This window comes from Pedobacter cryoconitis (assembly GCF_014200595.1).
Taxonomy (GTDB): domain Bacteria; phylum Bacteroidota; class Bacteroidia; order Sphingobacteriales; family Sphingobacteriaceae; genus Pedobacter; species Pedobacter cryoconitis_C.
This window is the reverse complement of the sequence record NZ_JACHCG010000004.1, coordinates 173015-230685: the sequence shown is the minus strand read 5'-3', so window position 1 is coordinate 230685 and position 57671 is coordinate 173015. Positions and strand designations below refer to the sequence as shown.

Sequence of the window (57671 nt, the reverse complement as noted above, 5' to 3'; positions counted from 1 at the left end):
GTAAGCATCAGCTCCCCATTTGTCCATTTCTTCAAAAGTTGTTTTTGCAGGGAAAACCTGAACATATAAATCTCTTTCGTCGAAGTTACGCAAGGTGTTTTTCTTGATCCCAAAATCCAGGGTAGCTACTTTATAAGTCGCATCTGGTGAACCGTAGAAATATGGCTCTTTAGTAGAAACCTGTGAAGATAGCTCTAATCCATCCATGGAAGGTACTTGTGCTAATTTAGCTTTCAGTTCTTCGATGTCAGTAATTTCAGAAGAGATAATCGCATTCATTGCTCCCTGATCTCTGATTTTTCTTACTAAAGCACGGGTATCGATATCAGAAATTCCAACGATGTTTTCATCCTGGAAATAATCCTGTATAGATTCATTTGCTTCTTTACGGCTATAGCCGATGTTGTAATTCTTGCAAACCAGACCTGCAATCTTAATCGAATCAGATTCGATTTCTTCTTTATGAATTCCATAATTACCAATATGGGCATTCGTAGTGACCATGATTTGTCCGAAATAAGATGGGTCAGTGAAAATTTCCTGATAACCCGTCATTCCTGTGTTGAAACAAATCTCTCCTGTCGTTGTACCAATCTTTCCGGCAGCTTTACCGTGGTAAACAGTACCGTCAGCCAATAACAGGATAGCAGGTAACTTGGTGTAGTTAGTCATCGTAATTAAAATGAAAAATAAAGTTTAAAAAAGGGATTAATGAATGAAGATTTGCGGTTTTGAAGTCGCTATATTGATTAACAAATGTGCTGTTGTTTAACCCGTTCATTTCGGGATACAAAGATAGCTTTTTCATCTTTAAATCCATATTTTTTTTATCAGGATTGAATTGTTACGTTGGATATCCCTTATATAATTGGTTTTAGGGTAATTTTCTCAATTGAATACCCTAATTTTGCTCCCCTAAAAGCATAAATTTATGTCTATACACAAAGAAGTAAAGCGTATTACGACCCACATTCTGCAAGAGATGAAACAGAGTGGTGAAAAGATATCAATGTTAACTGCGTATGATTATTCCATGGCTACGGTTCTGGATGATGCGGGACTTGATGTTTTATTGGTTGGTGATTCAGCTTCAAACGTAATGGCGGGCCATGAAACTACTTTGCCGATTACACTGGATCAGATGATTTATCATGCACAGGGTGTCGTAAGAGGCGCAACACGCGCTTTTGTAGTAGTAGATCTTCCTTTCGGTTCTTACCAGGGTAATTCTAAAGAGGCTTTAAGTTCTGCCATCAGAATCATGAAAGAATCAGGTGCTCACGGTGTAAAGCTGGAAGGCGGTACTGAAGTGGTCGATTCTATTTCAAGGATTATTACTGCGGGTATCCCTGTAATGGGCCATTTAGGTTTAACTCCTCAGTCGATCTATAAATTCGGAACTTATACAGTTAGAGCCAAAGGTGAAGAAGAAGCTGAAAAGCTGAAACTTGATGCAAAGGCGTTACAGGATGCTGGTTGTTTTGCAATTGTATTGGAAAAGATACCTGCTGCACTGGCTAAAGAAGTGTCTGAAAGTCTTCATATCCCGGTTATCGGCATAGGGGCAGGACCACATTGTGATGGACAGGTTTTAGTAGTAAACGATATGATCGGTTTAACTAAAGGCTTTAAACCACGCTTTTTACGTCAGTATATTAATTTATATGACGGAATTTTAGGTGCTGCAAAAGCATATATTAAGGATGTGAAAGCGAATGACTTTCCAAATGAAAAGGAGCAATACTAAAAATGTCGGTAACTGATAAAGATGTACTTTTCGAAGATAACCACCTGATTGCGATTTGTAAACGTGCAGGTGATATTGTTCAGGTGGATGAAACTCGTGATGAGCCATTGGAAGATATGGTGAAAAGGTACATCGCCAAAAAATATAATAAGCCTAACAGTGCTTTTTTAGGTGTGGTACATCGTTTAGACCGCCCGGTAAGCGGGGTGATTTTATTTGCAAAGACAAGTAAGGCACTGGAAAGAATGAATGCCATTTTTAAAAACAGGGAGGTTAAGAAAACTTACTGGGCGGTTGTACGCAACCGTCCGGCTAATATTTCCGGAACGCTGGTACACTGGCTGGTAAAAAATCCAAAAACAAATGTGGTTACGCCGCACAATACAGAAGTTCCGGGAAGTCAGCGTGCTGAATTAAGCTACAGGCTGCTTGGCGAACTTGGCGGATATTATCTGATTGAGGTCGATCCTTTAACAGGACGCTCTCATCAGATCAGGGTCCAGCTTTCTACTTTAGGCTGCCCGATTGTTGGGGATAATAAATACGGCTACCCACGCGGCAGCCGTAAAGGAAGTATTTGTTTGCACGCCAGAAGATTGCAATTCCTTCACCCGGTTAAAAAAGAACCGGTAAATATCTTTGCCAAACTTCCTGTAGACGGATTTTGGGAGCGTTTTGAGTCCTTTTAAGGATTCAAAACGTTTCTTATTTACAGTTGACCGGTGAAAGGGTAATGTCCCCGTATTTTAAGCCTGCTATATTAGTAAAGACCCTTCTGCCATCTGCTTCTTGTGTTGGGCCGTAACCTTCTAACAACTGATCTCCTTTTTTGATAAATGAAACTTGTCTGTAAGAGGTTGATCCCTCAGATTGAAATGTATAATCTGCAATAATGGTGTCTCCTTTAATTATTCCCGCGATAGTGCCGGCATTTTTATCTTTCTCATAAAAATTATAGTTTAAGCTACCTGCTACTGCATTTCCTGCGGTAATCAGTGAGAGGGAAACGGTGTCTTTATCTTTAATGTAGACGTAGCAGGCTTTCGCTTTGGAAGCATTCGTATCTGGTGTTGTAGCCAGACTGTCTATTTTTTGTTCTGTAGTTTTATTTTGCTGACAGGCAGCAAAAAGTCCTGCCAGGATGGTTAATGATAAAATTGTTTTTTTCATGCTGGTGTTTTTATGCAGATTTCTCTGCTAAAAATAAGTATATCGATTGTTTAAGACAAGATTCTAGCCAGAAAAAAAGCACATGATGAATTTTCTTTTGAATAATGATTTGTAATATTCTTTTTTAACATATTGATTATTAACGGATTCTGTTTATGTAATTATTTAATGTTATTTGTTAAATAAAAGTATGCTTATGGCTTATTTTATTTTTTAATAATGAATTATAGTTAACTGATATTGTATATTGCGACACATTATAGTTAAGCAATTATACGAAAAATGCATGCTCTCTCAGCCCCCATTAAAACATATAACTGTTTTACAGTTAATCTCTGAAGATTGACTATCTGATATTTAAATCAATTTTATTTAAAAATATTCTCAATCATAAATTTGGGGAATGACCAGCATTCTCTTTAAAAAAAAACAATCATTATGAAGAAAAAAATACTACTTTTTTTATATATCGCTGTATAAGCTAAATGCTCAAGTGTTACCGCAAACACCAAATGCAGCTGAACTTGGAAGATATGGACAAATCCCTACTGATCTTTTCAATGGGTTGCCTCAAATTGCAGTTCCTATACATACTATTAAGGTTAAGGATATAGAAGTACCTATACAATTGAGTTATTATGCAAGTGGACTTAAAGTGCAGCAACATCCTACATGGGTTAGTCTGGGATGGAATCTTTCTTGTGGTGGATCAATTACCAGAGTCATTCACGGATTCAAAGATGAGCGGAATAACACCGACGTTATACGCGAAGGTGGTCCTGGATTTAATGGTAATCCTGTATATGGATATTTCTATCGTGGGTATCTGTTAAATAGAACTGACTGGTTAAGTGAGGCGAGTTTTACTAATTTTTTTCCTGCAGGAGAGGGAACCCAGTCGAATTATGCCGATAGTGAACCCGATGAGTTCATAGTCAATGCGCCTGGAATTAATGCCAGTTTTTATATGTATCGTGATACTGATGGCCTTGTAAAGATAAAGGTCAAATCAAAAGATGGAAGAAGAATAAAAGTAGAAGTAGAAAATAAAGATCTTGTTGTAGATTTTTATGCTCCTACAGGACAAACCAATAATGGGACGAGAGAAAGTCTTCCCAAACCTTTTTATAAATTTACGATTACTACTGAAGATGGTAAAGTTTACACCTTTGGTGGAGATGTGGATGCTATCGAATTTAGTAGCTCTATCACTCTGGGCTACAGAATTATTATAATGAGGTTGGTCAGCTCAGAATGAAAGAACTAAGCAATGGCGAACAAAAGACTATTTATACTTATAATGAACGTGGATGGCTGAAAAGTAGTACTTCTGATCAATTCAGTCAACAATTACGTTATGAGGAGGGGACGAACCCGCAGTTCAATGGAAATATTTCAGATCAGCTATGGGGATCTGGAAAAACGCTGAATGACAAATTTGTATATGTTTACGATAAGTTGAATAGGTTAGAAAGCGGCATTGGTGGTGGAATGAGTGAAGTCATTACATATGATCTGATGGGTAACATTAAGAGTTTAAAACGTGATGATGTTACACGGTCTTATTCTTACAGTGGTAACCAGTTGAGCCAGATAACAGGGGGAAATGAAATAAGTGCTTATTCTTATGACGAAAATGGGAATGCTACTGTTGATGGAAAGAATGGACAGACAATCACGTATAATGATTTGAACCTTCCTGCTAAAATAACGGGTTTGAAACTTTTTTACTTATATGATGCTGCCGGAAATAAGTTAAAGAAGACTAGTAGTGATGTAGTTATAGATTATGTTGGAGGAATTCAATACAGGGATGGCAATATTGAATTTATAAATACAGAAGTTGGTGTTGCCAGAAAAATTGGCTCAAGCTATAGTTATGAATATAATTTGACAGATCATTTAGGAAATGTACGCTACAGCTTTCATAAAAATCCCGCTACAAATAAAATGGAAAGATTGCAGAGTGATGATTATTATCCGTTTGGATTACGCAAATCATCAGGATCTCCAGTATCTTTAGATAATAAGTATTTGTATAATGGTAAGGAATTGCAAGATGAGTTAGGTCAGTATGATTACGGGGCTCGTTTCTATGACCCGGTGATTGGGCGTTTCAGTACGATAGACCCACTTTCTGAAGATGGCAGAAGATATGCGCCTTATGTCTATGGGAATAATAACCCAATCCGATTCATTGATCCTGATGGAATGTTTTCTACAGACGTAACTGAAAATGATGATGGAACTTATAAGGTAGTTGGAGGAAATGTAAATGATGGAGACAAAAATATTTATGTAGTTGGTACCGATGGTAAACGTACTGGTGAAACGATAGGTGAGTCATTAACTATGGAGTCATTTTATTATAGTGAAACTAATGAATGGAAGGGGACTATTGATCCTACAGATGGAAGCGGATTAAAGTTTATTAATAATGACATTATTGGAAATAAAAGTTTAGGTATAATTAGTTATATGTGGAATGGGGTTGGTGGTGGAGATTATGATTTTAAAAGGCTTGGGCCAAATAGAGGAAAAGACGAGCAAAATAATTCAGACTATTTTTATCGCGGAATGCCTTTTGGCCATAAAAAGGACGGTGAGAAAGTTTATGCTTCAGCAAGAGATATAGGGAATTATGCGGCAGGATATATAGCCGGAAGAGAAGGGCTTAGCTGGGGTGAATCGCGGATGGGTTTTGACGCTCTTCAAAGTATTCAGGAACGTGGTTTTTCTAGTGAAAGTTCATCCACACAACTCTCACAGAAAGCTGGATGGAACAAGGGAATAGGTTATTTTAATTCTTTTATAAAGAGGTATAAAAAATGAAAAATATAAAATGGAAGTTTGTATTTCTTATAGTATTTCTATTAGGTGCTTTCTATTTCGTAGAAAAACGTAGTTTTTATTATAATAAGGATAAAACGGAATGTATTACTATCTGGAAAAGACTTGGAGGAAAATGCCTTGTTATCCCAGGTAAATATATTGGGTTATGGAAACCTAGTGGTGAATATCTTGAAACTACGAATAAAAATAGTTTAACATTCGTGTGGAAAAGAAAGATGACAGATCAACTTGTAATATGTAATAACTATGGTGCACCAGTAGACCTTAGCTTTAAATCTTATAAAGTGAAATATTATGATTATAAACAAAGAGAGGATTTCATTAATACATATTACATAAATCATAATATAAAGGTTGGTTATGAGTATCTTTCGATTGATATATTAGAAAATTATGTTGTTCTGAATGGAAGAAAAATGTAGCGCACTATAGCTGGAGAGACTTCTTACAATTGAAAGGAGTATGATTATGGCGCTCGTTTCTATGATCCAGTTATTGGAAGGTGGAGCACGATTGATCCGCTTGCGGAGAGCTATCAACATTGGTCACCTTATAATTATGCTACAAATAATCCTATTTCTATAATTGATCCTGATGGCAGGTCTACTGAATCAATTACAACAAGATATGTAGATCCAAACGGAAAAACACTTTTAATTCTAATGATGGACGTAATGATGTTTATCAGGTACCTTGGGATAGGGTTAAGGAATTTAGTGAAAATGCGAAAGCGTCAAGCACTCCTAATACAGGTCAGGCAGATTCAAGAGGATGGAATGATTATTGGAGAGGTCAATTTGAACAAACGATAAGCGAAAAAACTTTAAAGCAGGCAGGATTCAATTTCTTAAGTTCTGAAAATGTACAGGCAGCAGCAATTGAGTATTTATATGGCAGTAGGAGCTATGGCTCTTTTGTGCTTCAGGAGGTAAAAGCGCAATGGAGCGATCCAGTGAATGTAGCTATGGGACTTACAGCATTTGCTCATGGTATGGTCGGTATTGTCCAACCTAAACCGTCCTTTGGTAATACTCCAGAGCAAATGTGGCATGCAACTAGACATATCGAAGCAAAAGGACTAAATGTAGAAGCTGTAAAAGCGGCAATTGTAAAGGATATAAAGCCTGCTTCCACATATAGAACTGGAGTAAGGATTACAGGTACCGTTATAGTGAATAATGTAGAAGTAAGCTATAGCGGTGTGAAACTGCCTGGTGGGAAAATAAACATAGGTTCAATAAAACCTCCTAGATAATGATAGTAAGAAAGTTAAAAGATGAAGAGATTGCTTTAATAACCTGGATGATAAAGGATACTATCGAGGGGCAAGATATAATTAATAAGTTAAGTGATGTTAATGTTAAGGAAATGAATGATGGGGGAATGGGTAGTCTAAAAGTTATCGTTGAAGGAAAAGATGATAGGGCTTATTCAAGAGTTTTAGCTGAAGCTGACTTTTCTGATGTTGATCAGGTTCCAGTCTTTATATCTGTGATTTTAGATTCCAACGGAAAGTTATTTGAGTTAGAAGTATTTAAAGGTGACTTTTCTCCTTTAAAGAGGTTTCCTTTGGTGCCACAGTAAATAACAAAGCCCGGCTATAAGCCGGGCTTTGTTATTTACTGTCCGTAAGCTTTTCTGGCTTTAGCGTTCCTTAGAAAGGTATCTATGATGTTAAATAGAATGAGCCTGGTATCCTGGTCTAAGACCTGTATATCTTCTAATCGCTTAAGTGTGTCTTTGTCATAAGCAGCATGCTTTCCTTCTCCCAGCAGATAATCTACAGAAATATCAAACACCCTGGCCTGCTTTAAGGCCATCTCTACAGAGGGGCTGTTTTCATTGCGTTTATACTTTCCAATAATATCCCTTGAAGCTTCTACGGCTTTGGCCAGGTCTCCCTGTAACCATGCTTTTCGCTTCCTGAGTTCCATAATCTTGCTTCCAATGTCGAGCATATTCTGCTAAAGAGTGGATATGAGGCTTTAAATAAACACCATCCACTTAAATAAATAACCAAGTTGAATACATACCTGAATACCTTTGTAATATGAGTGAACATAAACCCATAACCATATCTGATGAGCTAATCATCAATAAAATCTATCTGATAAGAGGTCAGAAAATAATGATAGATCGTGATCTTGCTGAAATGTACGGGGTAGAAACCCGTGTATTGAATCAGGCTATCAAGCGGAATGAAAAACGCTTTCCCGCTGACTTCATGTTTCAGCTGAGCGCAGTAGAGTTGTCAGATTGGAAATCACAAAATGTGATATCCAATAAAGAGAAAATGGGCTTACGGAAGCTTCCTTATGCTTTCACTGAACAGGGGGTGGCGATGTTATCGAGTGTGCTTAACAGTGAAACGGCTATAGAGGTAAATATACAGATCATCAGGATATTCACCCGGGTCAGGCAATTGTTAACTGATCATACAGAACTACGCCTGGAGGTAGAAAAGATCAAGAAAAAGTTAGACAATCAGGACAAGAATATGGAAGTTGTATTCCAGTATCTGGATGAATTACTGGAAAAGAAAGATGATCCCAATACTGATAGAACCATTATTGGTTATCAAATTGGATCAGGCCAGCCGTAGTGCGCACGCCTCCAGTCCATCAAAATCCAGCCAGCTCGCAAAGGGCTCGCTTGTCTCTGTCTTTTGCTGTCCTTTCGCTGGCTCTGTTGCCGGAGAAGAACCGGCCCAAAGCTAAATAACATAATACACATTATAAACGCAGCAGAGTAATCCATGACTTTGGTTCAGTCCCAGTGCTGGTCCGGATCACAAAACACAGATAATGACTAATCATTCTACTTTTAGATTTAATATTGATGGAAATATATATGGTAGTAGTAAGCAATATCCACCATCAGCTCCTTTTCAATTTTGGAAATACAAAAAATAACTTGATATGAAAGATTTAGATATTGATATGCGAAATCCTTATGAAATTTCGATCAAAGATTTCACTAATGATTTAGATATAAGTGAAATGAAATGGGATTTCTTAATTAATCACTTATTAGAAACTACGGCGGGTGTATATTTTTATGGTTTACGTCTGAACTATTTTGATAATGATTTAGAGGCGAATATTGATTTTTTATTAGAAGAAAGTCTTTTTAATGTGAATAATAAATTTAATAGAATTCTATTTAGAATTAAGCCAGCAAGCTTGATAATAAATAGGAGAGTGTTGAAAAAAATATGGGAACTCTATGAATCGCCATCTATTATTTTTCTTAAAAACATGGAAAATCAGGAGCCTCTTGCTACATCACTACTTGAAGATGTTTATTATCCCCTATTGTTAGAAAAAGTTCCTGGTATATATATCTTATATCAAGAATTTGCACCTGATGTTTTGTGGGGAATTAGTAATGAAGCTTTTGCTGAACTGCCTATTTTTTAATCAAATAATAGAAATTAAACTCTAATAGATAACTCTTATAAAACAAGAAAACCCGGTATTTACCGGGTTTTCTTGTTTTATAAGAGTTATCGAAACTTTACTTAAAGTGCAATTATCGTAATAACTTTACATTACCAAACGTAAGTCGCCACAGCACCTGCCGGCAATGAAGTTTCTACTGTTTTTCCTTTATATTGAATGTTAAAGGTTTTTTCAGCAGTGTTTCCATTGACAACGATCAAGGCAGTTTTTCCATCAGGAGTCCTGAATGCTACATTCTCTAAATTGTCAGTAATGTTAGAACCGATTCTGTAAGACCCTGGTCTTACAAATTTCGACGCATGTCCAATAATGTAATAAGCCACGTTTCTTGTGACTTCAGGAGCTACTGTAATCGCTCCTAAGCAATTTTTACAGCCGCCTACAGTATGTGGGCCATATAAAGGATCAGCGGCTAAATTCCACTCTAAAACAGTTCTGCTCCAATTACGGGTTGCTCCGACAATTAAGGTAGAGACATGCCATTTTAGTTCCTCATCAAATTTACCTGGTCCGCCAACCCATTGTTCTGTGAAATACAGGTTTTTGTCCGGATGTGCTTCATGCACTTTAGACAACGCATTGATCTGGCCCCCGTATAAGTGGAAAGCCGATCCATCAACATATTGTTTTGCCTGTGGATCATCCAGAATAGTGATTGGATAATCAGGACGATCTGCATTATGGTCATAAATGATAATCTTTGTTTTAACACCAGCAGCTTTAAATACCGGGCCTAAAGCAGATTTAATGAAGATAGCCTGATCTTTTGCTTCCATATACATACTTGGAACATTCCCAGGATGTAAAGGCTCATTTTGAATCGTAATCGCATCAATCGTAATTCCCTGAGCTTTCATCGCATGGATATATTTCACCAGGTATTTAGCATAAGATTCATAATATTCCGGTTTCAGGCTTCCACCTTTAAAACTATGGTTAGTTTTCATCCAGGTAGGAGCAGTCCATGGAGAACCTAAGATCTTAATGTCAGGGTTAATTGCCAGAATCTTTTTCAGGATAGGCACTAAATCTGTCATTTCTTTAGCTATAGAAAACTTATCCTGATTCATATCAGTTTGTCCGGCAGGTAATTCATTGTAAGTAAAATTATCTGCACTCAGATCAGAGGCGCCGATACTGATTCTCAGGTAACTTACACCGATACTGTTTTTCTTTGTAGAGAACAGTTCCTGCAATAAGGCATCTTTAGTCTTTTCATCCAATGCATTGATTAAGCCAGCACTACCACCAGTTAAAGTGTAGCCGAAACCATCAATAGTTTGAAATTTCTGAGTTTCATCAACATTAATTACTGGATTAGCAGCTTGAGCTGTCCCAAATTTTAAAGTTTTTGGCTGTTCTTGTAATAAGGCTGATTGATCGCCTTTAGTGAGCCAGTATTTAATTTCACCGTTAGCAGCAGCAGACCGGTTAGGATCTGTTGCTGTTCTTTTTGCTGAACACGCCGATAGCGCAATCGCAAAAGCAAATAAGATATTTTTCTTCATAATTACTGATTGTAAGTGAAATTGATTTTCTGATCTCCGATTTGTACTGTAAAGTCCCCGTCTTCAGTTACTTTCTGACCTTCTGGATTAATGAAACCTAAATCATCCGCAGTAATCCTGAAAGTTACTGTCTTAGTTTCACCAGCTTTTAAATCTACTTTATCAAAACCTCTTAAACGTTTTACATCCGGGCTAACTAAGGTAGCAACAAGGTCTGAAGTGAATAACAATACACTTTCTTTACCTGCAACTTTACCTGTATTGGTAACATCCACAGAGATTGTTAAAGTTTCTCCTTTTTTCAAAGCAGCAGTACTTAATTTGATCGGGCTGTATTTGAAAGTTGTATAACTCAAACCAAATCCGAAAACGTACTGAGGGTTGTAATCTGCATCATAGTTGTAAACACCTTCTGTAGTTGAGCGTGATTCAGATGGTTTATGGTAATAAGTAAACAAAGCATTTGGATACTGTGGGTAAGTATAAGGCAATTTACCTGATGGGTTTACTGTACCCAAAAGGATGTCAGCAATAGCATCACCACCAAAATTACCTGGTAAATAACTCTGTACTACAGCACTCATTTTGTTCTCAAACTTAGAAATCACTCTTGGGCGTCCTTCGTTCAGAACTAAAATGATCTTTTTACCTGTGGCTGCAAGTTTTTGTGCAAGCTCAGTCTGAAGATCTGAAAGATAAAGATCGCTTAAGTTACCCGGTGTTTCGGTATAAGAGTTTTCTCCTAAACATAATACAACTACATCCACATCTTTAGCTGCGGCGATAGCTGCATCTAACTGGTCTGCATATTCTTCAAAGTATTTGCCATCCATTTTATAGCTCACACCCGGTACATAAGTCACGTTTTGCTTGCCGGCTTTATTTTCTAAAGCTTTCAGGATAGTATTGTATTTAGCAGCGAATTCTTCTACTTTTTCTCCCTGCCATGAATAAGTCCATGCGCCATTCAAAGTTCTCATTGAATTTGCGTTAGGACCTGTAACCAGAATCTTTACTCCTTTGTTCAATGGTAAAGCCTGATCTGCATTTTTTAATAACGTAATAGATTCGGCTGCTGCCTGGTAAGAAGCCAGTTCAAATTCTTTGCTGCCAAATTTAGGATAGTCTTTAGGATTGGTTGTTGGCTTGTTGAAAAGATCTAAATCAAATTTTACCTGTAAGATTCTTCTTACTGCATCATCGATACGGCTTTCTTTAACTTTACCTTCTTTAACTAAAGCAATCAGGTCATCACAGAATGGCTCATAGTTATAAGCAACCATTGACATATCAATACCTGCATTAATAGCAATTCTTACCGCATCTTTATTGTCTTTAGCCACATGATCTCTTTTGTAAAGGTTCTCAATATCGCCCCAGTCTGTTACTGCTAAACCTTTAAAGCCTAATTCTTCTTTTAACAACTTAGTGATCAGGTTATAGTTTGCATGCACCGGAACACCATTGATAATTCCGGAGTTGATCATAATAGTTTTAGCACCTGCATGAATAGCTGCTCTGAAAGACGGTAAGTGATATTCTCTTAAAGCCTGATCAGAAATATAGGCAGGAGTTCTGTCTTTACCTGAAATTGGTACTTGATAACCTAAAAAGTGTTTAATTGAAGAAGCTACACGGTATGGATTGGAAACATCATTATTGTCTCCTTCCAGACCTTTTACAGCCTGAACACCCATTTCACTTACTAAATAAGGATCTTCTCCGAAACTTTCCCATTGACGAGGGAAGCGTGGATCAGCACCTAAATCCAATAAAGGAGAGAATGCCCATGGAATAGAGCTTGCACGGGTTTCATAAGCTGTGATTTCAGCACCTCTGCGAACCAGGCTCCTGTTGAAAGTCGCTGCTTGTCCGATCTGCTGCGGGAACATCGTTGCACCTGCGGTATAAGTTTCACCATGAATAGCATCAATACCATAGATGACAGGAATACCATTCTTGGTTCCTTTCATCGCAGTTTGCTGAATTTTGCTGATAATTTCATACCAAACCTTAGGTGTTCTTGCCCTGTTATTTGATGTATTTAATACTGACCCCAGTTTATACTGGATCAGTGCTTTTTCCATTGCTTTTTGATCCAGAGAGAAGGGCTCATCACTGGTATAGCGATCTTTACCGGTTCCGATAACGTCTAACGTTATCTGTGCCATCTGACCTACCTTTTCTTCCAGAGTCATTTTCTGAAGCAGGCTTTCTACTTTCGCATTATTCTTTGTTTGTGCACCGGCTATTCCGTAAGAGAGCATTAACAAAAGAACAGAGAGGGGTTTTTTTAAATACATCTTAATTGTTTATTTGGGCTTAAAAATTGAAGGCAGCCTGAGCTGCCTTCGGGATCAATAATAAATTTCGTTAGTAACCAGGGTTCTGCGTCAGGTTCCCGTCTAATTGTATTTCATTAAATGGAACAGGGAATAATAATTTGGTCTGACTTACATTGTAATTCAATGGTTTTCCATCAGGGCCAACTTGTTTATTCATCAGGTCAATTGTGTATTGTTTACCGAATCTTAAAAGGTCATTCCAGCGATTACCTTCAAATGCTAATTCCATTCTTCTTTCATTTAAAATGGCAAGAGCAACATCGTCTTTTGAAGTTACTGTGATAGGCGCGAGTGAAACTCTGGCTCTGATCTGGTTAACTAAAGGAATTGCTGCCCCTGTTTGACCTAACTGGTTCAATGCTTCAGCTTTTAACAGGATGATATCTGCTAAACGCAGCAGTATCGTGTTATCTGTACCACCACCGTATTGTGAAATATTGGTTTTCCACTTATACAGGAAAGGAATTGTACCATAAGCAGCGGTATATGGTGTCGGGATAGGATCTCCGGCAGCCAGGCCATCTGCGCCAACAGTTGCCAGATAAACCGATGAATTCAAACGGATATTATCGTTTTGAGATTTATACAAGTTAACCAGGTCATTTGTTGGAAGATTGAACTTATTGAAAGAGTAAGTACCAAATTTCGCAGGCAAGAATAAGGAAACATTGTAACTGGTAAAACCACTTGCAGAAGAGTGCTGAATCTCAAATATAGATTCAGACGTGTTCTTGGTACCATCAAACAGAGTAGCAAAATTAGGGACCAGTGCATATTTTCCTGAGTTGATCACTTTATTGCTATAGTCCAGACTTTGCTGATATTTTCCTTCTTGTGCATATACTTTAGCTAATAAAGCTTGTGCTGAACCCTTAGTGGCATGACCAACTGAAGCTGCGGTAAGTGGCAGGGCAGTTTCTGCGTCTATCAGGTCTTTCTCGATTTGTGCATAAACTTCTGTTGCTGCGTTTCTGCTTGGTTTAGCCGGGAAATCAACAGTTGATAAAATTATTGGTACATCACTGTAGGTCGTTACCAATTGGAAGTAATCCAGTGCTCTTACAAATTTAGCTTCACCCAGGATCTCTTGTTGTCTGTTATCTTTAAATTGTTCTGCTGCAATTTTAGGGACATAATCCAGTACGATATTCGCTGCATAGATATCCTGATATAAATTCTGCCAGTTACGGGTCGCATTTCCGTTTTGCGGAGTAAGCTGAAAGTTATCAATTGCAAAGTTGTCCGGGTTATCACCACCTGCGTAACAGTTATCTGCACGGGCATCACCATTGGTAATATAATCCCAAACCCAGTATTGGTTTGTTAAAAAGGCTTGCTGATAAACACCAACCAGGCCACCTTCGGCATCACTGGCAGTTTTGTAATAGGTTCCAGCGGTTCCTTGTGAGATTGGTTGTTTGTCTAAAAAGCTTTTTTTACAAGAGGAGAGCAGGCCAATTGAGCCGCACATCGCAATGGTTAATATTTTATGATAGTTGTTCATTTCTTAAAATTTAGGATAGGATTAAAAAGATAGATTCAGACCTGCTGTGTATGTTTTTGTTTGCGGGTAAGTACCGTAATCTATACCCACAGCAGTAGAGCTTGGTGCACCAAGTTTACCATCTTGCTGAGAGCTTGAACTGAAGGTGTTGACCTCAGGGTAATAACCTTTGTATTTTGTGATTGTCCATAGGTTCTGAGCTGTAGCATATACAGTAAGCTGTATACCTTGCTTATCAAACAAGCTGTTTTTAATCCTGTAGCTTAACGTGATTGATTTCAAACGTACAAATGAACCATTCTCAACAAAGCGTGATGATGGAAGTGTGTTGGTTGTACCCGCAGCATTTATACCACCAAAAAATGCACCTGGGATATCAGTAATATCACCTGGTTTTCTCCAGCGATCTAATACTGCTGCACTTGCATTAGCTGTGGAAGACATAGATTCAGTTTCTACTCTTGTCGCATTGTAAACTTTGTTTCCGGTAACTGCATCAATCAAGATATCAAGGCTTAAGCTTTTATAGTTAAAACTGTTGGTAAAGCCATATACGCCTTTCGGCAAACCACTACCAAGATAAGTCTGATCGGCAGCTTCTGGTTTTGCAGTAATCGTTCCATCTGCTTTTCTATACAATGCATTTCCATTGGCTGGATCAACACCTGTGTATTGGTAACCGTAAAATGCGCCTAATGGCAGACCATTTTTAACAATTGATAAGTTGGTGTTGTTTCCATTACCACCAAATCCTATACCGCCGAATGGGAAGGTCTGGTCTACGTTATTACCTTTGCTATCCAGGATCTGCGGCATACCGTTTACAGAATTTTTATTGAAGGATGCATTTAAGTTAGCAGTCCATGAAAAATCTGTTTTTGCAATTATTCTGCCTGTTATTGAAAATTCAATCCCTTTGTTCGAGATATTACCTGGTAAGTTGTAATAACCAGTATTTGCATTACCCGAAATTGCAGTTGGGAAAGTTACCGGGAAAATGAAGTTAGTTGTTTTTTTATCGTAGTAATCAGCACTGAACGCTATTCTGTCATTCAATACAGATAGATCAAAACCAATATTTAATCCTTTAGTACTTTCCCATTTCAGATCTGGATTACCGAATGGATTAGCTGGTCTGTAACCTGAAGCACTGTTTCCTCCAAATAAGTAGGCTGAAGGATCCAGTGAACTGTAGCTATTGTACAGTGTTTGAGGTAAATTACCTACTTCACCATAACCTGCTCTTAGTTTAAGGTCTTTGATGACTGTATTTTCTTTCAAAAAGTCTTCGTTAGAAATACGCCATGCTCCCGATACTGCCGGGAAATATCCCCATTGGTTATTAATACCTGCTCTGGATGATCCGTCAGCTCTTAATGAGGCAGTTAACAGGTACTTATCGTTATAACCGTAATTGATACGGCCAAAGTAAGAATTACTTGTCCAGTCTGTTTTAAAAGTAGAAATCTGTTTATTCGCACTTGCAGCATTTAATGTCTTTATTCCTGCTGGAAAACCAGTACCGTATAAATAGCTGTTTGTATATTTTTCTTCTATAGCAGATGTTCCAACTACAGCAGTAATGTTATGTTTTCCGTTGATTACTGTAGAGTAGGTTAAAGTATTATCCCAGGTATAACGGAAGGTTTCATTGGCTGTATTGGATCCTATACCATTAACCTGGCTTGCTCCCTGATTAGTTAGCGGGTTAGTGAAGGTATCGTTGTTATAGTTATTTAATGAAATACCAAATTGTGAACGGTATTTAATGTTAAATGGCAAAGTGATTTCAGCATGTGCATTTCCCAGTAAATTGTTTTTTACATAATGGTTCTCATTACTGTAAATATCATCCAATGGGTTAGATACGTTATCTGTGTTAGCCTGGTATTTACCACTTGCATTGAAAATTGGAAGGATAGGTGGGGCATAAAGTGCACCGAGTATTGTTCCGCCGCGGTTAGCAGACTGGTTATCATTCACGGTACGTCCGTCAGTTCTGTTGTAAGCAATGTTAGTTCCTACAGATAACCACGGTTTCAGCTTTTGCTCTAAACTCAGGTTAGTAGAATAACGTTTAAAGTTAGTACCATATACAATCCCGTCTTGTTGCAAGCGGCCTAATCCTAAATAGAAGGTACCTTTGTCAGTACCGCCGGATACACCTACATTAATTCCACTTTGGTTTGCAGAACGGTAGGTCAGATCCTGCCAGTTGTTATCGGCAGTGAAATTAGCTGGAAATGCTGGTACATTCTGTCCTTTATTGGTATATTCATCAGCAATCAGGTCTTTGTACTGGTCAGCATTCAGCATATCTAATTTTTTAATGATTTGCTGTTTACCTGCATACATGTTTACTTCGACCTTAGTCTGCCCGCTTGTTCCTTTTTTAGTTGTGATCAATACCACACCATTGGTAGCGCCTAATGAACCATAGATTCCGGCAGCAGAAGCGTCTTTTAGTACGCTGATTGATTCAATGTTGTTAGGATCTATACTTTCAGTGTTTCTTACCACAACTCCATCTACAACGTAAATAGGTTCAGAACCGTTTGGTGAGGATGCTCCACGTATTCTTACACTGAAATTACCACCACCTGGTGCGCCTGATGCGTTGAATACCTGTACTCCGGGAGCTTTTCCCGCAAGAACTTCAGAGGTATTGATGATTGGGCGTGCGCTTACATCTTTAACACTGATGGTAGAGATCGCAGAAGTGATATCTTTCTTTTTCTGTGAACCATAACCTACCACGACTACTTCATTCAGTTCCTGATTTGCATCTGTTAAAGTGGTATTAATATTTGTTCTGTTGTTAATGGCTTGCGAAATCGTTTTATAGCCTATAAATGAAAAAGTAAGTGTGCCGTTTCCTGGAGCAGATAAAGTGTAGATACCATCTTTGTTGGTCATCACTCCATTGCTGGTGCCATCGACTTTAACCGAGACTCCCGGTAAAGGCAGGCCCTGATTATCTTTGACTTCACCTTTTATATTGATGTTCTGTGCTATGGCTACAGAGATCCCGCATAAAAGGCAAATGATTAAAAGAGTAAAATTTTTAGTCATGATTTGCTTATTTAGGTTTGTATTTGATTGTTAAAGTTAAGGGCTAATATCTGTTAAAAACAAGATATTAAACAAATATTTTTTACATAAATCACTGATATATAGATGTTTATGTCGATGTTGATACGCTTCAGTACCGTAGGTTAAATATTGGTTTATAGCTGATTTACAGCACATAAAGAAAGAGATCCCGTTCATAGCTTTGTATAAACGATACGCTCTGATACCCTTAAAGAATTAATCTGATTTTAATGGTTTTTATTCGAGTACAAGCTGGCTCCAGCCATTTTTGCTGGTCTTTTTTAACACCGTTTTTCTCTCTTCCATCAAAAGTTTGATCTTGGAACCATAAGTCCAGCAGGTGCTTTGGCGGATATTCAGTATTTCGGCAAGCTTGTGAGAGGATATTTTTCCTTTACTGGAATAGATCAGGAAAATCATGTAAAATGCTTTATTGATTGGGATACGGGTATTTTGAAAAACAGTATAAGCGGTCACTGATTCTTCGTATCCGCATTTGCTGCATCTTCTGCTAAATGCAATGTGACCGGTATAGAAATGTGTGTTTTTACATTTACGGCAGCTGTAGCCGTCTTTCCATTTGAGGTCGGATAGAAACAGGTTGCAGCTGTCTTTGTCAGGATAGATTTTACTGAATTCTTCAAAATCAACATCGGCAGACATCACCCGGTCACGGGTTACTTTTTCTACATTGGTTTGAAGTTCCTGGTTGTCTTGTTCCAGCAGAATATTCATCCTCGATATTTCTTCTGCCTGCTGTTGCAGTCTGTCATTTACTGCAAGCAGCTCTGCATTTTTAGCTTCAATGATGAGTGATTTATGAAACACTTCTTTGGTGCGTTCTTCTACTTTAGTTTCCAGTTGCTGGTTTAAGGTATCTTTCAGCTTCACGTTTTCTGCCATCTGGTGGATCATCTGACGTTGTGCTTTTTCTTCTTTGGTTTTCAGGATACGTAATTTATCGCCAATGGCAAAGGAAAGAAATACCATTTCCAGTACAAAACAGAAACTCAGACTATAATAGCTGATTACCCCGAAGTTTAACCAGGCAAATCCCAGCATAATCAGGAATTTCAGGGTAAAGCCAATAAAGAGGAAGCTATAGCCTAAAACAAAGAAACGAGCGGGTTTATAACCTTGTTTGTAAATGTAAATACCGGTATAGAAAGCGACGGCGAGGGGAATAAATTCCAGGAACTTATAGGTGAATAAGGACTGGTCTATCAATAAACTGTAAAGGAACAGCGCCGTTCGGATACCGATGATATAAAGAATAAACTTGTTTAATTTCGGGGCATTAGCCTTCACAAAGAGCAGTTCTTTGGTAAACATCAAGGCGAATATACTGGTCGCGTACAGGGCAAAGGCATAGGCAATCTGGTTCCATCCGGTAGCCGAAGACCATAAATACTGATAGGCGATACCATCTGTACTCATCTCAAAGAAACCTACACTCAGGTTGTACAGTACATAATAGAGGTATTGCCTTTGCCGCATGGCGATAAACATGATCAGGTTGTAGAAACTAAAGACCATGATCATTCCATAGAAAATACCAAAATAAAAGTATTCATCCAGTGCGTAGGAGATAAACCAGTCTACGCTTCTGAGTACGATGATCGCATCAGAAATCTGTGAGGATTTAAATTTGAAATAGTAGAGCTGCGTTTCATCATTGTCATTATTGATGTACAGTTCGAAATTTTTATGGTGAAGTTCGCGCTGATCAAAGTTAAATTGATCACCGAATTCTTTGATTTTATAGCGCCCGTCCTTTTGGGGCAAATAGGCGGTTACATGGTCTATTGTCTGGTCGAAAAATTCAAGCAGGTATCTTTTACTGGCTTTACTATTGTGTTTGATCTTAATTCTAAACCAGTAGGTTGCTTTGAGATCGGTAGTTTGCGGTGTGCTTTTTATACTTTTGATGAAATGCTGATCAAAGTCTTTGCTGCTTATTTTTTCAAAGCTGAGTGTGTTTTGAGCATCTTTGAACCACTCTATTTCACCGAAATTAAAGATATGCTGGTTAACACTATCATTTACGCTGACTGTTTTTTGTGCATGAACAGCCGGGCCAATGACAAACAGGAGGATTGTTGTGAGTAAGGTACGTAAGCTTGAGAGTGTGAACCGGTTAAACATAAATGAATAAGAAAGCCCTTGGCATCTGGTATGAAAGCAAAGATAGGATTAATTTGATTTCAAATCTGCAACGTGATTGCATATGTCTATATTTGCAGGCATTAACACAAATTTTAAAGAGATATGAGCATAGCTACCATAATATGGAACCCCGGTGATTCACTAATAGATTTAGGTTTTTTCGCTTTAAAGTATTATTCTTTGTTTTTTCTGCTTGCTTTTGTTTTTAGTTATATCGTAGTCAAAAAACAATTTATTAAATATGGGATTGATGTAGAGCTCATGGATTCTTTAACGATCTACGCTGTTTTAGGGACATTGATCGGGGCTCGTCTGGGGCATGTTTTGTTTTATGATTTTGCTTATTTTTCTCAGCATCCACTGGAAGCTGTTCTTCCGGTTACTTTTACTCCGCATTTCCGGATTACTGGTTTTCTGGGGCTGGCCAGTCATGGTGGTGGAATAGGAATTATGCTGAGCTTAATCTTATTTAGCCGGAAATTCAAAGTGAAATTGTGGTTTCTGCTGGATCAGGTAGCATTGGTTGTCCCGCTGGCGGGTACTTTTATCCGTTTGGGTAACCTGATGAATTCAGAAATTATTGGTAAGCCTGCTGATGTGAGCTGGGCTTTTGTTTTTCTCAGAGATGATAATATCCCACGCCATCCGGCACAATTATATGAAGCTATCGCCTATTTGTTAATCTTTGGCTTTGTTTATCTGATGATGAAGAAATATCCGAGAGCTTCCGGGTTTTATTTTGGAATGGTCATCTTCTTAATCTTCTGTTTCAGAATTGCGATTGAATTTATCAAGGAAGATCAGTCTGCTTTTGAGGCAGGCATGCTTTTAAATATGGGGCAGTTGCTAAGTATTCCTTTTATTTTAACGGGTATGGTTATTATGTACCTTAAAAAAGGGGAAGAAGAGCAAACACCAATGAAAGAAGAAGTAACTAAATTGAGAACTGCTAAGCAATAGCAGTTTTCAATTTAGTTCTGTTATTTAACAATGAGGTGAGTAACATACACAGTAAAAATCCGCCAAATGCTAATCCTGCACCAACGTATTGCGGAGAGGTAAAGCCATAGGCTGCAATTGGCATACCGCCTAAAAATGCACCTAAAGCATTTCCTGTATTCGCACTGGCCTGCATAGAAGAAGAGGCCAGCATTTCTGCGCCTTTTGCTGCGCCAATCATCAGCATTTGCATAGGTGCAATTACCGCGAAGGCCAGTGCTCCTGTAATAAAGGTCAACAGGATCGCCGCAATTTTAATATGGCTCAGCAAGGCAACCAGAATCAGCGTAACAATCATGGCCAATAATAAATAACTGGTTGTTTTGAGTGGTGAAAATTTGTCTGCCAGACGACCTCCAATAAAGTTACCGACTGCCATTCCCAGGCCTGCAATAACCATAATAGGGGTAATCATATTGCTGCTGAAATGTGCAACTTCTGTCATCAATGGCGCGATATAACTGATCCAGGCAAATAAACCTCCGGTACCTATCGCGGAAATTCCGATAATGATCCAGAGTTCCGGCTTTTTAAATACTTTAAGACTGTCTGAAAACTTGGTTTCTGATTGTGATGGGAGTACTGGTAACCATAATTTGATACTCGCTGCGGTAATCAGGGCAATCACAGAGACTAAAAGGAAAGAGATTCTCCAGCTTACATTATGACCAATAAATGTACCCAGGGGTACGCCGATTATATTCGCTATCGTAAGACCAGCAAACATGACCGATACTGATTTTGCTTCACTTCCGGGATCGGCTAATCTGCTGGCAACTACTGCACCGATACCAAAAAATGCACCGTGTGGCAGGCCTACTAAGAAACGTGCAGCAAGTAATAATTCGTAAGTAGGGGCAAAGCTGAATAAGATATTACCGCTGGCCACAGTAATCATGAGTCCGATCAGCACCTTTTTGGGAGGATACTTTCCAAGGACGGCAACCATAATCGGAGCTCCGATAATAACGCCTAATGCATAGATAGATATTAAGTTCCCTGCTGAGGGAATACTGATGCTGAGGGTTTTAGCTACATCTGGTAATACCCCCATCATCATGAATTCTGTCATTCCCAGGCTGATGCCGCCCAGGCAAAGTGTGATCAGACTTATTTTTGTATTGGTAATTAGCTTCAGTAATTTCATATTGGCCGCAAAGATAAGATTGTTGAGGCCAATTGTATGGTTTACAGATTTATATGATATGGATATGAAATTTCTATCAGATCTTCTATCAGCTGGTCCCAGTCTTCCAGTTCGCTAACCAGGGAAGAAACCATGTCTTTTGTCAGTGGTTCCTGGTTGAATATCCGGGTGACGGTATCCAGTGGAATTCCGCTTTCTGCATAACTTCCTTTGAAATAATCTGATGCCCATTTAATATAGGTAGCAGGTTCTGCATCCAGCGGACTTAGCAGTTCTGCTGAATGGTCGTCATTTTCGGCAGGAATCCCTGTTGTCCAGGGCTGACCGTTTAATTGCCATACCGAAAATGTAGTTCCGGCAGAGTTCACTGGTTCCCCGAAAATGAATTCATGGAACACTTCAGGAAGCTGATCGGTTAATTTGTCCTTTTCCCCTTGTTCTGCTTCGGCGAAATAACCATTAATTACGGCTCCTTCATTTCTGAATAAGACCAGTAGCTGATCACCTTCTCCATTGCGCATTTCAAAAAATTCCTCGTCTTCGCTCCATTGACTGTTATAGGAGTAATAACGGTAAGTCCAATCCTGACAAAGTATGGCATCTAATACAGCCATAGCTTTGCAGGCGGATTGTAGTTTTTTGTTGTCTGGCAACAATTGAAGGTTTGATGTATTGATCATAAATATTTAAATAGGGTTTCTAGCCCTGAATTCCTTTTTTGCCCTCTACAGAGATGTCAGAACCTTCTGCCAGCATCACTGAAACTGGTTGCTGATGGTTTAGACAGTCGAATTGCGGCCCATAAGTATGCGCAAAATCTACTGCAATTTTAAATTCTTTAACTTTATATTGTGCCCATTTAGGGTGTTTTACCTCGTATTCGTTAGTTTCTGTCTCATTACATTTGGTATAACCCCAATAATGTCCGGTAATGAATTCAGCTTCACTGTCCGGTAGAATTTCAGAGAGGGCTTTGTTGGCTTTTACGGAGAAAACCTGCCATTCATTTTTACACCTCCAGCTGTATTCTACTTCCCGCTCATCCTCAGTTTCAGACCATTTGTGGGTCATCGGCATGGTTTCGTAGTGTTCGTGATAAACGGTATTAGCGACTACAGAAAGTGCAAATTTAGGAACTATTTCCTTAATGAAGACTACGCCGCGTTTTACGGTGTCGCCCTCTGTGTACTTTACGTAGAAACGCAGGTTCACTTCTTCGAAATTAGCATGAAAAGGAACACTGAAGCCCAGTAGTTTAGTGTTTTTAAAAAGGAAACCTATTAAACTTACGTAACAGGTATCATTCCAAATGTCCAGTTCCGTACCTGCTGGCAGGTAAGGTCGTAGGATCTCTTGATCGATGGCATAATTAGCAATTGCTAATTTTCTCCATTCTGCGGTTAAAAAACTCATTAAAGGTTTGGTCTAAATTGATTGATAGACCAAAGTACTAAACCTAAATGATATTGAGGTACTAACCTGCAAATAACCTGTCATTCGAATTTCACTATTTCGATGTTATTTTCCTTTTTTTACTTAGAAGACAGGGAATGAGTGACTTGTTTAATCATTAATTGTTCCTCATTTATTTTCATATATCCATAATTATAGCAGTAAATACTTATTTCTCCATTTTGTTCCTGCAATTGATGGGTGAAAAAGTTGAAATTGAAACCAGCTCCGGAAAGTAAGTGAACTGTGGAGGTTTTAATTTCCTGCTGAATCAATTTTTCAAGAATACCAGCATTTTTTTTCAGGATACTATTGATCTTTTTGAAATCCTGATCCCGGTTTCTATTGATCTCATTGTTATAATGACACCGGCAATAGTCGTCACAAAATTTTTTATCTGCACGTCCTTTGAGCTGAGCTCCGCAGTCCTGACAATATTTCATAGGAGCAAATTAATCTGTTTTTATTAATTTATGGTTAAATATTTCTTCTTTTAAATCTCTGTTTAACCGATAATAACCGGTTAATGAACGACTAAGAGGTGTTCTTCTTCTCATATTTGATTAAATATGGATAGAGTAAGAAACAATGTGCGTTTAACTGGTTACGCGGCTACCGATCCGGTAATTGTAAGTTTTATTACAGGGAAAAAGATGGCCAGGCTAAGCATTGGGGTCCATGAGTTTTTCAAAAATGGTTTGGGAGAAGCAGTAGATCAGACGCAATGGTTTAATCTGATTTTCTGGAACCAGAAAGTAGAACTGGTGGAAAATATAGTGAAAAAAGGTATGGCTATACAGGTGGAAGGGAAATTGAGTGCGCAGACTTATACGGATAAGAATGGTGATCAGCGGTATACAACCGAAATTGTAATCCATAAGCTGGAAGTAGTTGACAAGTATGAACTATGAGGTAATTATTCCCTCCGTCTGGCGGAGCCGGAGGGAATAGTTTTTTAGAAATGAATATTTAGTCCGGCATAGAAACTTCTGGTGGCGGCAGGATTGAAGTATCGTCCTCCGGCCGCATTCAGATCATTGCCAAGGCTGTAGTTTTGATTGAGCAGGTTATCTGCTCCGGCAAAAACTTCTATCGGAGTATTTGCAATGTGCAGTTCTTTCCATCCGATTTTACTCTGTACCAGATGGTAATCTCTGGCATAGACAGTATTCGCATCAGTCAGCGGAATTCTTGACGTATAGTTGTGCTGAAGGAAAATATAAAATCCTTTTGGTAATTGGAGATCTATTGAGGTAACGATGACATTTTTGGGTACGCCAGTGAGATCTTTCCCGGAAAGGTCTACTGTGCGATCCAGGTAATGGTCGAATTTAAAACGGCTCAGGGTATAGGCGCTTTTAATGGATAACTCTCTTATTGTAGTCTTGTTATTTGGCAGAATCAGCCATGCTGAGGCAGATGCTTCCAGGCCCCATTGTTTTGTCCCGCCTGCGTTAATAAAAAACTCTGTCCCATTTTCATTTAATCTCCGTACTATGGCATTTTTCAGGTGATAATAAAAACCATTGAGATCCAGGGATATTCTGCGGTCTTCTGTCTGATACCTGATGCCTGTTTCATAATTCCATCCACTCTCTGGCTGTAAGTCAACATTGATCACATTGTCTGATGCCCTGATTTCGGCAAGTGTAGGCGGTGAATACCCACGGCTGACAGAACCGCGCAACGATAGTTCTTTATTCAGCAAGTAGGAGAGTGCCGCTCTTGGCATAAACTGCAAGTCAAAGTTCTTTGTTTTTTGAGCATCCGCAACCGGAGCTTTACGCTCATATTTGTATTGGTACAAGTTTCCGCTGACCGAGAATTCCAGCAAAAGTTTCTGAAAGATATCCACATTTAAATGTGCATAACTAAAATCAGTCATTGCTTTTAGCCGGTCTGAAGCTTGTAAATTACCTGGTATTCCGTAGTCATTATCTCTATTTTCGATGTTTGAGGCCGTTTTGGCGGCTTCTAAACCTAAATTAAATCTCCATGTTACATCTTCTGATTTCTTAAAGTATTCCACATATGTTCGAATTCCAATTGTGAATTCTTTGCGGTGCTCATAATTAGTGAGGAATGGATTCTTGAAATCTGTATAGGAAGTGAAGGCAGAAAACACCTGTTTAAACTGTGAATTTAATTGCCAGTTGTTCGTCACACCTGCATAAAAGGTTTTGCTGTAAATTCCTGCTTGCTGTTCTACCGGACTTCTGGTTTTACCAAATGCTGGTCTTGATGCTCCTGGATTTAATTCATATTCCGCAGCTGTTAATCCTCCCGGGGTTTCATATTGTAAATCACTATAAAATAATAAAGCAGTCAGATTTGATTTTGGGGTATAGTCCCATTTTTGATGCACCTGGAAGTATTTCCTTTCCATCTTACTATGGTCGCGGAAGCCATCACTTCGCTGGTAAGACTGGTTAATATTAAGGGTATAGTTTTTCCACTTTTTACCAAGATTGAGATTTTCATGGAACAAGCCAAATGAACCACCTGTAAGATTTAATGAAAGCCGGGTACTATCTGTCGTTATAGTATTGGGCGCGATTAATACAACTCCTCCCGAATTAGCTCCATAAATGCTGCTTTGAGGGCCTTTCAGGATCTGAATATTTTGTATGGCAGATAAATCCAGTGCATTCAGATAGCTATTACCGCCTGCATCAGTCAGTGGAAATTCATCAAAGTAGATCTTCACATTCCTGATGCCAAAAGGAGAACGTAATAAACTCCCCCTGATAGATAACCTGTAACTTCCCGGAGAACGTTCCTCCATGCGCACTCCTGATATAGTATTTACAGCAGTGACTAAGGAACTGTTAGGTTGCTGATCCAGCGCTTTTTTGTCTAAAATAGCAACAGCCCCTGTTGTTCTTAACAAGGGCTGTGCAGAAAAGTAAGGACGAATAACAACCTCTTCAAGTTTCTTTGCCGTATCTGGTTTAATTTGGCTAAAGCCTGTTAAAGTTAATACCAGCATTGGAAACGTAATTAATTGCTTCATCTATTTGGCTGCAACTCTCCAAACCACACCACTTACATCATCCGCAACCAATAGGGCACCATCATTAGCGACAGCTACACCAACGGGACGGCCATAAACTTCACCTTTAGCTTCATCTGCGATGAAACCAGTTAGGAAGTCTTCTAATTTTCCGGCTGGTTTCCCATTTTTAAAAGGGACAAAAGCAACTTTATAGCCTGCTAATACTGAGCGGTTCCAGGAGCCGTGCTGACCAATGAAAGCCCCGTTCTGATATTTTTCAGGAAAATTTTTAGCGGTATAAAATGCCAGCCCTAATGATGCAGTATGTGAACCAACTGCTAAATCAGGAATAAGGGCAGATTTAACCAGTTCAGGATGCTGACCTTTCAATCTCGGATCTTCATTCTGACCGTAATAAGAATATGGCCAGCCATAAAATCCACCTGGTTTAACACTCGTAATATAATCAGGTACCAGATCGTCTCCAAGACCATCACGCTCATTTACAGCAGTCCATAAGGCATTGGTCACAGGAGCCCAGGCCACGCCTACCGGATTTCTTAATCCTGCTGCGTATATTTTTTCGCCTGTCCCATCAGGGTTGACCTCCAGTATATTAGCCCGGCGTACTTCATGTTCCATTCCATTCTCGCCTGCATTACTTCCTGACCCTACGGTAATATAGATTTTAGAATGGTCTGCATTTGTAATCAGGTTTCTTGTCCAGTGATTGTTATAACCACCAGCTGGCAGTTCCACAATCTTCTTGCCTTTTGCAGTAATTTTAGTGTCACCAGTTTTATAAGGGTATACATATAAACCATCTGTGTTGGCTACGTAAAATGAATTACCAATAATCAATACACCATAAGGCTGATCAAGTCCGGATAAAAAAGTGGTCTGTAAATCAAACTTACCATCTTTATTGGTATCTCTGAACAGGAGTACCGTATTTGCACTTGAACCGCTTACTTCTGCTTTGTCTTTACCGCTCAGGGCATTGGCAATTTTCTCTTTGGTATTGCGCTCAGAATTGGAAAGCACAACCAGTATATCACCGTTAGGAGCGACATAAATATTCCTTGGGCTTTTAATATTTCCTGCAAACCTGGTTACCGTAAATCCTGCTGGTGCTACAGGTGTCTTATCTGCCGGCCAGCCTATGACCTTACTGAATTTGGTTTTGGAAGCACCGGTATCTGGTACTGGCAGGTTCAAGGCATTTGTAGTCGTATCATTAATGGTTGTATCTGTCTTTGTTGTATTCTTTTTTGTCTGTGAATTACAAGAAATCATAAAGGGTACAGTACTCAGCAGCAGAAGATATCTTTTCATTGGAATATGGTTTTTTGGTTTATATATTTTTATAATATTCAGCAGCTTGCTAAAGCTATTTTGTTAACAAGTTAATTGAAAGGATGTTTCAGGAAAAATATATAGTGCAATGTAGTTGTGAATTTAGCTATTAAAATTGTTTTAGCTATATGGTGCTTAAAAAAAAAGTCCTGCTCAATAAAGAACAGGACTTTTTAAAATAAAAATTAGACTACTTCAGTAATTAAGCTAGTTTCGATTGTAAGTTCTCATCAATCGCAGCTAAGAATTCTTCAGTATATAAGTAGTGTGTACCATGTTCTACTTTGTTACCATGGATACAAACAGCTAAATCTTTAGTCATTTTACCGCTTTCAACAGTTTCAATACAAACCTGCTCTAAAGCGTGACAGAAGTTGATTAATGGTTGATTGTTATCTAACACTCCACGGAATTCCAATCCTCTTGTCCATGCAAAGATAGAAGCAATAGGGTTTGTAGAAGTTGGTTTACCAGCCTGATGATCACGGTAGTGACGAGTCACTGTACCATGCGCTGCTTCAGCTTCCATAGTTTTTCCATCTGGAGTAACCAATACTGAAGTCATTAAGCCTAATGAACCAAATCCTTGTGCAACTGTATCAGATTGAACGTCTCCGTCATAGTTTTTACAAGCCCAAACAAAGTTACCGTTCCATTTCAAGGCAGAAGCTACCATGTCATCGATCAGACGGTGCTCATAAGTAATACCAGCTTCTTTAAATTTAGCTAAGAAGTCATTTTCATAAATCTCCTGGAAGATATCTTTGAAACGGCCATCATATTTTTTAAGAATAGTATTTTTTGTAGATAAATATAAAGGCCATTTTTTGATTAATGCCTGGTTGAAACAAGCATGTGCAAAACCACGGATACTCTCATCAGTGTTGTACATTGCTAAAGCAACACCGTCACCTTTGAAGTTATATACATCAAATGACTGAACCTCACCACCATCTTCAGGAGTGAATGTCAGGGTTAATTTACCTTTTCCTTTAGTTACTAAATCAGTAGCACGGTATTGGTCACCAAAAGCATGACGGCCGATACAGATCGGTGCAGTCCAGTTTGGCACTAAACGGGGAACATTGCTCATCACAATTGGCTCACGGAAAACAGTACCATCTAAGATATTACGGATGGTTCCGTTTGGTGATTTCCACATTTGTTTTAAATTAAATTCTTTTACGCGGTCTTCATCAGGAGTAATGGTAGCACATTTAATACCTACACCGTATTTTTTAATGGCTTCAGCTGAATCAATAGTTACCTGATCATTAGTCTCATCACGGTATTCTATACCAAGATCATAATATTTAATATCAAGATCAAGATAAGGTAAAATCAGTTTATCCTTAATGAATTTCCAGATGATACGGGTCATCTCATCACCATCTAACTCTACAACTGGCTGGTCTACTTTAATTTTTTGTACAGACATATTATGGTTTCAATTTTAACTTTATAAAAAAACAAAGATATAAATTTTGAGTTTATAGCCTCATTTTCGCGTAAATTACCAAAACAAATGAAGATTAAGTAACGTTATATTGACATAAAACATTAAGCTATGGTTACAGACGCAAATAATGCAGGTGAAGATAAAGGATCTGGAGATAAACTTCATAATTCTGACTTAGGAGAGACAAAAGATTTTAACCAATTATCTTTTGACAAAGAGAAAAATAGTTATGAGCTTGATGTAAAAGGGCCGGATAAAGATTATGATCATCCGCTTCCATACGATACTACAGCAGAGAATGGTGGAGATGAAAATTCAGATTATGATGAGGCTAATCCATATGTAGGCGACGAGTATGCGACCTGGGCAGAAAAGAGAAAAGCTGAACTTGATAACCAGGGTATGCACATTGACCACGGAAATATTGTAGAAGTCAATGCGGAAGATGAATTTTTAGCCAGAACACCAGAAGATGAACGTACAGATCTGGATGAAGAAGGGTATCCGAAAAATGATGAGCCTAAATTAAGGTAACAGATCCAGGTTCAGGCGTTTACGCATGTCTTCCAGTTTAGGATTCTTTTCTAAAAGGTAATGGTATTTTTCAATGCTGGTGTACAATCGGTTTTCAATCTTATTTTCTACCCTTTTAGTAACGATTCCTACACTGTAATTCTTTAACCTGGTTCTCAGGAAATTCAGAAATTCTACCAGCTCATTCTGAAGAATACTTTCTTGCGCAAGGTTAGTAATACATACTGTAATTTGCTCAGGGCTGGTCAGTTCCGGATCATTTGTAGTCAGGATTGTATAGAAATTGATTTTATTTTCTTCCTTAATCTTTTGTATATACTCTTTCCAGAGTACCATCAATTCCTCATGGGTAAATGGTTCCTTCTCTTCACCGAATACAAATTTTGGTTCATCGCTCACTATGCCGCCTTCTGCATTAGTTAATGCGGTAAGGGATGGAATCAGTGTTCCTCCGGCCATATTTCCTAATGGATTCGGCTTTAGCGCAATCTTATTGACAGAATTCAGATTAGGAGTTACTGACGCTCGGCTGGCCTCAGCTGGTGCGGCCTGTGGTATTGATGGAATAGCCTTAGCGGGCGTTTCTACAGGTTTGCTGTTAATTCCTGCGGGAGGTGGCAGAGGCTCAGGCCTTTCCACATTCACTACAGGTACAGTTTTTACATCAGTTTTTTTTTTAGTCTGATCTGTGTCAGTTGCTGTTGTAGATGCTGTATAAGGTAGTTGTGCGAGTTGCAGGACTGACGGAATATGACACATCTTGATGAGTGCCAGTTCAACTTGTAGTCGCTGATTCTTGCTGTTTTTATACGTAAGATCACACTGGTTAGCTAAATTAAGCGCCGTAAGAATAAACGATACCTGTATTTGCTGACTTTGTGAGATATATTTCTGTTTTATATTTTCGCTGACCTCCAGTAGTTTTACTGTTTGCGGATCTTTGCTGACCAATAAATTCCGCAAATGGCTTGCAAGTCCATTGATGAAATTGTTTCCATCAAAACCATTGTTCAGAATTTCATCAAATAAGACCAGTGCTAAACTTACATCTGCATTATTGAGATATTGCGTTAACTTGAAATAGTAATCATAATCCAGAATATTCAGGTTATCGATTACAGCTTTATAAGTCAGGTTCTTATTGGTATAGCTTACAATCTGATCAAACATAGATAGCGCATCCCGTAAACCACCATCTGCTTTTTGGGCAATAATATGCAGCCCGTCTGCTTCTACAGTAATTTGTTCACGGATAGCAATCTTATTCAGATGACTGGAAATGTCATCTACCTGGATCCTGTTGAAGTCAAAAATCTGACAACGCGAAAGGATAGTTGGCAAGATTTTATGCTTTTCTGTTGTTGCCAGTATAAATATTGCATAAGAAGGTGGCTCTTCCAATGTTTTCAAAAATGCATTAAATGCATTTGCAGAAAGCATATGGACCTCATCGATAATATAAATTTTGTATTTACCAGCTTGTGGCGGGATACGGACCTGTTCGATCAGACTACGTATATCGTCTACTGAGTTATTAGATGCGGCATCCAGTTCATGGAAGTTGAAAGAATGACCAGTTTGAAATGAAACACATGATTCGCAGGTTCCGCAGGCTTCAACTTCACTTGTTAAATTAGTACAGTTAATTGTTTTTGCAAGAATCCTTGCACAAGTTGTTTTACCTACCCCTCTTGGTCCGCAGAAAAGGAATGCCTGGGCCAGCTGATTATTTTTAATCGCATTTTTTAAAGTTCCGGTAATGTGATTTTGCCCTACAACGGTTTCAAACGTTGCTGGACGATACTTACGGGCCGAGACAATAAAATTTTCCATTTCACTGCGAAATTATAAAATTTTTATGGAGCAGAAGGGATTTTGAGCAAAATAAAATGAACCCGACATGATTATAGCCGTTATCAGAAGCTTTAGTGAGAATTGGCTTCTTTGTGTTTTATTTTTAGAAATACATAATTATTAAAATTAGTTAAATCTAATTTATTAGATTTGTCAAAACTAAAAATACATTGTGATTATGTTAAAATTAATATTTAAACGATTGATGCTCATTTTGTTTCTGCTATTTTCTGTCCGGGGGATGGCACAGGACATAGAAATTTCCGGTGTGATTAAAGATGTCAATAGCAATGAAGCTATCGGGGGAAGTACTATAAAACTTAAAAACTCTAAAAGATCTGCTATTGCTGATCAACAGGGGAAATTCAAATTAGCTGTTCCTCAGCAAATGAATAGTGGAAAACTTTTAATCTCTTACCTGGGGTACAGACCTGACTCAATATCAATTGATACCAGCAAAAAGTATTATGAAATATTATTGGATACGAAGTCGGATGCACTGAATGAGGTTGTTGTAACAGGCGTTTCCAGGGCAACACTTACTAAAGAAAATCCGGTTCCTATTGTATCAGTTTCCAAAAAGAAGATAGAACAATCTTCAGAAAGTAACATTATAGATGTACTGGTGCGAAATGTTCCGGGACTTAATGCAGTGAAAACGGGGCCTAATATTTCAAAACCTTTTATCAGGGGGCTAGGCTATAACAGGGTATTGACATTATATGATGGAATTCGTCAGGAAGGTCAGCAATGGGGAGATGAGCATGGTATTGAGGTCGATGCCTATAACATTGAACGTTCTGAAGTCATCAAAGGGCCTGCGAGTTTAATGTATGGTAGTGATGCACTTGCCGGTGTGGTCAGCCTGATGTCCTCTATGCCGGGAATCGATGATGGCCTTTTGCATGGTAAGGTCTTATCTGAATACCAGAGTAATAATGGTTTGATTGGAAATGGGATAGGATTATTCTATTCTAAAAATCATTGGTCTTTCGCATTACGGGGTTCTTATCGCATCGCTAAAAATTATAGTAACGCGATTGATGGAAGGGTTTATAACACAGGATTCAGAGAAACAAATGCATCTGGTACCGTTCGTTATCAGACAAGTAAAGGTAATTCCACACTTAACCTCACCCTTTATGATAATATTCAGGGTATCCCTGATGGCAGCCGTGATTCATTGACCAGGAAATTTACACATCAAATCTATGAAGGAGAACTAGATGATATTAAGAACCGGCCCATTGTTTCTGATGCGCTGTTAAATTCTTATGAATTGAGCCCTTTGCACCAGCATATTCAACATTACCGTATTTATAACAATAATCATTATAAGGTTGGTGAAGGGGATGTTGATGTGATGTTAGCTTTTCAGCAAAATGTTCGCAGGGAATATAATCACCCGACTATGCCGGATCAGGCGGGAATGTTTGTCAGGTTAAATACCTTAAATTACGGCGTAAAATACAATGCGCCTAAAATATTAAATACTGAATTTACTTTTGGTATAAATGGAATGTACCAGAACAATTTAAATAAGAATGCAACGGACTTTCCGATTCCGGATTATAGCTTGTTTGATGCAGGAGCTTATCTGTTTGCCAAATGGAAATATGAAAAATGGACAATCGGAGGGGGTATCCGGTCTGATCTGCGTTATTTAAAGGCAAATGATTTTTATACTTCAACAAATGCACAGACAGGCTTTGGTCAGCACGTTTCGCCTGCTGAAGATCCAAAGGCAAATTTGCAATTCCCTTCTTTTAATAAATCTTTCGGGGGGATCTCTTTAAGTTTAGGAACTACTTATCAATTAAATGATCAGGTTAGTTTAAAAGCTAATATTGCCAGAGGGTATCGTGCACCAAGTATCACGGAATTTGCTTCCAATGGGTTAGATCCTGGTGCACATATTATTTATTTAGGAAACCGAGATTTCAAACCAGAGTTTTCTTTACAGGAAGACATTGGTGCAGATATCACACTGAAAGACTTATCCATGTCATTTAGTGTTTTCAACAATAATATTCAGAATTATATTTATTTAAGCCAGCTGCTTGATGCAGGAGGGAACCCGATTATCAGCGCGCAGGGAGATAAAACTTATCAATATCAGCAGTCGTCCGCGCAGCTTTACGGATTTGAAACTACATTTAATCTTCATCCGGAAGCATGGAAAGGCTTTTCATTTGATAATTCATTTTCTATGATTTATGGATTTAATAGAAAAGCGATATTTAAAGATAAGAAAACAGGAGGGGAGTATTTACCACTTATTCCGCCTGTTCGGCTATTGAGCAGCGTTAGCCAGGACATCAAACTTAATTCCAAACTGGTTTCAATAATGAATTTCAGAGCAGAAGGTGAGTATAATGGAGCGCAGAATCGCTATTTAGCATTGAATGATACAGAAACTGCTACTTCATCTTATTTACTTTTTAATGTAGCTGCCGGAGCAACAATTAATTATTCAAAAAAATATCCGCTGCAAGTGCAGGTACAGGTCAGCAATTTATTGAATGAGACCTATCAATCTAATTTGAGCAGACTTAAATATTTTGAATATTATGAGCATTCACCGAATGGATACAGAGGTATACAAGGAATGGGAAGAAGTATTGGCTTAAAGATAATTTGTTCGTTTTAATGTTAAATATAGTTAACTTTGAGATTTTTATTATTAATTCAATATTTAACCCAATTCATGAAGCGCTTTCTATTAGGTCTTTTATTAGGCACATCTGCTATATGCTCTGCTCAATCTAATTTTCAAAAAGGATATGTTGTTAACAATTTAAAGGACACCCTAAAAGGGTATGTTGATTATAAAGAATGGAGAAAAAATCCTTCTTCAGTTACTTTTAAAGCCAGTCTGGATACAGATGCTCAAATTTTTACTGTTAATAATGCTGCCGCGTGGGCTGTTGAAGGTTTTGAGGCTTACAGGAAGTTTGAGGTCGATATAAGTATGAGTAAGACCAGTATTGATCAGTTATCTGTCGGTATTGATAACTCAAAAATAAGGAGTGCCGTGTTTTTACAAATTTTGCAAAGCGGTAAAAATGTAACGCTGTATTCTTATACTGATGGAATTAAACAAAGGCTTTATATACAGGGTAATGATGATCCGGTACCCTACGAACTGAGTTATCAGCAATACATGAAATCGGGTGAGGAAAGTATTCTGATCAAAGGAACGGGATATATCAGACAGTTATCGTTGATTATGAATAAATTAAATGCCGGTACAGCTGATGAGCGCAGACGTCTTGCATCTTTACCTTACAGGGAATCAGATATAATGAGGGTTGTTGCGCTTATTAATGAACAGCAATTGGTTAAATCTAAAGGATTTGGAGTAAGGTTTTTTGCCGGGTCGGGTTTAAACATAATTAAAGCAAAATATAAAGGTGATATCGCTTTTGCCCAGCGGGGTGCTGTAATTAAAACTTCCTATAGTCCTTTATTGACATTTGGAATTGATATGTTAGCTAATCCGGCTATTGGCAAATTGATTTACAGAGTGGAGACGTCTTTGCTGATGAGTAAAAATGAAGCTTTTATAAATACCTATCGATATGCCGGATCAAATTCAAAACATACTTTTGATCAGGTAACTATTGCTTTGAGTCCACAGGTTATATACAATATATATAATGCCAGTAATTTGAAACTATTTGCAGGCGGAGGGATAGGAATTAACGTTTCCAGTTATACCAATAACAGAACAAGCGAGTATAATTCTTTAACAAACATAACTACAACAACAGATAACGCGCTGGAGATGGAAAAACTTAATTTTTCATTGCCTTTCACAGCAGGTGTAGTTTTTAATAAGCGAATAGAATTGTCTGCGGGTTATGCTTTTTCTTCTCCGGTTACGAATTACAGTAATTTCAGTATTAATATGCAACGCTACCGGATTGGTGTTAATTACCTGTTTGGCAAGCTTTAAATGTTTTGAATTGTAGAAAATTATTCCTAAGTTTGCATCCCTGTTTAACGCAGGATTTAACATAAAATAATCATAACAATGAATCAGTACGAAACTGTTATCGTTCTAACCCCGTTGTTGTCAGAAGAAGTTGCGAAAGAAGCATTAGCGAAATTCAGCAAAATCATCACTGACAGCGGTGCCGAAATTGTTCAAGAGGACAATTGGGGTTTGAGAAAATTAGCGTATCCGATTGAAAAAAAAGCAAGCGGATTTTTCCACCTTACAGAATACAAATCTTCAGGTGAATTAATTAACAAATTGGAATTAGAACTAAAACGCGATGAGCGTGTTCTTCGTTTCCTTACCATTAGATTAGACCGTCACGCGGTTGCTTATAATGAGAAGAAACGCAGTGGTGCTTTTAACAAAAAACCTAAGAAAGAGGAGGCTGCAGCATAATGGCTAAAGATCAGATACAATATGTTACCGCTCCAAAAGTGGACGATAACAGAAAAAAATATTGCCGTTTCAAAAAGAATGGTATTAAATATATTGATTATAAAGACGCAAACTTTTTGTTAAAATTCATCAATGATCAAGGTAAAATTTTACCTCGCCGCTTAACCGGTACTTCATTGAAATTTCAACGTAAAGTGGCTCAAGCGGTTAAACGTTCTCGCCACATTGGTTTGTTACCTTTCGTTGCTGACCAATTAAAATAAGAGCTGAACATGGAAATTATATTAAAACAGGACATCAAATCTCTTGGAGAGAAAGATGATATTGTAAACGTAAAGCCAGGTTACGGACGTAACTACCTTATCCCACAAGGATTCGGTGCTTTAGCTACTCCATCTGCTAAAAAAGTATTAGCAGAGAACTTAAAACAAGCAGCGTTTAAACAAGATAAAATTAAGAAAGATGCTGAAGGTATCGCAACTCGTTTAGCTGATGTTAAATTGAGTATCGGTGCTAAAGCTGGTGAAACTGGTAAAATCTTTGGTGCAGTAAACACTATTATGATTGCTGATGCATTAAAACAACAAGGTTTTGATGTTGACCGTCGCCGTATCACTTTCGAAACTGAACCTAAATTTGTTGGTGAATATATCGCTAACTTAAACTTACACAAAGAAGTAAAAGTTAAAGTTCCTTTCGCAGTTGTAGCTGAGTAATCTCATCTTAACGAATATAAAAAAAAGCGTTCCGATTATCGGAACGCTTTTTTTTATGCTTTAAACTCTTCTTCTTTTAGATCTGTTTTCATCAATTACTTTCCGGATTTCTTTAATATCTTTTTTAGAGAAACCGTGAATTTCTACTTTATTGCCATTCACAAACAAGCGTAAAGTCGCAAACCCAATCATTGGGGAGTCAACCTCAATCGAAGTAATATCTTCGTAATTCAGGTATTTAGAGTCTCCGCTAAACAAGCCTGGAACCTTTATTTCAATACTGTTTTCTTCTAAATAAATTTCTGCCGGAAAAACCTTGTTTCCCTCTGAGAGCCTTGATGCTGTAAACTTCATTTTTTATGATCTGAATGTAAGCGCAAATCTAGTTATTAAGCTAATTGTTTTTGCTTTTCAATTGCATTTAATAATTTCTCATAAGGCGCATTGAATTTTTCTATCCCTTCATCTTCCAGTTGCTGGGTAAGTTTGGCGAGATCAATATCTTCATGACGTAATTGTGCCAATATAGCAGATGCGCCATCAATATCAATTCCAAGGCGGCTTTCCGGATCACCGTGATCGCGGTAAGCTTCCAGTGTTTCCATAGGAATGGTATCTACTGTATCGGGGCCAATCAGTGCTTCTACATATTTAGTATCCTTAAAAGCAGGGTTTTTACTACTTGTACTTGCCCAAAGCAAACGCTGAGGTTTCGCACCGAGAGCAGCTAGTTTTTCCCATCTTTCTCCACTGAAAACCTGTTGGTAAATCTCATATGCTTTTTTTGCCGAAGCAATTGCAACTTCACCTTTTAACTCGCCCAGATGTTTTTCTTCCAGGATAGGATCGACCAGCACATCTATCCGGCTTAAAAAGAAGCTGGCTACTGATGCAATATCTTTAATACTCTCGTTTCTTGCTGCACGTTCTTCCAATCCTTCCAGGTAGGCGTCTGTTACCTGTTTGTAGCGTTCCAGACCAAATAATAAGGTTACATTGATGTTTAGCCCTTCAGAGATAGTCTTCTTGATTGCAGCTAATCCTGGCTGTGTACCAGGAATCTTGATCATTACATTTTTACGGTTTACTTCCTTCCAAAGTTGTAAGGCTTGTTTAATTGTACCTTCAGTATCGAGGGCCAAAAGTGGAGAAACCTCCAGGCTCGCATATCCATCCGCACCTTTTACTTCTTCATTATATACCGGAAGTAATAAATCTGCTGCCTGCTGGATGTCTTTAATTGCAAGACGGTAAAAAATATCTTCGTTACTTATTTTCTCTTTTGATAGTTCAGCGATATCAGCATCATAATCAGCACTGCTGCTAATCGCTTTCTCAAATATGGCCGGGTTAGAAGTTAACCCTCTTACGCCGTCAATTTCAATCAGTTCTTTTAATTTACCAGATTTAATGATGTCACGATCAATAAAGTCCAGCCAGATACTTTGACCATAATCGTGTATTTTTTTTACTTTATTCGCTTCCATATTCTATTGTTTTAATCAAAAAACAAGTAAATAGTCCGAATGTTTATACTGCTTTAAATATATGCACTGACATGACAAATCTCTATTTTTATTTACCTTTGGGCGATGGCTGTAAAACGTGGCAAAAACACTAAAAAAAGAAAATTCGACTTCAGGAATTTACCAATATTAATAGGGAAATGTATTTTATGGTTTTTCCTGAGTACGATCCTCTGGGTTTTGGCTTACCGGTTTATTAACCCGCCTTTTACGTCCTTAATGATCTTGCGTAATATTGAACGTAAATCTGATGGGAAGACTTTTAAAACAGAGAAAGACTGGGTAAAACTCAGTGAAATGTCAGACCAGATCAAACGTGCAGCTATTGCTGGTGAAGACCAGAAGTTTGTTCACCACTGGGGTTTCGATATGAAAGCTATTGGCAGGGCATACAGCGCTAATAAAGGAGATAGCACCAAAGTTAAAGGTGGAAGTACGATCTCGCAGCAAACTGCTAAGAATGTGTTTTTATGGCCCGGAAGATCCTGGGTACGTAAAGGTTTTGAAGCTTACTTTACGGTGCTGATTGAGATGATGTGGAGCAAACAGCGGATATTGGAAGTTTACCTGAATGTGATTGAGATGGGCGATGGTATTTATGGTGCAGAAGCTGCTTCACAAAGTTATTATGGGAAATCATGCAGAAATCTGAACAGATCAGAAGCAGCATTAATTGTCGCCTGTTTCCCTAATCCGTTACGCTGGACTCCTGTGCATCCCACCCTTTATATCAGGCACAGGCAATATCTGATTATGAAAAATATAAGAAACCTTGGGCCAATAAAATTTAAGTAAGCCCATTGCAGGTTTTAAGGTATTCGCGGGTTAAAGTAAATCCGCGAATACTTTATTATGCCAGCTATCCCTGAAAGGAACTTCCCATTTCGTCTGGAAATCTTCCAAAGTCTGAACCATATTGTTAAATACAATAGAATCCTGTGTAATGTTCTTAATACTGATCAGTGTTTCGAAATCTTCCTTATTGACAACAATTACTTTTCCGTCAACTTTGTAAGCCATATTAAAGCGATTAAATAAATCGGCTCCATATTCGGTTTCAATTCCCTTAACTATGCGTACTGAGGCATCAATAGAACACCCTGTAGCACCAGCGGTAGCTTCGTCTACTGTGAAAATAATGAAATAATTGTACCTGATTTCTGCTTTTGCCTGTAACTGATGGCCATGGGCTTTCCATTGTGCAGTAAAACCGTCCAATTGTTGTTGAATTGCACTAACCTCCTGGTCACTGAATTCACGATCGCTCTGATAGATCCAAACTTTTGATTGTGGAGAAAAACTCATATCACAAATTTAACATTTTATTTAAATTGATTTACCCAAATAGCAATTGAGATGAAAAAGTTTACAATCTCCTTAAAAATTAGTGTCTATTCGCTGTTATGCGCTGTTTTTCTCTCCTTTTCATCCTATGGCCCAACAGAAGAAGAAGCTATATATGTACAGCAAAAACTAGAAGATCATTACAATAAAGAAGCTAAAGGAGGGAGTATAAAGAAATACGAACTACGGATTACTAACAGTGGGTTCTGTCGTTATAAATGTTTTTTTAACAATGGAAAGATAGAATATTTCTCTTTTAACTTTTTAAAATACAAGGATTTGGATTATGCAGGGACAGCACAATCCGGGAATTTAATTTTACGTACCAAAGGGGATGACGTTATTGTGCAGACCTATAATGATACAAAAGGTAATGACATTGATAGTATGGCCACGTTTATGGCCATACCACTTAAGAATATAGAACCAGAGGAGCTGAATCAGTTAATGGAGAAATTCCGGCAGATGAGCCTGAAGGTCCGCCAATAGTAAATACCGGGGTTTCCATATCACGCGGTGCAACAACGATCATCGTATCCTGCGCATGTTCTTTAAACAGATTTTCTACTAAATCCGGGTTGTTATTATCTTTTGATAAATGTGAAAGCAATAAATGCGTCAGCTTAGCCGGGCGGCATGTTGTAAACAGTTCTAAGGCTTGTTTATTGCTCAGGTGACCAAAACCATCACTAATCCTTTTTTTGAGGTAATAAGGGTAATTACCATTGTGTAAAAGATCTTCATCATAATTCGCTTCCAGAAAAGCTGCATCACATTGCTTGAAATGCAGGGTAAGCTGTTCACAAACTGCACCAAGATCAGTAAACACGCCAACTTTGATCTCTCCACATGAAACCATGAAACTATGCGGCTCTGCTGCATCATGAATTTTAGGGAAACAAGTGATTTGCAACGACCCGATCTGGATTACCTGGTGACTAAAGAATGAATTGATTAAATCTTCTGGTAATTCCAGCTTGCTGTTACCAATTGTTCCCGGAGTGATATAAACCGGGATACGGTATTTCTTCGCCATGACAGTTAAACCGCGGATGTGGTCACCATGTTCGTGCGAAATGAAAATAGCTTTCACCTTGCCCATAGATAAACCCAGACGCAGCATCCGTTTTTCAGTTTCCCGGCAGGATATTCCAGCGTCAATCAGCACGGCCTCCTTTGCATTACCTACGTAATAACAATTGCCGTTACTGCCTGAATTTATTGACGTAATAAAAAGGGGATTACAACCCATTTGCGCGTACTGTAATTTCTGCAATATCCAATACCTGGACATTTTGATTCTGATCTTTCATTTTAACACCGTCACTAAGCATGGTCATACAGAAAGGACAACCTGCTGCAATAATACTTGGATTAGTTTCCAGTGCTTCTTCGATTCTTTCTATATTGATGTCTTTGTTCCCTTTTTCTGGTTCTTTGAACATCTGGGCGCCACCTGCACCACAACAAAGGCCATTAGACTTACAACGTTTCATTTCCACTAATTGTGCATCTAAAACTTCTAAAGCTTTTCTTGGGGCTTCATATATACCATTACCACGGCCTAAATAACAAGGATCATGATAGGTGATTTTTTTACCTTTAAAGCTTTCGCCTCCTTCAGCTTTCAGCTTGCCATCGTTAATCAGATCCTGAATTAATTGGGTATGGTGAATAACCTCATAATTACCACCTAAACCCGGATATTCATTTTTAATCGTATTAAAGCAATGCGGGCAGCCTGTTACAATTTTTTTAATATTGTAACCATTCAATACCTCGATATTGGTCATGGCCTGCATTTGGAACAGGAATTCATTTCCAGCACGTTTAGCAGGATCACCTGTACAGCTTTCTTCCGTTCCCAATACGGCATATTTAATGCCTACATGGTGAAGGATTTTGCAAATATCCCGTGTTGTTTTTTGTGCGCGTTCATCATAACTGCCTGCACAACCTACCCAGAATAAAATTTCAGGTTCTTCGCCCCTGGCAATCATTTCTGCCATAGTAGGCACTTCTATATTTAGTTTCTCGCTCATTATTCAGCTTGAGTAATAGATTAAAATTTAACTTTCTTTTGCCCAGTTCAAACGGTCTGCCGGAGAATATTTCCATGGCGCACCATTATTTTCAATATTTCCAAGCATCGCATTGATACTTGCAGGAGCCTGAGACTCTTCCATTACCGCATACCTTCTGAGGTCTGTAATAATTGCCAGCGGATCTATATTGATAGGACAGGCCTCTACACAAGCATTACAGCTTGTACATGCCCATAGTTCTTCTCTGGTGATATAATCATCAATTAATGATTTTCCATCTTCAAAACCAGCGCCTGTTTTATCAATATTTTTACCCACTTCTTCCATGCGGTCACGGGTATCCATCATGATCTTACGTGGAGAAAGGAGTTTGCCTGTAATGTTGGCAGGACATACTGAAGTACAACGTCCGCATTCGGTACAGGTGTAAGCATTCATCAGGTTTACCCATGACAGGTCATTCACATCCTTTGCACCGAAACGACCTGCTTCAGCCTCAGGGGGAGTGAAGGACGGATCCAGCATAGCTTTAACCTCATTGGTTACGCTTTGCATATTTGTAAATTCACCCTTTGGCTCCAGGTTAGAGAAATATGTATTTGGAAAGGCAAACAGGATATGGAAATGTTTGGAATAAGGTAAATAGTTCAGGAAGGCAAGGATACCGATAATGTGGAACCACCAGCAGCCTCTTTCTATAGCGATCAGGCTGCTTTCGCTGCCTGGCAATAAGCTTTGGAGAAACTGACTTACAGGGAAAGCGCCTGCTGTGATATAATGATGTGCGCCTAAAGCCTGCAATTTAGCATCTGCTGCATTCATCAGCAGAAATGCGGTCATTAACAGGATTTCTGTGATCAGGATATAATTGGCATCAGATTTTGGCCAGCCTTTCAATTCGGGGCTGTTTAATCTTTTCAGTTTTAAAATATTTCTTCTGATCAGGAAAATTGCACAGCCAACCCATACTCCTAAAGCGAGAATCTCAAATGATCCTATCAAAAAGTTATACAAGCTGCCCAGCCCGCCAAATACGCGGTGAGTGCCAAACATGCCGTCAATCATAATTTCGAGCACTTCGATATTGATAATCACAAAACCAATGTACACGACAAAATGCAGGGCAGCAGGAATTGGACGTACCACCATCTTGCTTTGCCCAAGGGCAACCCTGATCATGGTCATCAATCTTTTTTGAGGTTGGTCAGTACGGTCTGCCGCTTTACCAATTCTGATGTTACGGATGACCTTTTTCAGGTTGAAGCTGAATAAGGCGATAGCCGCTAAAGTGATTGCTATAAATAGAATTTGTGAAATCATTATTTGGTTAATCTTTTACAGTCATGCTAAGTTAAAATAATTAGCAGACAAAAAATACTATGCTTGCATAATTATTTCAAATTTAGAGCCTTTTTAAATAATTCTGAGGGGTTTTTAAATTATTTTCAGAAAAAGTTTTGCAATTCGAAAAAAGAAACTACATTTGCACTCCCAACCGAGGGGAACATGGTCAAACATGTTGAAATAAGATGGTGCGGTAGCTCAGTCGGTAGAGCAAAGGATTGAAAATCCTTGTGTCGCCGGTTCGATCCCGGCCCACACCACTTCTTCTAAAAGCTTCAGAGAAATCTGGAGCTTTTTTGTTTTCAAAGGTTTTTTATTTTGGATAACATACTGTGCAGGGGTAAGTCTTGATATGGATCAAGTCATCAACTTGTGAAGCAGTCTCTTTTTTAAGCATAAATTTTTGACACGCTAAACAGAAAGTCTTTGCTGTCACGGATGCGCTTATGCCTGTGGAAGTTGCGCTGAAAGCTTTCAATTTGCATGGGAATGACTCAGGGGAAACAAGTCCGGGCTGTTAGTAAATAAATTCAAAACAGCTAAATAACAGATCTATATCGGCCGGGTACTGCCTGAGTACTGTCCGAGTACTCGTTAGGGTAAGAGCAATGCTAAAGCAACGTGAGAGCATGGCAAGTCCAAGTCAAAACAACTAGTTGAAATGACTTAGAGTTGTCATACTCCCGGGCTGGTTACGGCCTGCACTTACACCGACCACCACTCAGGCACAACTCAAGCACAACTAACTGAAGCTTCATAAACCTTATGATTTTTCCTTTGACTAAGGCATGGACAACTACGGACAATTGCAGACTGCTGCGGACAATTACGGACATTGTCTACTCCTGATGATGCACTTTAACATTAATGATTTACATTTATGGAAAAGCATTTATTTATTATGGGAAGTTTAACGGGTAAATTTTTAAAGGGAATCCTAGGCGATTTCATTTTTAAAGCAGCAGTTTGGAGTACTGGTTGTTTCAAAAGTTCTGTACCGGGCATAATGAAACAATCAATGGAAACCGAAAAAGGCATCAGAGAACTTTCGTAAAAGTAGCAAGCCTGGAAAAATCAGGAAGTAATCATCTTATTAAAGAATCTTAACCAGTTGCTTTGAACTCAAAAAATATCAAACCCAAAACTTGAAATTTAATCCCTAATCCGCAAGTTTATGACTTGATCCCTTGATATTGGAAAACATAACATAAAAAAAGAGAAGGCTTCCTGGGAAACCCTCTCTTTTTTTATGTTAAACTAAATATGTTGGCTATTAACTAGTATACTTGTTTTACTCTGCTATCGCCAGAACCGTAGTAAAAGTTGACAACTTTTTTGTCACCTTTATTACTTAGTAAGTAACTATTGGTTACGTATCTGTTTGATGCTATGTTTAGATTTGAACTATTACCTAGTGCAGAGTAGTATGAATCATATGGCACAGCCTTTAAAATAACTCCTTTAGCGTCAGGTACTAAAACACCGGCATCATCTCTTTTAAGATGAATATAGCCATTTCCACCTTCAGCAGAGTAAGTATAAGCTATCTTTCCATTAGACCCTATGTTAGCCATTAATTTAGGAGCCGATTGTATTGTATTTCCCGTTATGTCAACTATTTCTACATCAATTTTGGTATTGGCATCGTAGGTATATAAACCCATGTCGACATTACCATTTTGGGTATTAGTACTGTTGATATTAAGTTTTTCTACCTGAAATTTGTCACCTAAAGTAGATAACAACACCTGGTTGTAATAACTGTAATTAGTATTTCCTGGAATGTATAGAATTTTACCAGCCTTATCAGGTGTAGCTTTAAAGTAATAAGCGCTATATACTGCTGGAACCGGAGCATTGTAACTATTCACATTAAAATAAGTTTTTACTGTAGTTAACCTTGGTAAGCTACTTGGAAATGAAGTTACAGCATTATCTTCTGTTGCGTTTACATAAAGCTTTTGATCGGCAGAGATTTGTTCAAATGTAAGTGTATATCCGTTTGGAGCAGCAGGAACTTTAATACTGTAAACACCAGCTGCATCAGTATATGTTGGAAAATAAACAGTATAAGACTCTGAAGAATTTGTAGGAATGTTTGCAGCAGCTGTCACTAATACTTTGGCCCCTACTTTTTCTGGAATATTATTTGTTAAATCTGTTTCAATATAAAGACTACCAGTAATCTCATTTGTTAAATCTGTAGTATTCCACAATTTCACATTGCTATTACCAGCAAACTGTTGTGAAATCTGAGTTGCAGCGTATCCGGTTTTTGAAACCAGGAAAGTACTTGTTGGGAATAGATATAAGGCTGTAAAAGTAACTATACCCTGTGCATTTGTTTTTGCTGCGAATATTTTTCCTTCAGAAGATACTGTAACATCAGCATCTGCAAGTGGAGCATTAGAGATCACATCAACAACTCTTACCGTATAATCTTGCTTTCTAGCAGCGATATTACTTTTTATTTTCAAACTATCATTCAGCTTTAACTGTTCAAGAGCAGCTGTATTGATTAATTGCTGCATAGCAGTTGCACCCTTTTGTTTTAATATTTCAAGATCAAGTTCATGCTGATATTTTAAATTCAGCAGGTCTTTTTGGGCATTGATGGCATCATTCTCGTTGAACTTATCCTTACTGCAACCTGCAATCAGAATAGCGAGCGCTATAACCGTTAAAATAGTAAATTTTGGCTTCATATTATGCTTATTTATTTAAGTAAATTGGATTTTTTGATTGAATGGAACTCTATTTAAGAGTTGATAGCGGCATAATGATGCCTAGTTTTGTAAGGAAAGAGTTTGCTCTGATATTTGTTCCAAACCCCACTTTTTCCATATAAGAATATTTGTCCCTTGCTGATGACAAGCCATTTAAATATCTCATGTCTATAAGCAGGAGGAATCTTGAAGTCAAAGGCAACTTTAAATTCGCGCCTACTATTAAGTTGAACCTTGAAGCATTGAATAAGTTGCCCGCATTCTGTGAAGCATTAACTGTCGCAATAATATCTTCTCCCGGTAGAAGGTCGCCGGTTTTCTGATAGCGTTCGTTTACATTATAAGTGTATGCATAACTTCCACCAACATAGACCGAAGGTTTCCATAGCTGTTTAAGCTTAAATGTATAATTAAGTAAAAGAGGGATCTCGATACTATTCAGTTTATAAGAACTGTTCTTCACATTTTTAGTCTCAAAACTTTCTGGTAAACCAAACCTCGTGTCATCCTTGAAACGGATCATACTTCCACCTTGCTGCAAAGAATTTACTTCTAATTGCAGGCTTATTTCCTTAACCAACTTGTAGTTAACTGAAATTCCGGCAGTATATCCTGTATTTGATCCAGTTTGAGGCTGTCCTTTAGTGAAGTGGTTTAAACTTAACCCAGCAGCTATACCAACTTCTAATTTATTTTTTAAAGAGTCAGAAAATTTGCTGTGTTTATTGGTTTCCTTAGTTTTTTGAGCAGAAGCAATATTAATAAGAAATAATATTGATGTTGTTGTTAAAAGAAAAACACGTGATGATTTAAAAATTGCCTGAGCAATAAAATTAATTTTAATATATGATAACATTTTGAGCGCTAAGTGGTTTATTTTCTTGGAGCGCAAATGTATTGAATTGTTTGTTAAATATGATTTTTGCCGGCAAATAAATTTTTGCAAGAGAACTTCCTGATAAATTTATAAGCTGGTAATATTATAGCGCAGATAATTGCAATTGATAACTTCCGGGAGTAATACCCTCAAGTTTTTTGAATACACGGATAAAGTAATTAGCATCACTGAATCCAAGCTCATAACTGACCGCAGCAATCTTTGAACCAGGTGTAGCAAGCATTTGTTTCGCGCGGTTTATCTTTTCGGTTAAGATAAAATCATTTGGACTGATACCGAGTTCCCGTTTAAATAATCTGTAAAAAGTAGCTTTGCTCATGCAAGCCTTACTACTTAAGCTATTGATGCTTATTTTCTCATTCAGATTAGCTTTAATATAACCAATTACAAAAGCCAGGGGATTATGATTCGTATCAGTGCGGCCAATGGTCTTTAAATTTTGTGTCTGCATAATCCTGACCAGTAATTCCTTTAAGGTCAAATCTGCCAGTACATCTTTCTCTTTTGACTCCTCCGCACAAATGCGGATAATCTTATTAATTAAAAATGAGATCTCTTCATTGTTGTAAAAATGATATTCCTCATAATTCAAAGACCACTGCTGACCAGCGGTAGTTTTAGGAAAATACTCATTCAGATAACGGATAGTCTGTTTAATCTGGTCGTTGTCTATGGCCAATGCAATACATTGTGCAGGATTGTGATCGGAAGCCCCGGGGAAATCTATTTCCATTGTTTGGGAAGGGCGGACAATGACAGTCTCTCCTGGCAAATAATCGAAACCCTGCTGATCACCAAGATGCATTACCTTTTTACCGCGCAACATGCTGGTGATGACAAAATCATTGAAAGTCAAAGGTACTTTATACGACTCAGAATAAGTTTCAAACACGTTCAGCTCACAGCGTTCCAGTGTATAGGCTGTTCTGTTTTCTACCAGGGTTTGTAAATTCGCTTCCTTACTCAGCTCAACAAGATTTAATTTATGCTGCATCATGACCTATAGGTTTTGGTTAGTACTAAGGGCGTATACTCAAATATAACTTTATTTCAGTACGCTTACGTTTCTGCAACAATAATGCTACTACTTGCTACAATTGTCCTATCTCCGGTTTCAATTAGCTGTTACGTTTGCAGTAACCAAATCATAAATTCATATCCTCATGGAAAGACCGGCATTTAAATCTCATTATGATAATTTTATCGGAGGCAAGTTTGTACCGCCAGTAAAAGGTATCTATTTTGATAACATATCTCCTGTAGACGGGAAAGTATTTACAAAAGCAGCAAGATCAAGTAAAGAAGACGTGGAGCTGGCATTGGATGCCGCACACGAAGCTTTTAAAACGTGGAGTAAAAGTTCTCCAGCCTACAGAAGTAATATCCTGTTGAAAGTTGCGCAGAAAATAGAAGATAATTTAACTTACCTCGCCACAGTTGAAACCATCGACAATGGTAAAGCGATCAGAGAAACATTAGCTGCGGATTTGCCTCTTGTAGTAGATCACTTCAGATATTTTGCTGGTGTAATCAGAGGCGAGGAAGGTACTGTTGCAGAGCATGATGAACATACAGTAAGCATCGTGCTGCACGAGCCGATAGGCGTTGTAGCGCAGATTATACCCTGGAATTTTCCTTTGCTGATGGCTACCTGGAAAATAGCGCCGGCATTGGCTGCGGGCTGCTGTACGGTGGTTAAACCAGCAGAACAGACTCCAGTATCAATTATTATTTTAATGGAGCTGATTGGTGATATTCTTCCTCCAGGGGTATTAAATATTGTAAATGGTTATGGTCTGGAAGTCGGAAAACCACTGGCTACCTCTTCAAGAATCTCTAAAGTTGCCTTTACCGGCAGTACCACTTCAGGTCGTTTAATCATGCAATATGCTGCTGAAAACATTATTCCATCAACGATGGAGTTAGGCGGTAAATCACCAAATATATTTTTTGATTCTGTAGGCGCTCAGGATGATGAGTTCTTTGATAAAGCAGTAGAAGGAGCGGTGATGTTCGCACTGAACCAGGGTGAGGTCTGTACCTGTCCATCCCGTTTATTGATACAGGAAGGCCTTTATGATAAATTTATCAGTCGTGTTATTGAACGGACAAAGGCCATCAAAACATTAAACCCATTGGATCAGGAAAGTATGATGGGCGCGCAGACTTCCAATGAGCAGTATCAAAAAATATTATCTTATATCAAAATAGGAATCGAAGAAGGAGCAGAAGTACTGACCGGAGGAGGAATCAATAAATTACCTGGAGAGCTGGAAACAGGATACTATATTGAACCAACCATCTTTAAAGGGCATAACAAAATGCGGATTTTTCAGGAAGAAATATTTGGCCCGGTCCTTTGTGTAACAACATTTAAAACAGTAGAAGAAGCTATTGAAATTGCAAACGATACTTTATATGGGTTAGGTGCCGGCGTATGGACACGTGATGCACATGAGTTATATCAGGTGCCACGTGCTATCCAGGCTGGTCGTGTATGGGTGAACCAATATCACTCTTATCCTGCCCATGCGCCATTCGGTGGTTATAAAAAATCCGGATTCGGCAGAGAGAACCATAAAATGATGCTTGACCATTACCGAAGCGTTAAGAATATGCTGATCTCTTATGACAAGAACAAGCTAGGGTTCTTTTAAATTAATTATTATTAAACCATTTTATATATGTCAGTTCCTGTTATGAAAGCTGCCCGTTGGTATGCCGCTAAAGATATTAGAGTAGAAGATGCCCCAATACCCTCCACTGGTAGTAAACAAGTGAAAATAGAAGTGCAGTACGCGGGTATTTGTGGTTCTGATTTGCATGAATATGCACACGGGCCTATGTTGATTCCTGCTGATGTGCCCTATCCTTTAAACGGACATATTGGCGTAACCACTTTAGGTCATGAATTCTCGGGCGTGGTTACCGAAGTTGGAAAAGAAGTCAGGCAAGTGAAAGTAGGGGACAGAGTAGTTGTAGAACCTCTTTTTAGAAATCCTGAAAGCCCCTTTATTGTGACTGGTGAGTATAATCTGTCAGAACCACTGGGCTTTGTCGGACTGACCTCGAACGGTGGTTTTGCGAAGTTTGTTGTCGTAGAAGATTATATGGTACATCCTATTCCTGACAGCATGAGCTTTGAGCAGGGAGCATTGGTTGAACCAGCTGCGGTAGCTGTATATGCGGTAAAAAGCAGTGGATTAAAGCTCGGACAGTCTTGTGTTATATTTGGGGCCGGACCGATTGGGTTACTCTGTGTACAGGCTGCAATTGCAGCTGGTGCTGCAACCGTGATTGTTGTAGACGTTGCCGAAAAACGTTTAGAGAAAGCGCTTGAAATTGGCGCTACCCAGGTCATCAATGGAAAAGAGAAAGATGTGTCAGCTCAGGTTAAGCAATTAACTGCTGGTGGTGCGGATATTTATATTGATGCGGCAGGTGTGCAGGCAACTTATGATGCTGGAATTGCTAGTTTAAAAAATGGAGGTACTGCTTTATTAGTCGCTCTTTTTGGAAAACCGGTCACAACGAACGCTTTTGATCAGGTTGTGCGTGAAATTACCATTAAGGGGACTATAGCTTACCGGAACATCTTTCCAGAAGTAATTCAGCTGATTCATACTGGCAGAATGCCTGTTGAAAAACTGGTAACTGCAAGAATTGAGCTTGAAAATATCGTAGAAGAAGGATTTGAAGCCTTGCTGAACAATCCTACACAGGTGAAAATATTGGTTAAAATTGCTAAATAATCATGAGCAGCAAGAGAATCTTAGTGACAGAAAAAGCCATAGGTGTAATCAATCAGTTGAAAGCAGAATATGGTGAGTTATTTTTTCATCAGAGCGGGGGATGTTGTGAAGGGTCCTATCCACATTGTTTTGAAAAAGGAGGTTTTCTGATCGGATCTAACGATGTTTGTCTTGGAGAAATTGAAGGATGCAAGTTTTATATGGCTGGAGATCAGTTTGAATACTGGAAACACACCCAGCTTACTTTAGATGTTATGGAAGGGAGGGCCGCTGGTTTCTCCCTTGAATCAACTTTAGATATGGGGTTTATCATACATTCAAGGCTGTTTACTGAAGAAGAGTTGAAGACACTGGAGCCTGTAAATTCTGACTCAGAAGAATAAAAATGCATTTATTTTAAATAAAATGCACTAACCATTTTGAAATCCAAAAAAAGAAACTACATTTGCAGCCCACCAACCGAGGTGGGGCATGATTGAAATCATGTTAATAAAAGGATGGTGCGGTAGCTCAGTCGGTAGAGCAAAGGATTGAAAATCCTTGTGTCGCCGGTTCGATCCCGGCCCACACCACAACTTAGAAAGCTCTATTTCATACGAAATAGAGCTTTTTTGTTTTCTGCCTGAATTTTTTACTGATCCAAAATTCATTTTATAGGGATCAATTCATAATGTACTCCAAACTGCTGCTTTAAAAATGAAACCGCCCAGGATTCCCTTTGAAAATTTACCCGTTAAACTTCCCATAATAAATAAATGCTTTTCCACCAATGTAAGCTATTCGCGTTAAAGATTATCCGGATGCGTAAAAAATGTCCGCAATTGTCCGCAGCTGTCTGCAATTGTCCGCAGTTGTCTGTGGGTTAGTCAAAGGGAAAATTATAATTTCATTAATCTTCATCCGGTTATGACCTAAGTTGTGCCTGAATAGAGATCGGAGTGATACCAGGTTGTAAACAGCCTTTAAGCATACGTACTCTAAGTCATTTCAACTAGTTGTTTTGACTTGGACTTGCCATGGACTCACGTTACTTTAGCATTGCTCTTACCCTAACGAGTACCCGGGCAGTACTCAGGCAGTACCCGGCCGGTATAGAGTTATTATTTAGCTATTTTGAATTTATTTACTAACAGCCCGGCCTTGTTTCGGCCGGGTCATTCCCATGCAAATTGAAAGCTTTCAGCGCAACTTCCACAGGCATAAGAGCATCCGTGATCTCAAAGACTTTCTGTTGAGCATGTCAAAAATTTATGCTTAAAAAAAAACCTGCTCCAAAAGTTGATGACTTGATCCTTTTATACTTCCTCTTTATCTCTTTTTACATGGTCTGCGAGCTTGAAGCCAGTATCACTACCCTCACTCTTATCGTCCAGAAATAATAACACTACTAAAGAGATGATTGGAATAAGAAAGGAAATGAAAAACCAGAACCAAAAACTTCTTCCCTGGCTTTTTGCAAAAATCCCGGCAATAGTTTGTGGTAATAGTAAACCCATTAATAAGAGCAGTTCGGCCATAAATAATGCTAAATAAACAGCCTGATAAAGCTAATGATATTTTAAATCATTCATAAAACCATTGTAGAAAATTAATACTAAACCTGATAGGCAGAACCTATCCGGCCTTATCTTTGTTTGTAGAATACCGAACCAATTTAAGGTTCCCATAACAAATAGAAAGATGGAAACTCAACTTGAACAAAACAAAACAGTAGTCAAGCGCTTTAATCTCGAAGTCATTGAACAAGGTAACCTGGAAAGCTTTAAAGAATTGATGGATGACCAGTTTATTAACCATACCGCCCCTGAAGGAAGTGATAACGGTCCGGGAGGAATGATTTATACATTTAATCAAGTCTTAAGACCCGCCTTTCCTGACCTTAAAGTTACGATCTATGATCAGATTGCAGAAGGAGAGCTGGTGACTACCCGTAAAACAATTACAGGAACACACAACGGTACTTTCATGGGAATGCCGCCTACCGGAAAAAAAGTTGCCATTCAGGTCATTGATATTGTAAAGATTGTAAACGGTAAATACAGTGAACACTGGGGCATAAATACGCTTTCTACCGTGCTCACGCAACTTGCTACAGACTATGTCATTAAACAGCCGGTTATTACTCATCCTGAGACTGAATCCATCATCAGTAACTTATTTGATAAAAATTCCAAAATTTAGAATTTAATACTAAATTACATACGCCAAATACGAGCTAAAACCATTTAATAATAAAAGCAGGTAGTATGAACGAATTTCAAATTAAAAAGTCAGACGTCGAATATGACGCCATAATAGTTGGATCCGGAGCGGGTGGGGGTATGGCAGGATACGTGCTGGCCAATGCCGGTCAAAAAGTGCTGATGCTTGAAGCAGGTGCCTATTTTGATCCACGTCTGGATGCGCAGCAACTAAAATGGCCATGGGAATCTCCAAGACGTGGTGCAGGAACTGTACGCCCGTTCGGAGATTTTGATGCTGCTTATGGAGGTTGGGAACTTGATGGAGAACCTTACACCCAAAAGAACAATTCTGAATTCGCCTGGTTCCGTTCAAGGATGCTGGGAGGAAGGACCAACCACTGGGGGCGTATCTCTTTGAGGATGGGACCAGAGGATTTTAAGTGTAAAGACGGACTGACAGACAACTGGCCTATAACTTATGAGGAAATCAAGCCATTTTATGATAAAGTAGACCGGTTAATCGGGATCTACGGTACTGTAGAAGGTATAGAAAGCGAGCCTGATGGTATTTTCATGGCGCCGCCGAAACCAAGATTAAATGAGCTGTTTATTAAAAAAGCAGCTAAAAAGAATGGCGTAACCGTTATTCCGGGCCGCGGATCAGTATTAACAGAAGCATTACCAAATAATAAAGATCGTGCCCCTTGTTTCTATTGTGGGCAATGCGGCAGAAGCTGTAAAGTTTACGGTGACTTTTCTTCCTCATCCTGCCTGGTTATACCAGCAGTAAAAACAGGGAACCTGACCGTGATCACCAATGCAATGGTACGTGAAGTACTTACAGATAAAGGTGGTCTGGCTACCGGTGTATCTTATGTAGATAAGACTACGATGGAAGAACATCAGGTTAGAGGGAAAGTAGTTATCCTTGGCGCCAGTGCCTGCGAATCTGCCCGTTTGTTGTTAAACTCTAAATCAGTGGCCCACCCTAATGGTCTGGCTAATAACAGCAACGTAGTCGGTAAATACTTACATGACTCAACTGGTGCAAGTTTAAGTGGATTTCTGCCACAACTCATGGACCGTAAACGTTATAACGAAGATGGAGTAGGTAGTGTGCACATTTACTCTCCATGGTGGCTAGACAATAAAAAACTGGACTTTCCGCGTGGTTACCATATCGAATACGGCGGTGGATTACATATGCCGGGCTACGGCTTTGGTGGTGGCATAGAGAACATGAATGGTGCTGTACCCGCAAGAGACGGTAAAATGAAAGAAGCAGGTGGATACGGTATTGGTTTAAAAGACGATTACAGACGTTTCTTTGGTACACAAGTAGGTATGGCCGGACGTGGAACAGCGATCGCCAGAGAATCTAATTACTGTGAAATAGACCCTAAAGTAGTGGACAAATACGGTATCCCTGTATTACGTTTTAACTATAAATGGGCTGTTGAAGAAGTAAAACAAGCTAAACACATGCAGGAGACCTTCCAGGAAATGATGCATACCATGGGCGCTATTGTGACTTCAAAAGTTCATGGGCCGGAAGATAATTATGGATTAGAAGCCCCGGGTAAAATTATCCATGAGGTAGGTACCGTAAGGATGGGAGATGATCCAAAAAAATCTGCTTTAAATAAATGGTGCCAGGCACACGATTGTAAAAATCTGTTTGTGGTGGATGCTGCCCCTTTTGTACAACAGGGTGATAAAAATGCAACGTGGACAATTCTGGCCCTATCGATGCGTACAGCAGAATATATCCTTGCAGAAAAGAAAAAATTAAACCTGAGCTAACCAAAATAGACATGAACAGACGTGAATCACTCAAAGCCTTAGGCTTAACGGCTATAAGTTCAGCAGTATTGCTGGAAGCTTGTAAACCAGGAGCGCTTAAAACAGATAAAGCAGCAGATGAAAAAGCTGCTGCTCAACCAGGCAGAGAAGCTTTCGAAGTAGAAAGAGACAATGCTTTAAATGCAGCAAAGTTCTTCAATGCACATGAGATGGCTACTATTGCAATCCTTTCAGATATTATCATTCCAAAGGATGGAAAATCAGGAAGTGCCACAGATGCTAAAGTGCCGGAATTTATTGAATTTATCGTTAAAGATATTCCCGACCACCAGATACCTATGCGTGGCGGATTAAAATGGCTGGACATCCAGTGCCTTAACCGTTTTCAGCAAACATTTAAAGACGCGTCAGAAAAACAGCGTATTGAGATGGTCGAAGACATTGCCTACCCGAAAAAAGTTAAACCTGGAATGCAGCAGGGAGCCGCTTTTTTCAGCCTGATGAGAGATCTGACGGCCTCTGGATTTTTCACCACAGAAATGGGTGTAAAAGATTTGGGATATGTAGGTAATGTACCTAACAAATGGACTGGAGTACCTGCCGATGTATTGAAGCAGTACGGAATGGAGAACGTTTAATTCTAACACTTTATATTGGAGGCTGCTAAATTTCTGATGAAAATTCAGGAATAAGCGGCCTCTTTTTTTATTGGGATTTCCTCTCCTGTTGCCTTTAATCTTTGTATCTTATCTGATCTAAAAAGAGCCAAATGACCCTGATTATTGTACTGCTTTGTATCCTTTTATTAATTATAATGGTGTCCGCCATGCGGATCAATGCTTTTCTTTCTTTCCTGATCGTATCTATCATTGCAGGCATAGCGCTGGGTATCCCGCTAAATAAAATTGCTGGTTCAGTTGAAAAGGGAATAGGCGATGTACTGGGCTCATTACTTATCATTATTACCGTAGGGGCCATGCTGGGAAAACTGGTTGCTGATAGTGGGGCAGCCCAGCGGATCGCTGCTGTAATTATGAAGATCTGCGGAGAAAAATACATTCAATGGGGAGTAGTGGTGACCGGATTTTTAATTGGTATCCCACTCTTTTACGGAATTGGATTTGTATTAATGATTCCGTTAATCTTTTCTGTAGTCTATAAATATAAACTGCCCGCAATATATATCGGTCTGCCCATGCTGGCAGCACTTTCTGTGACCCATGGATTTCTTCCGCCGCATCCCTCACCATCTGCTTTAGTGATACAATTTAAAGCGAATATGGGGCTTACCTTGTTGTACGGTTTAATTGTTGCTATACCCGCAATTGTGATTGGCGGGCCTCTTTTTGCCAGAACACTCAAAAACATTCCTTCTACTCCATTAAAAAGTTTTGTTCCTGCCGATAAACCTGAGGACGAATTGCCAGGAACTTTCAATAGTTTCTTTACTGCTCTTTTACCGGTTTTATTACTCGTTGTTGCTTCGGTATTATCTTTCTCCGCTAAACAATTACCCGGACTAAATAACCTGATGGGGCTTGCAGGCGAATCAAATGTGGTCATGCTGATTGCTTTAATTACCGCAACACTGACTCTTGGGATTTTCCAGGGAAAGAAAATGACCTATATCATGGAGCTCTATGGAGAAGCTATTAAAGATGTAGCCCTTATTCTGCTGATTATTGGCGGTTCGGGTGCATTAAAACAAGTACTCGTAGACAGTGGCGTCAGTGCACAAATCGCAGTGATGTTAAAAGAACTGCATATGCAACCACTGTTCCTTGGCTGGCTCATTACTGCTGTCATCCGTTTTTGTGTCGGTTCAGCTACAGTGGCCGGCTTAACCACCGCAGGTATTATCTTACCGCTGATGGTGGCTACGAACACCAATCCCAATCTGATGGTACTCGCAGTAGGGGCCGGGAGCTTAATGTTCTCTCACGTAAACGATGCCGGATTCTGGATGTTTAAAGAATATTTTAACCTTAGTCTGAAAAATACGTTTAAATCATGGGCATTGATGGAATCAATAGTTGGAACAGCAGGACTGATCGGCGTACTTTTATTAAATCAAATTATCTAAATAATATACAATGGAAAACTTAAGTGCAGAAGCGCAATTTGCAAAATCAGGATTAACGCTGCCACCAGCACCAACACCTCTTGGAGTTTATAAACCATATTTGATTGATGGTAAATACCTTTACTTGTCCGGACACGGGCCTGTGAATGACGATAAAAGCCTGATTATTGGCCGTATCGGTGCTGATCTTACTCAGGAGGAAGGTAAACTGGCAGCAAGACAAGTTGGTCTGACCATGTTATCCACCATTAAAACTAACCTGGGTACACTGAACCGGGTAAAAAGAGTGATCAAAGTTTTAGGCATGGTCAATTGTACACCGGACTTCGAAAAACACCCTTTTATTATCAACGGATGCAGTGAATTATTTGCACAAGTATGGGGAGAAGAAAACGGAATAGGTACACGCAGTGCTGTAGGCTTTGGTTCATTGCCTGATAATATTCCGGTAGAAATTGAGGCGATGTTCGAATTGCATGAGTAATATGGCAGCAGACTGGTATTTAATTGATGAAGTGGAACAGCTGGACTCGCCAGCCCTGGTATTCTACCAGGAAAGAATAACTGCAAATATTGAAAAATTAAAGCAGCACATTCCTGCCATAAACAGGCTGAGACCACATGTTAAAACCCATAAAACAGTAGAAATTACGCAGCAGTTATTAGCTGCCGGGATCACTAAATTTAAATGTGCAACTATTGCCGAAGCAGAGATGCTTGGTCTTTGTAAAGCATCGGATGTGTTGTTAGCCTATCAACCTGTAGGGCCAAAGATTGACCGGTTTATTCAATTGATCAAAACCTATCCGGATACTGTGTTTTCTTGTCTGATTGATAATGAATCCTCTCTGAAAGAGATTGCCCATGCGGCGACAGTTTCAGGAGTGGTCATACCTGTTTTTCTTGACCTTAACGTCGGGATGAACAGAACTGGCATACTGCCGGACGAGCATGCATTGGCACTTTATGAAACTGCGGCAGCCGAAAAAGGTGTTGAAATTTTAGGGCTTCATGCTTATGACGGACACATTCATGATGCAGATTACGCATTAAGAGAAAAGCAGGCCGCTGTTATATTAGCGTCTATTGATAAATTAACCAGACAGCTTGTTGGGAAAGGGATGGCAGAGCCGGTGATTATTGCCGGAGGAACACCTACTTTCCCGATTTATGCAAAGCTGGACTCTATAGAATGCAGTCCTGGTACAT

General features: G+C 38.7%; 55 protein-coding genes, 2 tRNA genes and 1 pseudogene (2 of these 58 running past the window's edge). 32 read left to right on the top strand and 26 right to left on the bottom strand.

Features of this window, described 5'->3' with window-relative positions; all coding sequences use genetic code 11:
- Positions 1-672, bottom strand: the 5' portion of a protein-coding gene (carA, locus tag HDE70_RS20760) for a glutamine-hydrolyzing carbamoyl-phosphate synthase small subunit (RefSeq protein WP_183865881.1). It extends 441 nt beyond the left edge of the window; the window shows 672 of its 1113 coding nt (coding positions 1-672); it begins with the start codon at positions 670-672; its stop codon lies beyond the left edge, outside the window.
- 259 nt (positions 673-931) lie between these two features.
- On the opposite strand from carA, the gene panB reads away from it, so the two are divergent.
- Both panB and HDE70_RS20750 read left to right on the top strand, forming a co-directional pair.
- Positions 932-1747 (top strand): 3-methyl-2-oxobutanoate hydroxymethyltransferase, encoded by an 816-nt coding sequence (panB, locus tag HDE70_RS20755; RefSeq protein WP_183865880.1) that lies wholly within the window; start codon positions 932-934, stop codon positions 1745-1747.
- 2 nt (positions 1748-1749) lie between these two features.
- Positions 1750-2436 carry an RluA family pseudouridine synthase gene (locus HDE70_RS20750; protein WP_068403383.1) on the top strand — a complete coding sequence of 229 codons (687 nt, stop codon included), beginning with the start codon at positions 1750-1752 and terminating at the stop codon, positions 2434-2436.
- 16 nt (positions 2437-2452) lie between these two features.
- Here HDE70_RS20750 and HDE70_RS20745 read toward each other — a convergent pair whose 3' ends face one another.
- Entirely contained in the window at positions 2453-2917 is a 465-nt protein-coding gene (locus tag HDE70_RS20745; protein ID WP_183865879.1) for a hypothetical protein, read from the bottom strand.
- 493 nt (positions 2918-3410) lie between these two features.
- Here HDE70_RS20745 and HDE70_RS20740 point away from each other — a divergent pair, with 493 nt between their 5' ends.
- From HDE70_RS20740 to HDE70_RS20715, 6 genes and pseudogenes are all read left to right on the top strand, one after another.
- Positions 3411-4175: a hypothetical protein gene (locus HDE70_RS20740; protein WP_183891732.1), complete on the top strand. Its 765-nt coding sequence runs from the start codon at positions 3411-3413 to the stop codon at positions 4173-4175.
- Positions 4172-5749, top strand: coding sequence for an RHS repeat domain-containing protein (locus HDE70_RS20735; RefSeq protein WP_183891731.1), 1578 nt, complete (start codon positions 4172-4174; stop codon positions 5747-5749). Before HDE70_RS20740 ends, HDE70_RS20735 begins: the two co-directional genes overlap by 4 nt.
- Positions 5746-6192 carry a hypothetical protein gene (locus HDE70_RS20730; RefSeq protein ID WP_183891730.1) on the top strand — a complete coding sequence of 149 codons (447 nt, stop codon included), beginning with the start codon at positions 5746-5748 and terminating at the stop codon, positions 6190-6192. Before HDE70_RS20735 ends, HDE70_RS20730 begins: the two co-directional genes overlap by 4 nt.
- A gap of 51 nt (positions 6193-6243) precedes the next feature.
- Positions 6244-6582 (top strand): annotated as a pseudogene (locus tag HDE70_RS27520) (RHS repeat domain-containing protein); the annotation flags it as partial.
- Between the two features lie 152 nt (positions 6583-6734).
- Positions 6735-7025: a hypothetical protein gene (locus tag HDE70_RS20720; protein ID WP_183891729.1), complete on the top strand. Its 291-nt coding sequence runs from the start codon at positions 6735-6737 to the stop codon at positions 7023-7025.
- Positions 7025-7354, top strand: coding sequence for a DUF6984 family protein (locus HDE70_RS20715; protein ID WP_183891728.1), 330 nt, complete (start codon positions 7025-7027; stop codon positions 7352-7354). The genes HDE70_RS20720 and HDE70_RS20715 overlap by 1 nt, the downstream gene beginning before the upstream one ends.
- Positions 7355-7389: 35 nt before the next feature.
- On the opposite strand, the gene HDE70_RS20710 is transcribed toward HDE70_RS20715, so the two are convergent.
- Positions 7390-7728 (bottom strand): helix-turn-helix domain-containing protein, encoded by a 339-nt coding sequence (locus HDE70_RS20710; RefSeq protein ID WP_183891727.1) that lies wholly within the window; start codon positions 7726-7728, stop codon positions 7390-7392.
- Between the two features lie 92 nt (positions 7729-7820).
- On the opposite strand from HDE70_RS20710, the gene HDE70_RS20705 reads away from it, so the two are divergent.
- Positions 7821-8372 (top strand): ORF6N domain-containing protein, encoded by a 552-nt coding sequence (locus HDE70_RS20705; RefSeq protein ID WP_183891726.1) that lies wholly within the window; start codon positions 7821-7823, stop codon positions 8370-8372.
- A gap of 316 nt (positions 8373-8688) precedes the next feature.
- Positions 8689-9189: a hypothetical protein gene (locus HDE70_RS20700; protein WP_183891725.1), complete on the top strand. Its 501-nt coding sequence runs from the start codon at positions 8689-8691 to the stop codon at positions 9187-9189.
- Positions 9190-9320: 131 nt separating this feature from the next.
- On the opposite strand, the gene HDE70_RS20695 is transcribed toward HDE70_RS20700, so the two are convergent.
- The 5 genes from HDE70_RS20695 to HDE70_RS20675 form a co-directional block, all read right to left on the bottom strand.
- Positions 9321-10739, bottom strand: coding sequence for a glycoside hydrolase family 30 protein (locus HDE70_RS20695; RefSeq protein WP_183891724.1), 1419 nt, complete (start codon positions 10737-10739; stop codon positions 9321-9323).
- A gap of 2 nt (positions 10740-10741) precedes the next feature.
- A complete protein-coding gene (locus tag HDE70_RS20690; protein WP_183891723.1) occupies positions 10742-13042 on the bottom strand; it encodes a glycoside hydrolase family 3 N-terminal domain-containing protein in 2301 nt (766 codons plus the stop codon).
- A gap of 70 nt (positions 13043-13112) precedes the next feature.
- Positions 13113-14588: a RagB/SusD family nutrient uptake outer membrane protein gene (locus HDE70_RS20685; protein WP_183891722.1), complete on the bottom strand. Its 1476-nt coding sequence runs from the start codon at positions 14586-14588 to the stop codon at positions 13113-13115.
- 21 nt (positions 14589-14609) lie between these two features.
- Positions 14610-17660, bottom strand: a complete 3051-nt coding sequence (locus tag HDE70_RS20680) for a SusC/RagA family TonB-linked outer membrane protein (RefSeq protein ID WP_183891721.1) — start codon at positions 17658-17660, stop codon at positions 14610-14612.
- A 258-nt stretch (positions 17661-17918) separates the two neighbouring features.
- A complete protein-coding gene (locus HDE70_RS20675; RefSeq protein ID WP_183865873.1) occupies positions 17919-19826 on the bottom strand; it encodes a 7TM diverse intracellular signaling domain-containing protein in 1908 nt (635 codons plus the stop codon).
- 123 nt (positions 19827-19949) lie between these two features.
- Between HDE70_RS20675 and lgt the strand changes: the two genes are divergently transcribed.
- Positions 19950-20807, top strand: a complete 858-nt coding sequence (lgt, locus tag HDE70_RS20670; RefSeq protein WP_183865872.1) for a prolipoprotein diacylglyceryl transferase — start codon at positions 19950-19952, stop codon at positions 20805-20807.
- Here lgt and HDE70_RS20665 read toward each other — a convergent pair.
- The 4 genes from HDE70_RS20665 to HDE70_RS20650 form a co-directional block, all read right to left on the bottom strand.
- Positions 20797-21993: an MFS transporter gene (locus HDE70_RS20665; protein ID WP_183891720.1), complete on the bottom strand. Its 1197-nt coding sequence runs from the start codon at positions 21991-21993 to the stop codon at positions 20797-20799. The genes lgt and HDE70_RS20665 overlap by 11 nt on opposite strands.
- Positions 21994-22034: 41 nt before the next feature.
- Positions 22035-22673, bottom strand: coding sequence for a hypothetical protein (locus HDE70_RS20660; RefSeq protein ID WP_183865870.1), 639 nt, complete (start codon positions 22671-22673; stop codon positions 22035-22037).
- Between the two features lie 19 nt (positions 22674-22692).
- Positions 22693-23406 (bottom strand): YqjF family protein, encoded by a 714-nt coding sequence (locus HDE70_RS20655; protein ID WP_183865869.1) that lies wholly within the window; start codon positions 23404-23406, stop codon positions 22693-22695.
- A gap of 119 nt (positions 23407-23525) precedes the next feature.
- Positions 23526-23888, bottom strand: coding sequence for a hypothetical protein (locus HDE70_RS20650; protein WP_183891719.1), 363 nt, complete (start codon positions 23886-23888; stop codon positions 23526-23528).
- Between the two features lie 126 nt (positions 23889-24014).
- On the opposite strand from HDE70_RS20650, the gene HDE70_RS20645 reads away from it, so the two are divergent.
- A complete protein-coding gene (locus HDE70_RS20645; protein ID WP_183865867.1) occupies positions 24015-24356 on the top strand; it encodes a single-stranded DNA-binding protein in 342 nt (113 codons plus the stop codon).
- A gap of 44 nt (positions 24357-24400) precedes the next feature.
- Here HDE70_RS20645 and HDE70_RS20640 read toward each other — a convergent pair whose 3' ends face one another.
- From HDE70_RS20640 to HDE70_RS20630, 3 genes are all read right to left on the bottom strand, one after another.
- Entirely contained in the window at positions 24401-26458 is a 2058-nt protein-coding gene (locus tag HDE70_RS20640) for a TonB-dependent receptor (protein WP_183891718.1), read from the bottom strand.
- Positions 26459-27775, bottom strand: coding sequence for a PQQ-dependent sugar dehydrogenase (locus HDE70_RS20635; RefSeq protein ID WP_183891717.1), 1317 nt, complete (start codon positions 27773-27775; stop codon positions 26459-26461).
- Between the two features lie 223 nt (positions 27776-27998).
- Positions 27999-29234, bottom strand: a complete 1236-nt coding sequence (locus HDE70_RS20630) for an isocitrate dehydrogenase (NADP(+)) (RefSeq protein ID WP_183865864.1) — start codon at positions 29232-29234, stop codon at positions 27999-28001.
- A 129-nt stretch (positions 29235-29363) separates the two neighbouring features.
- Between HDE70_RS20630 and HDE70_RS20625 the strand changes: the two genes are divergently transcribed.
- The gene (locus tag HDE70_RS20625) at positions 29364-29789 is read left to right on the top strand and encodes a hypothetical protein (RefSeq protein WP_183865863.1); all 426 of its coding nucleotides are present in this window, start codon (positions 29364-29366) and stop codon (positions 29787-29789) included.
- Here HDE70_RS20625 and HDE70_RS20620 read toward each other — a convergent pair.
- A complete protein-coding gene (locus HDE70_RS20620; RefSeq protein ID WP_183891716.1) occupies positions 29781-31622 on the bottom strand; it encodes a DNA polymerase III subunit gamma/tau in 1842 nt (613 codons plus the stop codon). The genes HDE70_RS20625 and HDE70_RS20620 overlap by 9 nt on opposite strands.
- A gap of 199 nt (positions 31623-31821) precedes the next feature.
- On the opposite strand from HDE70_RS20620, the gene HDE70_RS20615 reads away from it, so the two are divergent.
- The 5 genes from HDE70_RS20615 (at position 31822) to rplI (ending at position 36758) form a co-directional block, all read left to right on the top strand.
- Positions 31822-34293: a TonB-dependent receptor gene (locus HDE70_RS20615; protein WP_183891715.1), complete on the top strand. Its 2472-nt coding sequence runs from the start codon at positions 31822-31824 to the stop codon at positions 34291-34293.
- Between the two features lie 57 nt (positions 34294-34350).
- Positions 34351-35601, top strand: coding sequence for an outer membrane beta-barrel protein (locus tag HDE70_RS20610; RefSeq protein ID WP_183891714.1), 1251 nt, complete (start codon positions 34351-34353; stop codon positions 35599-35601).
- Between the two features lie 78 nt (positions 35602-35679).
- Positions 35680-36042, top strand: a complete 363-nt coding sequence (gene rpsF / locus HDE70_RS20605; RefSeq protein WP_037444035.1) for a 30S ribosomal protein S6 — start codon at positions 35680-35682, stop codon at positions 36040-36042.
- Entirely contained in the window at positions 36042-36305 is a 264-nt protein-coding gene (rpsR, locus tag HDE70_RS20600) for a 30S ribosomal protein S18 (RefSeq protein ID WP_008244392.1), read from the top strand. Before rpsF ends, rpsR begins: the two co-directional genes overlap by 1 nt.
- 9 nt (positions 36306-36314) lie before the next feature.
- Entirely contained in the window at positions 36315-36758 is a 444-nt protein-coding gene (gene rplI, locus HDE70_RS20595; protein ID WP_068403319.1) for a 50S ribosomal protein L9, read from the top strand.
- A 60-nt stretch (positions 36759-36818) separates the two neighbouring features.
- Here the strand turns inward: rplI and HDE70_RS20590 are convergent, their stop codons facing one another.
- Positions 36819-37112, bottom strand: a complete 294-nt coding sequence (locus HDE70_RS20590) for a hypothetical protein (RefSeq protein ID WP_068403317.1) — start codon at positions 37110-37112, stop codon at positions 36819-36821.
- A 35-nt stretch (positions 37113-37147) separates the two neighbouring features.
- Positions 37148-38245 carry a transaldolase gene (gene tal, locus HDE70_RS20585; RefSeq protein WP_183891713.1) on the bottom strand — a complete coding sequence of 366 codons (1098 nt, stop codon included), beginning with the start codon at positions 38243-38245 and terminating at the stop codon, positions 37148-37150.
- A gap of 105 nt (positions 38246-38350) precedes the next feature.
- Between tal and mtgA the strand changes: the two genes are divergently transcribed.
- On the top strand, positions 38351-39079 hold the full coding sequence (gene mtgA, locus HDE70_RS20580) for a monofunctional biosynthetic peptidoglycan transglycosylase (RefSeq protein WP_183865859.1): 729 nt from the start codon (positions 38351-38353) through the stop codon (positions 39077-39079).
- Positions 39080-39109: 30 nt separating this feature from the next.
- On the opposite strand, the gene HDE70_RS20575 is transcribed toward mtgA, so the two are convergent.
- A complete protein-coding gene (locus HDE70_RS20575) occupies positions 39110-39589 on the bottom strand; it encodes an ABC transporter ATPase (RefSeq protein ID WP_183865858.1) in 480 nt (159 codons plus the stop codon).
- A gap of 51 nt (positions 39590-39640) precedes the next feature.
- Between HDE70_RS20575 and HDE70_RS20570 the strand changes: the two genes are divergently transcribed.
- On the top strand, positions 39641-40117 hold the full coding sequence (locus HDE70_RS20570; RefSeq protein ID WP_183865857.1) for a hypothetical protein: 477 nt from the start codon (positions 39641-39643) through the stop codon (positions 40115-40117).
- Here HDE70_RS20570 and HDE70_RS20565 read toward each other — a convergent pair.
- From HDE70_RS20565 to HDE70_RS20555, 3 genes are read right to left on the bottom strand one after another with little or no spacing between them, the layout of a single operon-like run.
- Positions 40041-40880 (bottom strand): MBL fold metallo-hydrolase, encoded by an 840-nt coding sequence (locus HDE70_RS20565; protein ID WP_183891712.1) that lies wholly within the window; start codon positions 40878-40880, stop codon positions 40041-40043. The genes HDE70_RS20570 and HDE70_RS20565 overlap by 77 nt on opposite strands.
- Positions 40870-41670 (bottom strand): (Fe-S)-binding protein, encoded by an 801-nt coding sequence (locus tag HDE70_RS20560; RefSeq protein ID WP_183865855.1) that lies wholly within the window; start codon positions 41668-41670, stop codon positions 40870-40872. Before HDE70_RS20560 ends, HDE70_RS20565 begins: the two co-directional genes overlap by 11 nt.
- A gap of 27 nt (positions 41671-41697) precedes the next feature.
- On the bottom strand, positions 41698-42993 hold the full coding sequence (locus HDE70_RS20555; protein ID WP_183891711.1) for a 4Fe-4S dicluster domain-containing protein: 1296 nt from the start codon (positions 42991-42993) through the stop codon (positions 41698-41700).
- Between the two features lie 211 nt (positions 42994-43204).
- On the opposite strand from HDE70_RS20555, the gene HDE70_RS20550 reads away from it, so the two are divergent.
- Positions 43205-43277 (top strand) — tRNA-Phe (locus tag HDE70_RS20550).
- Positions 43278-43897: 620 nt separating this feature from the next.
- Positions 43898-44071, top strand: coding sequence for a hypothetical protein (locus HDE70_RS20545; RefSeq protein WP_183891710.1), 174 nt, complete (start codon positions 43898-43900; stop codon positions 44069-44071).
- Positions 44072-44294: 223 nt separating this feature from the next.
- On the opposite strand, the gene HDE70_RS20540 is transcribed toward HDE70_RS20545, so the two are convergent.
- From HDE70_RS20540 to HDE70_RS20530, 3 genes are all read right to left on the bottom strand, one after another.
- Positions 44295-45722, bottom strand: a complete 1428-nt coding sequence (locus HDE70_RS20540; protein WP_183891709.1) for a hypothetical protein — start codon at positions 45720-45722, stop codon at positions 44295-44297.
- Between the two features lie 49 nt (positions 45723-45771).
- Positions 45772-46599, bottom strand: a complete 828-nt coding sequence (locus HDE70_RS20535; RefSeq protein ID WP_183891708.1) for a porin family protein — start codon at positions 46597-46599, stop codon at positions 45772-45774.
- Between the two features lie 124 nt (positions 46600-46723).
- Entirely contained in the window at positions 46724-47638 is a 915-nt protein-coding gene (locus tag HDE70_RS20530) for an AraC family transcriptional regulator (protein ID WP_260161566.1), read from the bottom strand.
- 166 nt (positions 47639-47804) lie between these two features.
- Here HDE70_RS20530 and HDE70_RS20525 point away from each other — a divergent pair, with 166 nt between their 5' ends.
- From HDE70_RS20525 to HDE70_RS20510, 4 genes are all read left to right on the top strand, one after another.
- Positions 47805-49298 carry an aldehyde dehydrogenase family protein gene (locus HDE70_RS20525; protein WP_183891707.1) on the top strand — a complete coding sequence of 498 codons (1494 nt, stop codon included), beginning with the start codon at positions 47805-47807 and terminating at the stop codon, positions 49296-49298.
- A 27-nt stretch (positions 49299-49325) separates the two neighbouring features.
- Entirely contained in the window at positions 49326-50393 is a 1068-nt protein-coding gene (locus HDE70_RS20520; protein ID WP_260161564.1) for a 2,3-butanediol dehydrogenase, read from the top strand.
- Positions 50394-50395: 2 nt separating this feature from the next.
- On the top strand, positions 50396-50776 hold the full coding sequence (locus HDE70_RS20515) for a DUF779 domain-containing protein (RefSeq protein WP_183891706.1): 381 nt from the start codon (positions 50396-50398) through the stop codon (positions 50774-50776).
- Positions 50777-50892: 116 nt separating this feature from the next.
- Positions 50893-50965 (top strand) — tRNA-Phe (locus tag HDE70_RS20510).
- Positions 50966-51688: 723 nt separating this feature from the next.
- Here the strand turns inward: HDE70_RS20510 and HDE70_RS20505 are convergent.
- A complete protein-coding gene (locus tag HDE70_RS20505) occupies positions 51689-51910 on the bottom strand; it encodes a hypothetical protein (protein ID WP_183891705.1) in 222 nt (73 codons plus the stop codon).
- 163 nt (positions 51911-52073) lie between these two features.
- On the opposite strand from HDE70_RS20505, the gene HDE70_RS20500 reads away from it, so the two are divergent.
- From HDE70_RS20500 to HDE70_RS20475, 6 genes are all read left to right on the top strand, one after another.
- Complete coding sequence (locus tag HDE70_RS20500; protein WP_183865848.1) at positions 52074-52574, top strand: ester cyclase; 501 nt, start codon at positions 52074-52076, stop codon at positions 52572-52574.
- A 65-nt stretch (positions 52575-52639) separates the two neighbouring features.
- Positions 52640-54379, top strand: coding sequence for a GMC family oxidoreductase (locus HDE70_RS20495; protein WP_183865847.1), 1740 nt, complete (start codon positions 52640-52642; stop codon positions 54377-54379).
- Between the two features lie 11 nt (positions 54380-54390).
- Complete coding sequence (locus HDE70_RS20490) at positions 54391-55017, top strand: gluconate 2-dehydrogenase subunit 3 family protein (RefSeq protein ID WP_183865846.1); 627 nt, start codon at positions 54391-54393, stop codon at positions 55015-55017.
- A gap of 131 nt (positions 55018-55148) precedes the next feature.
- A complete protein-coding gene (locus tag HDE70_RS20485) occupies positions 55149-56462 on the top strand; it encodes a gluconate:H+ symporter (protein WP_183891704.1) in 1314 nt (437 codons plus the stop codon).
- Between the two features lie 10 nt (positions 56463-56472).
- Positions 56473-56946 carry a RidA family protein gene (locus HDE70_RS20480; RefSeq protein WP_183865844.1) on the top strand — a complete coding sequence of 158 codons (474 nt, stop codon included), beginning with the start codon at positions 56473-56475 and terminating at the stop codon, positions 56944-56946.
- Positions 56939-57671: the 5' portion of a D-TA family PLP-dependent enzyme gene (locus tag HDE70_RS20475; protein ID WP_260161560.1), read on the top strand. The gene runs 389 nt beyond the window's last position; 733 of the gene's 1122 nt are visible here — the first part of the coding sequence; the start codon lies at positions 56939-56941; the stop codon falls past the right edge of the window. The genes HDE70_RS20480 and HDE70_RS20475 overlap by 8 nt, the downstream gene beginning before the upstream one ends.

What these genes read in the sequence shown, in the direction of transcription:
- HDE70_RS20690 (WP_183891723.1), bottom strand. Translation starts at nt 13,042, where the DNA reads ATGTATTTAAAAAAACCCCTCTCTGTTCTTTTGTTAATGCTCTCTTAC.
- rpsF (WP_037444035.1), top strand. Translation starts at nt 35,680, where the DNA reads ATGAATCAGTACGAAACTGTTATCGTTCTAACCCCGTTGTTGTCAGAA.
- HDE70_RS20530 (WP_260161566.1), bottom strand. Translation starts at nt 47,638, where the DNA reads ATGATGCAGCATAAATTAAATCTTGTTGAGCTGAGTAAGGAAGCGAAT.
- HDE70_RS20540 (WP_183891709.1), bottom strand. Translation starts at nt 45,722, where the DNA reads ATGAAGCCAAAATTTACTATTTTAACGGTTATAGCGCTCGCTATTCTG.
- HDE70_RS20555 (WP_183891711.1), bottom strand. Translation starts at nt 42,993, where the DNA reads ATGATTTCACAAATTCTATTTATAGCAATCACTTTAGCGGCTATCGCC.
- HDE70_RS20480 (WP_183865844.1), top strand. Translation starts at nt 56,473, where the DNA reads ATGGAAAACTTAAGTGCAGAAGCGCAATTTGCAAAATCAGGATTAACG.
- HDE70_RS20735 (WP_183891731.1), top strand. Translation starts at nt 4,172, where the DNA reads ATGAAAGAACTAAGCAATGGCGAACAAAAGACTATTTATACTTATAAT.
- HDE70_RS20675 (WP_183865873.1), bottom strand. Translation starts at nt 19,826, where the DNA reads ATGTTTAACCGGTTCACACTCTCAAGCTTACGTACCTTACTCACAACA.
- HDE70_RS20545 (WP_183891710.1), top strand. Translation starts at nt 43,898, where the DNA reads ATGGAAAAGCATTTATTTATTATGGGAAGTTTAACGGGTAAATTTTTA.
- HDE70_RS20700 (WP_183891725.1), top strand. Translation starts at nt 8,689, where the DNA reads ATGAAAGATTTAGATATTGATATGCGAAATCCTTATGAAATTTCGATC.
- HDE70_RS20505 (WP_183891705.1), bottom strand. Translation starts at nt 51,910, where the DNA reads ATGGCCGAACTGCTCTTATTAATGGGTTTACTATTACCACAAACTATT.
- HDE70_RS20490 (WP_183865846.1), top strand. Translation starts at nt 54,391, where the DNA reads ATGAACAGACGTGAATCACTCAAAGCCTTAGGCTTAACGGCTATAAGT.
- HDE70_RS20710 (WP_183891727.1), bottom strand. Translation starts at nt 7,728, where the DNA reads ATGCTCGACATTGGAAGCAAGATTATGGAACTCAGGAAGCGAAAAGCA.
- HDE70_RS20630 (WP_183865864.1), bottom strand. Translation starts at nt 29,234, where the DNA reads ATGTCTGTACAAAAAATTAAAGTAGACCAGCCAGTTGTAGAGTTAGAT.
- HDE70_RS20705 (WP_183891726.1), top strand. Translation starts at nt 7,821, where the DNA reads ATGAGTGAACATAAACCCATAACCATATCTGATGAGCTAATCATCAAT.
- HDE70_RS20575 (WP_183865858.1), bottom strand. Translation starts at nt 39,589, where the DNA reads ATGAGTTTTTCTCCACAATCAAAAGTTTGGATCTATCAGAGCGATCGT.
- HDE70_RS20750 (WP_068403383.1), top strand. Translation starts at nt 1,750, where the DNA reads ATGTCGGTAACTGATAAAGATGTACTTTTCGAAGATAACCACCTGATT.
- HDE70_RS20500 (WP_183865848.1), top strand. Translation starts at nt 52,074, where the DNA reads ATGGAAACTCAACTTGAACAAAACAAAACAGTAGTCAAGCGCTTTAAT.
- HDE70_RS20615 (WP_183891715.1), top strand. Translation starts at nt 31,822, where the DNA reads ATGTTAAAATTAATATTTAAACGATTGATGCTCATTTTGTTTCTGCTA.
- rplI (WP_068403319.1), top strand. Translation starts at nt 36,315, where the DNA reads ATGGAAATTATATTAAAACAGGACATCAAATCTCTTGGAGAGAAAGAT.
- HDE70_RS20680 (WP_183891721.1), bottom strand. Translation starts at nt 17,660, where the DNA reads ATGACTAAAAATTTTACTCTTTTAATCATTTGCCTTTTATGCGGGATC.
- HDE70_RS20535 (WP_183891708.1), bottom strand. Translation starts at nt 46,599, where the DNA reads ATGTTATCATATATTAAAATTAATTTTATTGCTCAGGCAATTTTTAAA.
- lgt (WP_183865872.1), top strand. Translation starts at nt 19,950, where the DNA reads ATGAGCATAGCTACCATAATATGGAACCCCGGTGATTCACTAATAGAT.
- panB (WP_183865880.1), top strand. Translation starts at nt 932, where the DNA reads ATGTCTATACACAAAGAAGTAAAGCGTATTACGACCCACATTCTGCAA.
- HDE70_RS20520 (WP_260161564.1), top strand. Translation starts at nt 49,326, where the DNA reads ATGTCAGTTCCTGTTATGAAAGCTGCCCGTTGGTATGCCGCTAAAGAT.
- tal (WP_183891713.1), bottom strand. Translation starts at nt 38,245, where the DNA reads ATGGAAGCGAATAAAGTAAAAAAAATACACGATTATGGTCAAAGTATC.
- rpsR (WP_008244392.1), top strand. Translation starts at nt 36,042, where the DNA reads ATGGCTAAAGATCAGATACAATATGTTACCGCTCCAAAAGTGGACGAT.
- HDE70_RS20745 (WP_183865879.1), bottom strand. Translation starts at nt 2,917, where the DNA reads ATGAAAAAAACAATTTTATCATTAACCATCCTGGCAGGACTTTTTGCT.
- HDE70_RS20660 (WP_183865870.1), bottom strand. Translation starts at nt 22,673, where the DNA reads ATGATCAATACATCAAACCTTCAATTGTTGCCAGACAACAAAAAACTA.
- HDE70_RS20655 (WP_183865869.1), bottom strand. Translation starts at nt 23,406, where the DNA reads ATGAGTTTTTTAACCGCAGAATGGAGAAAATTAGCAATTGCTAATTAT.
- HDE70_RS20560 (WP_183865855.1), bottom strand. Translation starts at nt 41,670, where the DNA reads ATGAGCGAGAAACTAAATATAGAAGTGCCTACTATGGCAGAAATGATT.
- HDE70_RS20645 (WP_183865867.1), top strand. Translation starts at nt 24,015, where the DNA reads ATGGATAGAGTAAGAAACAATGTGCGTTTAACTGGTTACGCGGCTACC.
- HDE70_RS20695 (WP_183891724.1), bottom strand. Translation starts at nt 10,739, where the DNA reads ATGAAGAAAAATATCTTATTTGCTTTTGCGATTGCGCTATCGGCGTGT.
- HDE70_RS20565 (WP_183891712.1), bottom strand. Translation starts at nt 40,880, where the DNA reads ATGGGTTGTAATCCCCTTTTTATTACGTCAATAAATTCAGGCAGTAAC.
- HDE70_RS20485 (WP_183891704.1), top strand. Translation starts at nt 55,149, where the DNA reads ATGACCCTGATTATTGTACTGCTTTGTATCCTTTTATTAATTATAATG.
- HDE70_RS20730 (WP_183891730.1), top strand. Translation starts at nt 5,746, where the DNA reads ATGAAAAATATAAAATGGAAGTTTGTATTTCTTATAGTATTTCTATTA.
- HDE70_RS20515 (WP_183891706.1), top strand. Translation starts at nt 50,396, where the DNA reads ATGAGCAGCAAGAGAATCTTAGTGACAGAAAAAGCCATAGGTGTAATC.
- HDE70_RS20625 (WP_183865863.1), top strand. Translation starts at nt 29,364, where the DNA reads ATGGTTACAGACGCAAATAATGCAGGTGAAGATAAAGGATCTGGAGAT.
- HDE70_RS20685 (WP_183891722.1), bottom strand. Translation starts at nt 14,588, where the DNA reads ATGAACAACTATCATAAAATATTAACCATTGCGATGTGCGGCTCAATT.
- HDE70_RS20590 (WP_068403317.1), bottom strand. Translation starts at nt 37,112, where the DNA reads ATGAAGTTTACAGCATCAAGGCTCTCAGAGGGAAACAAGGTTTTTCCG.
- HDE70_RS20650 (WP_183891719.1), bottom strand. Translation starts at nt 23,888, where the DNA reads ATGAAATATTGTCAGGACTGCGGAGCTCAGCTCAAAGGACGTGCAGAT.
- HDE70_RS20610 (WP_183891714.1), top strand. Translation starts at nt 34,351, where the DNA reads ATGAAGCGCTTTCTATTAGGTCTTTTATTAGGCACATCTGCTATATGC.
- HDE70_RS20495 (WP_183865847.1), top strand. Translation starts at nt 52,640, where the DNA reads ATGAACGAATTTCAAATTAAAAAGTCAGACGTCGAATATGACGCCATA.
- HDE70_RS20640 (WP_183891718.1), bottom strand. Translation starts at nt 26,458, where the DNA reads ATGAAGCAATTAATTACGTTTCCAATGCTGGTATTAACTTTAACAGGC.
- HDE70_RS20620 (WP_183891716.1), bottom strand. Translation starts at nt 31,622, where the DNA reads ATGGAAAATTTTATTGTCTCGGCCCGTAAGTATCGTCCAGCAACGTTT.
- mtgA (WP_183865859.1), top strand. Translation starts at nt 38,351, where the DNA reads ATGGCTGTAAAACGTGGCAAAAACACTAAAAAAAGAAAATTCGACTTC.
- HDE70_RS20570 (WP_183865857.1), top strand. Translation starts at nt 39,641, where the DNA reads ATGAAAAAGTTTACAATCTCCTTAAAAATTAGTGTCTATTCGCTGTTA.
- HDE70_RS20525 (WP_183891707.1), top strand. Translation starts at nt 47,805, where the DNA reads ATGGAAAGACCGGCATTTAAATCTCATTATGATAATTTTATCGGAGGC.
- HDE70_RS20665 (WP_183891720.1), bottom strand. Translation starts at nt 21,993, where the DNA reads ATGAAATTACTGAAGCTAATTACCAATACAAAAATAAGTCTGATCACA.
- HDE70_RS20635 (WP_183891717.1), bottom strand. Translation starts at nt 27,775, where the DNA reads ATGAAAAGATATCTTCTGCTGCTGAGTACTGTACCCTTTATGATTTCT.
- HDE70_RS20715 (WP_183891728.1), top strand. Translation starts at nt 7,025, where the DNA reads ATGATAGTAAGAAAGTTAAAAGATGAAGAGATTGCTTTAATAACCTGG.
- HDE70_RS20720 (WP_183891729.1), top strand. Translation starts at nt 6,735, where the DNA reads ATGGGACTTACAGCATTTGCTCATGGTATGGTCGGTATTGTCCAACCT.